We start from the raw sequence: 45,534 nt of genomic DNA on the forward strand, positions 1-45,534 counted from the left end.
AGCTGGAGCCTGGCGCAACAGCGCGCGGACCCTGGCCAGGAATTCCTGGATGCCGAACGGCTTGGTCACGTAATCATTCGCACCGCCGTCCAGCGCCTCGACTTTCTGCCCCTCGCCGGCACGCACCGACAGCACCAGCACCGGCACCGTCGACCACTCGCGAAACTCGCGCAGCACCTGCTGGCCGTCCATGTCCGGCAGGCCGAGGTCGAGCACCAGCAAGTCAGGTTTACTCAACGCGGCCTGCGCCAGCCCCTCGGTACCGGTTCCGGCTTCCAGCACTTTATAACCTTGGGAAACCAGGCTGATGCGCAGGAATTTGCGGATCTGTGGTTCGTCGTCGATGACCAGGATGGTCGCGGTCTGGCTCATGAATTCTGATCGCGGCATAAGGAGATCCAAAGGGTATCAGGCTTCACTTTCAACTTCCGGCTGTTCTTGCAGTGGCAGATGCAGGGTGATGCAGGTGCCCCGGCCCTCTATCCCGTCCGCGACACTGATCCGCCCGCCATGAGCGCCCACCATCCCCTGGCAAATCGCCAGGCCAAGCCCGGTGCCCTGCCCGCCCCGATCACCCCGTGCGGCGGTGTAGAACATATCGAAAATCTTTGCCCGCTCGTCCTCCGGAATCCCTGGCCCTTCGTCGCTGACCGAGAAAAACAACTCGCTGTCATTGGCGCCAGCGCTCAACTGCAGGCGGCCCTGAGGCGGGGAAAACCGCGCGGCGTTTTCCAGTACGTTTACCAGCGCCTGTTCGATCAGCGCCGCGTGCACGTAGAGCAGCGGCAACTCCGGGGGCACCTCGGTGCTGACCTGCAGCGGCGCGAGCACCGCACGCAGGCGATTGAGCGAGCTGCCGACGATGTCTGCCGGCGACACCCAGTCCCGCGCCAGCTTCAACGCACCGTGGCCCAGGCGGGTCATGTCCAGCAGGTTCTGAATATAACGATCGAGGCGTTCGGCTTCGTCGCGAGTGCCTTCGAGCAGTTCGCGGCGGTCTTCCAGCGGGATCGCTTCGCCGAGCGCCAGCAGGCTGTCGATGCTGCCGCGCATCGAGGTCAGCGGCGTGCGCAGGTCATGGGACACCGAGGCCAGCAAGGCACTGCGCAGTTGCTCGGTTTCACCGTGCAGGCGCGCCGCCTCCAGGTCCTGGGCCAGTTGCGCACGGGCCAGTGCCTGGGCGAGTGGCTGGCTCAAGGCAGTCAGCAGGCGGCGGCGCTGGCCGCTCAAGGTATGGCCTTCCCTGGCGCAGACGCCGAGCAGCGCCAGCGGTCCGTCCTCTACCGACAACGGCCACCACCACCAGCGTCCCATCGGCAAAGTCCCGGTTCCCGCACCCGCCGGCTGATCGTGTTGCCAGGCCCAGTCGGCCGCTGCGCGTTCGGCTTCGGTGAGGGTCAACGGGCCACCGGTTTCAACTTTCCAGCCCGCCTGCCCGTCGCGATTGAGCAGGCACAGTTGTACGTCGCTCCAGCCGTTGAGGTGCTGCGCCGCCGCACTGACTACCGCCTGGCGATCAGTGGCCGCGGTGAGTTTGCGCGACAGGTCGAGCAGTTCGCTGGTCTCTTCCTGGGTATCGCGCAGCGCCTGCAATTGTCGACGCTGACGCGCCGCGAGGTTGCCGGTGAGTGCGGCCATCAACAGGAAAAACAACAAGGTCAGCACGTCTTCTTCGCGCTGGATGCTGAAGGAGAAATTCGGTGGAATGAACAGGAAGTCATAGGTCAGGAATGACAGCGCCGCGCAGGCCAGCGCCGGGCCAAGACTGCTGCGCACGGCCACCAGCAGCACGGCCGCGAGGAACACCAGGGAGATGTTGGGCAGCGGCAACACACTGGCTACGGCCCAGGCCAAGGCACTGGCGAGCACGGTCGCCACCAGCGCCAGCGCATAGTCGAACCACACCAGTGGCTGGGTCGAACGCGCGCGTGGCGAATGTTGCGCGTGATCGCTGTCGAGCACGTTGATTTCCAGCCCGCGCGCGTTGCGCAACAGCCGTGACGCCAGGCCGCCACCGAACAGGCGCCGGCGCCAACGCTGCCGGGATTGCCCCACCAGGATCAGGCTGGCGCGACGTTCGCCGGCATGCTGGATCAGGGTTTTCGCGACCTCGCCAGCTCGCAGTAACACCACCTCGCCACCCAGGCGCTCGGCCAGTTGCTGGGCACTTTGCAGGCGCAGGCGTGCCTGTTCGTCGCGCGTGCTGCCGTTGTCCACATGCACCAGGCTCCACGGCAGGTGACGACGCTGGGCGACCCGGCTGGCATGCCGCACCAGGCGCTCGGCCTGCTCATCGCCATCGACCCCGACCAGCAACCGACCGCGCACAGCCGGCGCATCCTGGCCGAGTTGGCGATAGCCCTGGGCCAGGTCATTGTCGACTTGCGCGGCGGCAGTCTGCATCGCCAGTTCACGCAAGGCCGTGAGGTTGGTCTGGGTGAAGAATGCATCGATGGCCGCCCGTGCCTGCTCCGGCACATAGACTTTGCCGTCGCGCAGACGCTCGAGCAATTCCCGCGGCGGCAAGTCGATCAGCAGCAGTTCATAGGCTTCCTGAAGCACCCAGTCCGGCAAGGTCTCGCGGACCTGCACGCCGGTGATGCCACGCACCTGGTCATTGAGGCTTTCCAGGTGCTGGACGTTGACGGTCGTGAACACGTCGATGCCGGCGGCGAGCAGTTCCTGGATGTCCTGCCAGCGCTTGGCGTGACGGCTGCCGGGGGCGTTGCTGTGGGCCAGTTCGTCCACCAGCACCAGCTTGGGTTTGGCCGCGAGCAGGCCGTCGAGGTCCATTTCCTCGAGCATGACGCCACGGTATTCCGAGCGCACCAACGGTTGCTGCGGCAAGCCGCCGAGCAGCGCTTCGGTTTCAGCGCGGCCGTGGGTTTCGACCACCCCGGCGATGACTTTCACGCCCTGGCGCAGCTGGGTATGGGCCGCTTGCAGCATGGCGTAGGTCTTGCCGACACCCGGGGCGGCGCCAAGGAAAACCTTGAGCCGGCCACGCCCGTCGCGGGGCAGGTCTGCTAGCAGTGCGTCGGCGCGGCCGGAGTTGCTCATCTGTTATTGCCTTGTTCGACTTGGAATGGGGGTTACCGCGAAAGATCGCAGGCTCCGTGTAGGAGCTGGCGCAGCCTGCGATCTTTTGATCTACAGCTTTTCCAGCGCAATATTCAACGCCAACACATTCACCACCGGCGGGCCCACCAGCGGTCGCTCGATATGCGCATTCATCAATTGCTCAACCGTCGACACCGGCAACTGCCGCGCCGCCGCAACACGCGCCAGTTGATAGGCAATCGCCGCAGGAGGCAAGTGCGGATCGAGGCCGCTGCCGGAAGTGGTCAGTTGCGCCAAGGGCACCGGCCCCTGGCCGGGCACCAGCAGTTTGTTGGCATCGTCGACCACCCGGGTCGCGAGCGCCGGGTTGCTTGGCGCGAAGTTGCTGGCACCACTGGCAACCGTGGCAAAGGCACCGGCTGAAGGTCGTGGATGGAACCAGGCGTCACCGGTGAAATCCTGGGCGATCAGTGCAGAGCCACGCACCTTGCCACTGGCGTCCTGCACCAGGCTGCCGTTGGCCTGGCTGGGGAAAGCGACCTGGGCCACACCGGTGACAACCAGGGGATAGGCAACGCCGGTGATCAGGGTCATGAGAACGAGAAGGCTCAAGGCCGGGCGGATCATTGTGGACATTTCAGATTCCTCGAATTCCGGTAACAAATTCTGTGGTTCGTGAGCAAACTGCCCCTGTAGGAGCGAGCTTGCTCGCGAAAAACTTGAGCTCAACGCGCTCATGCAGACAGAACGCGTCATCGTTAACTTCCATCGCCAGCAGGCTGGCTCCCACACAAGCGGTCAAACCAGATGCAACGCCGTCAACAGCATGTCGATCGCCTTGATCCCCACAAACGGCACCACAATCCCGCCCAGCCCATAAATCAACAGGTTGCGCCGCAATAACGCCGCCGCACTGGCTGCCTGCACCCGCACACCGCGCAACGCCAGCGGGATCAGCACCACGATGATCAAGGCGTTGAACACGATCGCCGAGAGAATCGCGCTCTGCGGGCTGCTCAGGTGCATGATGTTGAGCACGCCCAGTTGCGGATAGATCGTGGCGAACAGCGCCGGCAGGATCGCGAAGTATTTGGCCACGTCGTTGGCGATGGAAAAGGTCGTCAGCGCACCACGGGTCACCAGCAATTCCTTGCCGATTTGCACCACGTCCAGCAGCTTGGTCGGGTCGCTGTCGAGGTCGACCATGTTCGCCGCCTCGCGTGCCGCCTGGGTCCCGTCGTTCATTGCCATACCGACATCAGCCTGGGCCAGGGCCGGGGCATCGTTGGCACCGTCGCCGCACATCGCCACCAGCCGACCGTCGTTCTGCTCATGCCGAATGCGCGCCAGTTTTTTCTCTGGCGTGGCTTCGGCCAGCACATCGTCGACGCCCGCTTCGGCCGCAATTGTCGCAGCCGTCAGCGGGTTGTCGCCGGTCACCATCACCGTGCGAATGCCCAACTTGCGCAGTTCGGCAAAACGCTCGCGAATGCCGGGCTTGACCACGTCCTTGAGGTGGATCGCGCCGAGCAGTTTGCCGTCGGCACACACCAGCAGCGGCGTGCCACCGCTTTGGGCGATCTTGTCGATTTCCCGGGACAGCGCCGGTGCCAGGTCGGCGCGTTTCAGGCCGACGAACGCCAGCACCGAATCCACCGCACCCTTGCGGTAAACGCGGCCCTGATAGTCAACGCCGGAGAGGCGGGTTTCGGCACTGAACGGCACGCTCGTCAGGGTCTCGGGCGACGGCTCTGGCTGTGGATGCAAGCCACGCAGGTATTCGACGATGGACTTGCCTTCCGCCGTGTCATCGGCCAGGGAGGCGAACAGTGCACCTTCGGCCAATTCCCGGCCGCTCACTCCCGGCGCCGCATACACCGCCGTGCAGCGACGGTTGCCGAACGTGATGGTGCCGGTCTTGTCCAGCAACAGCACGTGTACATCCCCCGCCGCTTCCACGGCGCGACCGGACTTGGCGATGACATTCAAGCGCACCAGGCGGTCCATCCCGGCAATACCGATGGCGGACAACAAGCCGCCAATGGTGGTCGGAATCAGCGTGACCAATAACGCCACGAGGAACACCAGCGGCAGGCTGCCATTGGCGAAATGCGCGAAGGGTTGCAGGGTCACGACCACCAGCAGGAAGATCAGCGTCAGGCCGATCAGCAGGATGTCGAGGGCGACTTCGTTCGGGGTTTTCTGGCGTTTGGCGCCTTCGACCAGGGCAATCATGCGATCGAGCGTCGACTCCCCGGGGTTGGCCGTGATCCGCACCAGCAACCAGTCCGATACCAGCCGGGTATTGCCGGTCACCGCCGAACGATCTCCCCCAGACTCGCGAATGACCGGCGCCGACTCACCGGTAATCGCCGCCTCGTTGACCGCCGCGATGCCTTCGATCACCTCGCCGTCACCGGGGATCATTTCCCCGGCTTCGACGCGCACTACGTCATCTTTGCGCAGGCTGGTGGCCGGCACGATTTGAAAGCTGCCATCGGCGGTTTTGCGGCGGGCACTCAGGCCCTCGCTGCCTGCCTTCAAGCTGTCGGCGCGAGCCTTGCCGCGACCCTCGGCCAAGGCTTCGGCGAAGTTGGCAAACAGCACGGTGAACCATAGCCACAGGGCAATTTGCGCGGCGACAAACGTCGGCACTGCCGGATCCGGAATGAAGCACAGCACGGTGGTCAGGATGGCGGTCAGTTCCACCACCAGCATCACCGGCGCACGCTGCAACTGGCGCGGGTCAAGCTTGACGAAGGCTTGCACCAGCGCCGGGCGCCACAGGGCCGAGATCGCGGTTTTCGGTTGTTCCGGCGCCTTGACGGCAGCCGGTTTGGTTGCGGGCATATTCATCATCAGCTCCTTAGAAACCCAGGCTCAAGTGTTCGGCAATAGGCCCCAGTGCCAAGGTCGGCAGGAAGGTCAAGCCACCCACCAGCAAAATGGTCACCGTCAACAAGGTCACGAACAGCGGGCCATGGGTGGGGAAGCTGTTCGGGCTGACCGGCGCGGCTTTCTTCAGCGCCAGGCTGCCAGCCAGCGCAAGCACGGGCAGGATGTAGCCGAAGCGGCCGATCAACATGCCAAGACCGAGCATCAGGTTGTGAAACGGCGTGTTGGCGCCGAAGCCAGCGAAGGCTGAGCCGTTGTTGGCGCTGGCCGAGGTGTAGGCGTAGAGCAACTGGCTGAAACCGTGCGGCCCCGGGTTAGTGACCGCCGCCACTGGCCCTGGCAGGCTGGCGGCAATCGCGCCCAGCACCAGCACGCCGACCGGCATCACCAGCAAAGTCACCACCAGCAACTGCACTTCCCGAGCCTGCAGTTTTTTGCCGAGGTATTCCGGCGTGCGGCCGATCATCAGCCCCGCCAGGAACACGGCGATCAGCACGTTCAGCAGCATGCCGTAGAGCCCGGCCCCCACACCGCCGAAGATCACCTCGCCGACCATCATGTTGACCAGCGCGACCATGCCGCTGAGAGGGTTGAGGCTGTCGTGCATCGCGTTGACCGAACCGTTGGATGCCGACGTCGTCGTTACCGACCACAGCACAGAACCGGTGGTACCAAAGCGCGCTTCCTTGCCTTCCAGCGGCGCGGTCTGTTCCACCGCCGCGTTGTTGAGGCTCGGGTTCGGCTGGTACTCAGCCCACAACGAGGTGGCACCACCAATGAGGAACAGCGCCAGCATGCAGGCAATGATCGCGCGGCTCTGGCGCAGGTCCTTCACGTAATGGCCGAAGGTGAAGACCAGGGCCACCGGGATCAGAATGATCGACGCCAATTCGAACAGATTGCTCCACGCCGTCGGGTTCTCGAACGGATGCGCCGAGTTGACGCCAAAGAAGCCGCCGCCGTTGGTGCCCAACTGCTTGATCGCAATCTGGCTGGCGGCCGGGCCCAATGGAATCACCTGATCGACACCCTGCATCGTCACGGCATTTACGTAGTGAGCGAAGGTCTGCGGCACGCCCTGCCACACCAGGAACAGCGCCAGCAGCAGGCACAGCGGCAGCAAGCCGTAAAGGGTGGCACGGGTCATGTCGACCCAGAAATTGCCCAGGGTCTTGGTGGACTTGCGCCCAATACCACGACACAGGGCCACCAGCACAGCCAGGCCGGTGGCGGCGCTGACAAAGTTCTGCACGGTGAGGCCGACCATCTGGCTCAGGTAACTGAGCGTCGCTTCGCCGCTGTAGGACTGCCAGTTGGTGTTGGTCATGAAGCTGACGGCGGTGTTGAACGCCTGAGTCCACTCCTGACCCGGCAACTGCTGCGGGTTGAGCGGCAGATAGTCCTGGAACAGCAGAATCGCAAACAACAGCACAAAGCCGGCCAGGTTGAACGCCAGCAGCGCCAACGCATACTTCTGCCAACTCTGTTCGGCCTGCGGATCAACCCCCGCCACCCGATAACAACCGCGCTCCACCGGCCCAAGCACCGGCGTCAGCCAGGTGCGCTGCCCTTCCATCACCTTGTAGTAGAACCGACCCAGAAACGGCGCAGGCACAAGCACCAACGCGAAGAATGCGAGGATCAGCCAATAGTCATAACTGTGCATACCCGCTCCTAGTTCCGGTCCGCGCGCAACAGCGCAACCAACAGATAAATGAACAGCCCCACTGCCAGCAGCAGTGACACTCCGTCCAGAACGCTCATGGAAGTTCTCCGTGTTACGGCGTATTGCCGCGTGTGGAGGTATTGTCGGGAGATAGGCTGTAAAGGAACGAGATCGAGGGGTGTGGCGGGGGATAAAGAAAGCGTAAAGAGTGAGGTTACGCGGGGTTTACAGCATTGCCGCTCGCGTATGAGCGGTGATTTGACCGAGAATGTCGCCCATCGAATGTCAAAGCCAGAGAAAACACTATGAATGTAATCGCCACCGATTTGCCCGGTGTTCTTATTATCGAACCGAAGGTATTTGGTGATGAACGTGGCTTCTTCTACGAAAGCTTCAACGCCAGGGCTTTCGAAGAAGCCACCGGCCTGGACACCCGGTTCGTACAGGACAACCATTCACGCTCGCAAAAAGGCGTGCTGCGGGGCCTGCATTACCAACTGGAGAATACCCAGGGCAAGCTGGTTCGGGTAACGGCCGGGGAAGTGCTGGACGTGGCGGTGGATATCCGCCGCTGTTCACCGCACTTTGGGAAATGGGTTGCGGTGCGGTTGTCTGCCGAGAATCATCGGCAGCTATGGGTTCCGCAGGGTTTTGCCCACGGGTTCCTGGTGTTGAGCGAATCCGCCGAATTTCTTTACAAAACCACCGACTATTACACACCGTCCGCAGAGCGCAGTATTCGTTGGGACGATCCGGATCTGGCCATCGACTGGCAATTGGATGGAGCGCCACAACTGTCCGCCAAGGATCAAGCGGCAATGTTCCTGAAGGATGCAGAGGTGTTCTCGTGAAACCAGGGCAGAACAACATGCGTATCCTCATCACTGGCGGTGCCGGCTTCATCGGTTCGGCACTTATTCGCGAGCTGATTTCGCAGACCGGGCATGAAGTCCTCAATCTGGACAAGCTGACCTACGCTGGCAATCTCGAATCCTTGGCCAGCATTGCCAGTGACACGCGTTATGAGTTCGTCCAGGTCGATATCGTTGACCAGGCAGCCGTGAGTGCAGTGTTTACGCGATTCCAACCGCAAGCAATCATGCACCTGGCCGCAGAGTCTCATGTGGACCGCTCGATCGATGGTCCATCGGATTTCATCCAGACCAACATCGTCGGCACTTACAGTTTGCTGGAAGCGGCGCGGGCCTATTGGCAGACCCTGGCCGAGCCCGAAAAGAGCGCTTTCCGTTTTCATCATATCTCCACCGACGAGGTTTACGGCGACCTGCATGGCGTCGACGATCTGTTTACGGAGACGACTCCTTATGCCCCAAGCTCTCCCTACTCTGCCAGCAAGGCGGCATCTGACCATCTGGTTCGTGCCTGGCAGCGCACTTACGGACTGCCGGTGCTGTTGACCAATTGCTCGAACAACTACGGCCCGTTCCACTTCCCTGAAAAGTTGATTCCACTGGTCATACTCAATGCTTTGGCCGGAAAGCCGCTGCCGGTGTATGGCAATGGCCTGCAAGTCCGCGACTGGTTGTTCGTCGAGGACCATGCCCGGGCGCTACTGAAGGTAGTAACCGAAGGTACAGTCGGCGAGACCTATAACATCGGCGGCCACAACGAACAGAAGAACATCGACGTGGTGCGCGGCATCTGCGCCCTGCTCGAAGAATTGGCGCCGCAAAAACCCGACGGCGTTGCGCAGTACGCGGACTTGATCACGTTCGTTCAGGATCGACCGGGACACGACCAGCGTTACGCAATTGATGCCGGCAAAATCGAGCGCGAGCTTGGCTGGGTGCCTGAAGAGACCTTCCAATCCGGTCTGCGCAAAACGGTCCAGTGGTACCTGGATAACCTCGAATGGTGCCGCCGCGTCCAGGACGGCAGCTATCAGGGCGAACGCCTGGGCGCCATCAATACTCGGGAACTGCTCGCATGATGAAAGGTATCGTTCTGGCAGGCGGATCCGGTACGCGCCTGCATCCCATCACACTCGGTGTGTCTAAACAGCTTTTGCCGGTTTACGACAAACCAATGATCTATTACCCGATTTCAGTTTTGATGCTGGCAGGCATCAAGGACATCCTGCTGATTTCCACCCCGCACGATCTGCCGCAGTATCGCAATCTACTGGGTGATGGGAGTCAATTTGGGGTGAACTTCAGCTATGCCGAACAGCCGTCACCGGATGGTCTGGCTCAAGCCTTTTTGATTGGCGAAGCGTTCATAGGCGACGATCCGGTGTGCCTGATTCTCGGTGACAACATTTTCCATGGCCAGCACTTCGGCGAACAACTGCGGAGCGCGGCAAACCGTGCCTCTGGTGCCACCGTCTTCGGTTACTGGGTCAAAGACCCCGAGCGCTTTGGCGTGATCGATTTCGACAGTGCAGGCCGCGCGCTGTCGATTGAAGAAAAACCTAAATCCCCGAAGTCCAGCTATGCCGTTACCGGCCTGTACTTTTACGACAACGATGTCGTCGAGATTGCCAGGGCAGTGAAGCCTTCAGCGCGGGGCGAGCTGGAAATCACCGACGTGAACAATGCCTACCTTGCGCGCGGCGACCTGCAGGTCGAGCGTTTCGGGCGAGGGTTCGCCTGGCTGGACACCGGTACCCACGACAGCCTGCTCGAAGCGTCACAGTACGTGCAGACTATCGAGCATCGGCAAGGCTTGAAAGTGGCTTGCCTTGAAGAGATAGCGTACGAAAACAAGTGGATCGACCGCGATCAATTACTGGATCGCGCTCGCTATTTCGGCAAGACCGGTTATGGGCAGTACCTGGCGAAGCTGGCCGGCGAAGGGCAATGACTCATGGGTATCCAATGAAAATCCTCATCAGTGGCCAGCATGGTCAGGTGTCCCGGGAGTTGCAACGGTGTCTCGGCGCAGTCGGCGAGTTGATCGTATCAGGGCGCGATCAGATGGACCTGGCGCATCCCGATCAGATCCGCCAACAGGTCCAACGGGTGCGTCCCGACCTGATCATAAATGCCGCCGCCTACACCGCAGTCGATCTGGCAGAAAGCGAGCCCGAAGCCGCTTTGGCCATCAATGGGATTGCCCCGGGCATTTTCGCCGAAGAAGCACTGGCGCTTGGCATCCCATTGATTCATTACTCCACCGACTATGTATTCGACGGTTCCAAGCCTGAGCCGTACACCGAAGAAGATGCGCCTAATCCGCTGGGCGTTTACGGCCAGAGCAAATTGGCGGGGGAGCGAGCGATAACCCAGGTGCAAGGCCAGCACCTGATCCTGCGCACCAGCTGGGTGTACTCGACCCACGGGCGCAACTTCCTGCTGACCATGCAACGTTTACTGCAGGAAAAACCGGAACTGCGCATCGTTGCCGATCAGATCGGCGCACCCACTTGGGCAGGAACAATCGCGGCCAGCACCCTTGCTTTGATTAAGCGCTGGCAGTCCGGCGATGCCGGTGCCTGGGGGATTTATCACTTGACCGCCCAGGGTGAAACATCGTGGTTTGGTTTTGCCCAGGCCATCGGAGACGCGTTGCGCGAACGGGGAGCGCCCTGCGCGAACCTGCTACCTATCCCCTCCAGTGATTACCCGACGCCCGCCGAACGCCCGCTTAACTCGAGATTGGATTGCACCCGTCTGGAGCAGGAGTGGGGCGTGAGTCAGCCTCAGTGGGCAGCCGCGCTGCAGGAGTGCTTGGCTAAACAAACCCTTTAGGACACGCCGCACCGCCTGTGGTGAGGGCGTTTATTCCGTTGGGGCGCAAAGCGGGCCCAAACAGGGTCTACTGCGCAGCCCAGTGGGAGCTAGCGCCCTCGCCACAGGGTTAGTGTCAGGTCTGGCTAAAATCTGCGCGCGAACACGGCATATCAGCCATTAATGCCCTCGACTGGCGCATGCACTCGCCGACATCCGGTGGCGAACATCCCCGATACGACAGCTTTCAGCGCTTTACGACCTGCAAATGCAGACTGGCACGTCCACTGCACACGCCTTCCCCCGAGCTTTCCAAACCGTTCAGGGAGCAAACGCATGAATACACAACTCAAACCAACGCTGGGTACGCTGCACCTGTGGGGCATTGCGGTCGGGCTGGTGATTTCAGGAGAATATTTCGGCTGGAGTTACGGCTGGGGCGTCGCCGGGACGCTGGGGTTTCTGGTGACTTCCTTCATGGTCGCCACCATGTACACCTGCTTCATCTTTAGCTTCACTGAGCTGACCACCGCCATTCCCCACGCCGGAGGGCCTTTTGCCTACAGCCGCCGGGCCTTCGGCGAAAAAGGCGGATTGATCGCCGGGTTGGCGACGCTGATCGAATTCGTCTTCGCCCCACCGGCCATTGCCCTGGCGATTGGCGCTTACCTGAACGTGCAATTCCCGGCGCTCGATCCCAAGCACGCGGCAGTCGGTGCCTACATCGTGTTCATGGGTCTGAACATTCTCGGGGTGAAACTGGCCGCGACTTTTGAGCTGGTCGTCTGCGTGCTGGCCGTTGCCGAGCTGCTGGTGTTCATGGGGGTGGTCGCACCGGCGTTCAGCTTCAGCAACTTCGCACTCAATGGCTGGGCCGGTTCGGATGTATTCGGCGCCCCGGCCATCGCCGGCATGTTTGCCGCCATCCCGTTCGCCATCTGGTTCTTCCTCGCCATCGAGGGTGCAGCCATGGCCGCCGAAGAAGCCAAGGACCCCAAACGCACGATTCCCAAGGCCTACATCAGCGGCATCCTGACCCTGGTGTTGCTGGCAATGGGCGTAATGTTCTTTGCCGGTGGCGTTGGCGACTGGCGCACCTTGTCCAACATCAACGATCCGCTGCCGCAAGCCATGAAAACCGTGGTCGGCGAAAACTCCGGCTGGCTGCACATGCTGGTGTGGATTGGCCTGTTCGGCTTGGTGGCGAGTTTCCACGGCATCATCCTGGGGTATTCGCGCCAGTTCTTCGCCCTGGCGCGCGCCGGTTATTTGCCCAAGTCACTGGCAAAACTGTCACGCTTCCAGACTCCACACCGCGCAATTATTGCCGGTGGTGTGATCGGTATCGCGGCGATCTACAGCGATGGCCTGATCAACCTCGGCGGGATGACGCTCACCGCCGCGATGATCACCATGGCGGTATTCGGGGCAATCGTCATGTACATCATGAGCATGCTCAGCCTGTTTAAACTGCGTAAAACCGAGCCGAACCTGGAGCGCACATTCCGCGCGCCGTGCTACCCGCTGGTGCCGATGATTGCGCTGCTGCTGGCGCTGGTGTGCCTGGTGGCGATGGCCTGGTTCAACACCTTGATCGGGCTGATCTTCCTCGGCTTCATGGCGGTGGGGTTCGTGTACTTCATGCTGACGGCACAACTGCGCGCCGATGCACCGGCCGATGCGATGCTGACCGGCCTATAAGCCATCCACCCGCCGACTGTGCCCGCCATAACAGGCCTACAATGGAACCACTGCGAAGAACAATCGCTCAAAGTGGTATGCACGATCGGCCGGCGAAATCCGCCTGCCGGCCTGCCCCTCAAGGAGAGCCCTATGCCCTGGTATGCCTGGTTGATTCTAGTTGTTGCAATCGGCTCGATCGTTGGTGGTCTTATGATGTTGCGTGACACTGCCAACAAGGTCGAACTCACCGACGAGCAACGTAAACGCGTCGCTGAACGCAATGCGGACATGGACGCCAAGGAAGCAAAAGATCGCTGAACCTTAAGATCAAAAGATCGCAGCCTTCGGCAGCTCCTACCGGGGCTGCGATCTTTTTTTATTTTTCCCAGTCTGCCTTGGCGAGGTGCAGGCCGTGCATTCCGTTGTATGCAGCACGCTCGGGCTGGCTCCAACCTTCCAGCAACTCATCTTCCAACCGATAAATCTCCACTCCAAGCGGACGACATACGCTCAACGGATCCTGCGCGTCCGGCCCCCACATCGGCAAAGACAAATCCCCTCCCGGGCAGGTCGACAGCGCACACAGCAAATCAATCTCGGCAAAGAATTCCAGGTAGTCGCCCTTCTGCGCCGGACAGGCTTTCATGAAGTACATGTCGTCATGATTGAGGCCTGTGCATTGGAAAATATTCAACACGTCATGCACGTCGAACTCGGTCAGACCATGGGGTAACACGGCCCGGGTCAGGTTCGAATGGCAATGATGGTGAAAGTCCTCGCCCGTGAGCATTTTGTTCACATAGGGATCGCAACGCGTGCCCAGCAAGTCATGCAAGCGGCCACCGTGCTCGTCGACGCCATAAGCGGCCAGGCTGTCATCGGTGATGGTCACCAATGGCCGCAAAAAGGGCAGGTTCGACCACAGCCGGTCATGGGTACTGACATGCGCGCCTTGCAGTTGCCGGGTGCGGGCCGCCCACAGGCGTTCGCGGGGATCGTTGGCATTCCAGACGTTAAAATCACCCACTTGCGGGCCGACCGGTGTGGTAACTCGAAACACATGCCCAGCAGGGACATGCCACGCGCGCCCGGTGCGGATCGGGACCTCAAATTGCTCGATCAGTGTGCGAGCGTCCTGCGCCTCACGAATTCGGTTGTAAAACGCAGTGTCCACCTGCAAAGCCGCGCCTTTGCTGACCTGATAGGCCGCTGGGTAATCTTTGAACATGATCGTCTCCTCGCTCAGGCGGACCGCCAAGGCTCAGCGGTCCCGGATTAGTAAAAGTCTGCAGGCGAGCAAACACTATTCATGCCAGGTTGCGCTTTGAAGCATCCGGGTGCTTTTTTAGGAATAGAAGACAGTCACCATCTAAGCTTCCTTGGTTAAGATGATGTATTGCCGTGGAGATTTCAGATGCGTTACTCGCAGGATCACAAAGCCCAAACCCATCAACGCATCATCAAGGAAGCCGCTGCACGCTTCCGACGTGACGGGATTGGCGCGACCGGCCTGCAACCCCTGATGAAAGCATTGGGCCTGACACACGGCGGCTTCTACTCACACTTTTCCTCCAAGGACGAACTGGTGGAGAAAGCCCTGCAGGCGGCGGGCGAAGAACTCGACGCGCAGTGCGCCATGTTGTTCGCCGAAGATCGTCCCTTGGACGCCTTCATCGACAGTTACCTGTCCGAGTGGCACCAAACCTCGCCCCAACAGGGCTGCCCGCTGCCGACCATGTCATCCGAACTGGGCTTGCGCGGGCAGCCAAGCCCGACCACCGATGCCGTTCTCAGCGCAAGGCTTGAACAAGTGCAAGGCACGCTGGAGGGCGAACATGCCGACGACCGCAGCATCGTCATCATGTCGACCCTGGTAGGAGCACTGCTGTTATCACGCAGCGTCGAGAACCCCGGGCTGGCCCAGCGGATCCTCGACGTCACGCGCGAACACTTGAAGCAGTCCCGGGACTAGTCCTGCCAGCGCTTGAACAGCACGCTGGCATTGACCCCGCCGAAACCGAAGCCGTTGGACAGAGCGTATTCAATCGCCATCGGCCTCGCCTCGCCATGGACAATGTCCACGCCCTCTGTGGCCGGGTCCGGGTTGTCGAAATTCAGCGTGGCCGGCGCCACCTGATCACGAATCGCCAACAAGGTAAAAATCGCCTCGATCCCGCCCGCTGCACCCAGTAGATGCCCGGTAGCCGACTTGGTCGCTGTTACCGCGATTTTGTTCTCGGTGCCGAACAACGATTTGATCGCCGCCAGCTCCCCGAGATCGCCGACCGGCGTTGAAGTCGCATGGGCATTCAGGTGTTGCACCTGATCCGGAGTGATACCCGCCTGCGCCAATGCCAAGGCCATTGCCCGGCGCGCCCCGCTGCCATCTTCCGGGCCGGCGGTCAGGTGATAAGCATCCGCGCTGGTCCCGTAACCCACCAGTTCCGCCAAGGGCTGAGCACCACGGGCCAGGGCATGTTCCAGGGATTCGATCACCAGAAGACCGGCGCCCTCGCCCATGACAAACCCGTCACGGCCACTGTCGAACGGCCGGGAAGCGCGCTCGGGGGTCTCGTTATAACCACTGGACAAGGCCCGCGCCGCCGCAAAACCGGCAAGACTGACGCGATCGATCGAGGCTTCCGCCCCGCCACACACCGCAATATCCGCCTCACCACAGCGGATCAGCCGCGCCGCATCACCAATCGCCTGCACCCCGGCCGCACACGCCGTCACCGGAGCACCCAACGGACCTTTGAAGCCGTGCCGAATGGACACATGTCCGGCGGCAAGATTGACCAAGAACGACGGAATGGTGAACGGCGACAAACGCCGCGGCCCACGACTGTCCGTGGTACGCACCGCATCGGCAATCGCCCCGAAACCACCCACGCCTGAGCCGATGATCGTGGCCGTGCGCTCCTGTGCAGTGGCATCCAGCGCCTGCCAGCCGGCCTGTTCCAGCGCCTGACGCGCCGCTTCCATCGCAAACACGATAAAGCGGTCCATCTTCTTCTGCTCCTTGGGCGGCGTCGCCCGATCCGGGTCAAACCCCGCCTCGGCATCATCAGCCAGCAACGGCACCACGCCACCGACCGAAGTCGGCAAATCGGCCACCACAGCGTCCGGCAACGTGCGCAACCCGGACTGACCCGCCAACAGCCGCGCCCAAACCGCGTCGACACCCGTGCCCAAAGGCGACACCAAGCCCATGCCTGTTACAACCACTCGACGATCACTCATACTGCAAACACCTCAAGCCGCCTCACTTGTAACGTGCGGCAGCTTTGCTCTTGGACAAATTCGGCGCCATCACATGACGCGCCGCTACAAAGGCATCCCAATCGGCCGCGTCGGGCAACGAGGGAATGGTGACAAGCTCACCCTGGTCCAAACCCGACAGAGCAGCATCAACCATCTCCCCCGCCTCCATCACCATGTCCGCCGGAATCTGCGATGCATCAATGCCGGAGCGCTCCCAGATCTCAGTGCGGGTTACACCCGGCAAAACGGCCTGGACTTTGACGCCTGTACCATCCAGTTCCGCATTCAAGGACTGGGTCAGACTTAACACATATGCCTTGCTGGCGCTGTAAGTCGCGTTGAAGCGCTCAGGAAACAGCGCGACGACCGAGGCGATATTGATGATCGTGCCACGACCCGCCTTGGCGAAACCGGCTGCCGCTGCTGAAGCCAATCGGGTGACGGCGGTTATGTTGAGTTGAATCAGGCGCTCAAGTTGATCCAGGTCCGAATTGGCCAACAGCCCATCCGCCGCGACACCGGCATTGTTCAACAGGAGGCTGATGCTGGAGTCACTGCGCAGGCGTTGTTCAAGTTTCAGCACTTCGTCTTTTTGCGTCAGGTCTGCCTTCAGCACTTCAACCTGCACACCGTGGCTTGCGCGCAGTTTGGTCGCCGCGGCTTCCAGGCGTTCCTGGTCGCGGGCTACCAGCAGCAAGTCGAAGCCACGGGCTGCGAGGCGCTCGGCGTAGATGGCACCGATGCCGGAAGAGGCGCCGGTGATGAGGGCTGTTCCTTGAGATTGGAGGGAGGTCATCGGTGTACTCCTGTGGGGATTTCAGAGTGGTGGAAGGCCGAGAATGGCGCTCGCTAACTGGCGACCGTTTTATTATATGCATAATCTAAAGATAATATGATAGTCGTAATCTTCAAAGGGTCGACGAAAGGCGCGCACAATCACGATGGCCAGAATGCAAAAAGGCCGGTCAATGACCGGCCTTGCAAGCTCGCTGTTAAGCTTAGTTCACCACCAGCCTTTCGCGGTTTTTATCCAGGATCGCCTTACCAATCCCTTTGACTTCGAGTAGTTCGTCCACCGTAGCGAATGGACCGTTCATATCACGATACGCAACAATCTCTTGGGCCTTGGCTTCGCCTATACCCACCAAGTCACGCTGTAGAGTGGTTGCATCGGCTGTGTTGAGATCGACCTTGACTGCCTGTGGCTTAGGGGCGACTTCCTGAGTTGCGGTTGTCGCGCCAGTCTCGGCTTTAGGCGCGGGGGCCGCATGGGTGGCTAGGGAGAGGCTGGTGAGGAATGCAAAAACCAGGGAGGATAGATAGCCAGTACGCATAGTTGAAGCTCCATATTATCGATTGGGAAAGCAGCTTCTCCGAAGCTGCCTTCCAAATTTAGGCGATGTATGGAGCCTGTCAAAAGTGTGTCTGTTGCTTAATGTGAAACAATTCAGGATCTGACTACGACTCGATTCAAGGAAAAAATTGAACGTAGGAGGCTCATCTGTCAGTCGGCGTAGGCTCAGAATTGCCAGAAAGGTTCGGTCGGAATATCTTGACTAAACAGTATCGAAGGAGAACATTGGACTAGATGCAACTCCCCGAAGCACAGTAAGTGCTTAGCATTCAAAAGCAATGTATAATTCATAATTTAACGAAAAAGAATAAGCAAACTTTTATTTATATTTTAAAAAAGTTTGTTTTCTATGTGAGACCTAGAATGAATAAAGGTGTAATTTTTATCAGTGGAGGAGCTGGATTCATCGGCTCCCACTTGACGGACATTCTACTTAAGAGAGGATACAGGGTCAGAGTATTTGATAACTTATCTACTGGAAAGCGTAGCAACCTCCCACTTGAGAATCCACTCGTACAGTTGATAGAGGGGAATATTGCTGATCCAGTAGCGGTTGCGCAAGCAATGAATGGGTGCACAGCAGTGGTCCACTTAGCGGCCGTAGCATCAGTTCAGGCTTCAGTCGACGATCCAATCAATACTCATCAAAGTAATTTTGTTGGCACACTGAATGTGTGCGAAGCAATGCGACAATTAAAAATCAGTCGAATATTATTCGCCTCCAGTGCTGCTGTATATGGTGGAAACGGAGAAGGGCAAGCCATCGGTGAGGACACTCCGAAATCGCCGCTGACCCCCTATGCATCAGACAAACTGGCAAGCGAATATTACATTGATTTCTATAGGCGCCAACACGCTTTCGAATCAGCCATCTTTCGATTCTTCAATATTTTTGGTCCTCGCCAAGATCCAGCATCACCATACTCAGGAGTTATCAGCATATTCGCTGATAGAGTCCAGAAAAATTTACCCATAACAGTCTTCGGGGACGGCGAGCAGACGAGAGATTTTGTTTATGTCGAAGATCTTGTCCAGATTTTGGTTCAAGCGTTAGAGGCTCCAATGGTCGATAGCTGCCCAATCAATATTGGGATGAATCATTCAACGACGCTAAATCAATTGATAGCAGCATTATGCGAAATAACCAAATTTTCGCCTGCCGTCGTTTATGCTCCCGCTCGTACTGGCGACATTAGGCATTCCTTGGCAAACAACAAAAAATTAGCTACACATTATAAGGTCGAGAATAAGACCTCTCTAAAATCCGGATTAGAAAAATTGCTTGCGCATTCGACTGAGCACTAACAAAAAGCAAATTATGCATTGCTGCTGTTCTACTTCTAGGAGGATACGCAGCAATACATGATGCTATTTCCCGACTATTCTACGAAGATATTTTATGCGCCCTATTATGAGAACGAAACTATAAGAAACTAAAATTATAATGAATGACAACAAGGGGATTACCCAAGCCAACCCCGAAAATCCAACCCCAAAAGAGTTACTATAGCGATCAACCACTACATCCAAAACAGCAACATGAATCAAATAAATACCAAAACTAGCTGAACTCAAAGAAATTACAAAACTTTGTAGCTTACCCGAAAGAAACTTAGAGCATTCAACGACCATATATTTAATGAATATAAACCACGCTGCGGAAGCAACAATCACGCTCGGTGACAAGACAGCCGTGAAATCCGCAACCAGGACACCTTCGTTAGCAAAAGTTAGTTTATAGGTAAGGTATCCAGTAATGGACGTGGATATGAAGATCAAACCAGCGCAGATAGCTGCGTGCCGGAATGAGTATTCACGAGTCCCTAGCAAATACCCAAGAACAAAGTACCCTATATAACCAGTGGCATATGAAATGTCGATTTGATTTTTTATTGCAAAGTACTTTTGCAGTATAGGTAAAATCCCTACTGCGACAAACCATAAACAGCAGTAAGACCAAAGCAGCGTTCGTTCCCCTCCTACCGTCCATTTCCGTAGAATAGGCACGAACAAGTAGCAACCAATGATCGCGTACAAATACCACAAATGATAACTCACAGGAAACAACAACATTTGCGCGACACCACCAAAGTCGACAAATCGCTGTCCCCCGTAGTAAATTTTCCAGATAACATAACTGAAAGTCCAAAAAAGCAATGGAACTAAAATCCGATTCAAGCGCTTATAAAAAAATAAAGAAATCGGTTCATTGAATCTTAGAAGTAAAAAGCCAGATGTCATAAAAAACAATGGGACGCAAGGACGTACCATCGCCTCATAAAAATTTACGACACTCCAAGCCCATCCAGGCATCTCATTAAATCGGTAATGGTACGGCGCAGCAATATGTAAGACAACTACCATAACGATCGCCATCGCTTTGACACCATGAATCCACAAGTGCTCGTCGTGCTTAAAATTTCTATCCAGAGCTAACAAACCCATACCCTCCGATAAATGCCCAGCAGATCAAGAACTTTATAAAAAAAACGATCTTAAAACAACAATATTTAGGATTCAAAACGATCAAATGAGAGCTAGGAAGAATAAAATGGCCGTCCTACTCCAAACAGTGAAAACTTGTTGGTTTTTTTTCAGAAAATTCGCACTCTAGGTTCTACATCGTTTATGATTCCAGCTAGGATTAACCTAAAACTGTTAACGGCAAAAAAAGAGTATCCCGGCAATGCGCACAGAATACAATTTAGAAACCGCACTCATATCAGCCTCTATAGTTTTGATTTTTATTATTTTTTCAACACTATGGAAGAATAAAATAGAAAGCGCTGAAGTCCCTCACGAATATAAATTTATAAACGGTCTGCGAGGCCTAGCTGCGGTATTTGTATTTGTTAATCATGCGCCATTCGTCCTTACGAATCTAGGTATAACAAACAGTAGCTTCTCATCATGGGGACAAATATATCCAAACCTAGGCTCATTCGGTGTTCAAATTTTCTTTTGTATCACAGGATTTTTATTTTTCGACAAAATCATGAAGTCAAACTCGATAGACTGGAATGGCTTTTTCTTGGCTCGCTTGAAACGAGTGGCCCCGCTGTATTATGCCTCTTCAATAATTGTTGTACTTATAGCAATTATATATTCAGGCGAGTCTATTCTAAGCAGAGAAACAGCCACTACTATCGCTGGAATTATTTCATTTAACTTTATTGATAACCCAATGAAAATTGGTGATGTATCGCTGGTGCCACTCAGTCGGTAACATGGACACTTGTACATGAGTGGAGATTTTATGCAGTGCTACCAATAGTTGCGATATTATATCGCTCAAAATATAGAAAGTTAACGCTGCTTGTTACAGTGATTTTAGCTGCAATTGATCTGGGCACATCTGCAGTGGTGTGCTGGACATATTTTCTAACAGGAATAATTGCGGCAGCTGTTCTCAAAGTCAGAATAGAAAGCCTTTTGATTAAGTGCATCGCAAATATTACTGCGGTAGCCAGCTTTATTCTTACATGTGGTCTTCTCGAAACCCCCGGTTACGGTTACGAACGATATTTAATAACTTCACTGTTTTTTCTATGCATTACAATATCAAACCCAAAAGCGCTACACTTTCAGTTTTTAAACAGACTAAGCGACATCAGTTATAGCATTTACCTGTTACACCTACCGATCTTGTTCGTAACATTCAAATCGATTGCACTAATTTCCGACTTATCAATGATCGGAAAATACACGTTCTGGGCTATGAACTTTATGGCAATTCCAATTGTAGTGAGCGCATCGGTTCTGACTTTTATTTATATCGAAAAAAGATTTATGCAGCATTCAAAATACACGAAAGCCCAAATTAGCGTCGTTCAAAAATCTTGATTACCGATACCTAGTCTCATAAAAAAGCCATGCTCAGTTGAGCATGGCTTTTTTACGTAGAGACTATTCAGGTCAGGGTAAAAGTCGTCGCTGCTGATATATATAATCTACTATGTCTCCATCAGGAGCATAACCACTGACGGTTTCTCTAAGAAGCTGCCGAACGCGTGAGTAGTCATCTTCCTTGACTGCTACAAGTAGCTCTTCAAGCTTCGCTTTTAGCGATTCCCACGAAAGATAATCTTCATTAGCACGCATGATCATCGGGTGCTGAGTAGCGACTACATTATCGCCAATAAGCAACTCCTCATATAATTTTTCTCCTGGACGCAGCCCCGTAAATTCTACAGAGATGTCACCATGGATATTCTTTTCAGATCTTACACTTAAGCCAGACAGATGGATCATTCTCTCTGCTAGCTCGATAATTTTGACGGGTTCGCCCATATCTAATACAAATACATCACCGCCCTGGCCCATCGAGCCAGCTTGGATCACCAACTGCGCGGCCTCAGGGATAGTCATAAAGTAACGCGTGATTTTAGGATGCGTAACCGTGAGCGGACCGCCGGATTTAATTTGCTTATGAAACAACGGTATTACAGATCCAGACGAACCTAGAACGTTGCCAAATCTAACCATAGTGAACCTGGTTTTATTTGGCTTCGGCTCGTTCGTAATATCGCGAAACATAACTGGAGCACGTTCGCAACTCAAAGCCTGAAGTGTGAGTTCAGCCAGGCGCTTGGTGCTGCCCATAACATTGGTCGGCCGCACAGCCTTATCAGTAGATATAAGTACAAAATTGTCAACACCAGCTTGCACTGCTGCCTGCGCGGTATATAACGTGCCTATAACGTTGTTCAGCACTCCCTCAGCAATATTATGCTCGACCATTGGAACGTGTTTATAGGCTGCTGTGTGGTAAACCGTAGCAACTTGCCATGTTTTCATTACATCTAAGAGTTTGCTCTGATTTTGAACCGAACCCAAGATCGGCAAAACGCGTACAGGCAAGGACTCACGAGCAACACGTTGCTCTAGTTCCGAAAGTATAGTGTAAAGATTGAATTCACTGTGTTCGAAAAGCAGAAGCGTCGTTGGGTGTAAAGCTATAATTTGACGGCATAGCTCAGATCCGATTGAGCCGCCTGCTCCCGTCACAAGAACCACTTGACCCTTAATGCAATGTTCGAGTAACTCGCTCTGCGCAGGTACAGGATCCCTTCCGAGCAAATCGGCGATATCTACCTCTTGGATATCATCAACTTTAACTCGGCCGCTGGCCAGATCCATAAAGCCTGGGATACTGCGTACATGCAATGGAAATCCTTCAAGAAACCCTAAAATCTCACGTCTTCTTGCGCGGTTAGATGAAGGAATCGCTAATAGTATTTCTTGCGCGCCGGTGGATTCGATCATCTGCTGAACATGTTTAGGTTTGTACACATGCAGACCCGATATGACCCTATCAGCGATAGAACTATCATCGTCTATAAAGGCCACCGGCCTCATGACACGACCCATTCGAAGTGCAGCCACGAGTTGATTTCCTGCAGCCCCGGCTCCATATATTGCAACCCTAGTTAGCCCGTTATCGCGACTGGTAAATGGAACATGTTGTGCAGCAGAAAACCAATCCCCTAAGAAATACTGACGCATTGCCAGGCGTAATCCGCCAACCATGATCAGGCTCAACCACCAGTAATTGAATATTATCGACCGAGGAACCACATTCTCATGATTGCTATACCAGTAGACAACCACACCAAGAATCAAAGAGGAAAGAGACACTGCTTTGATAATTGCTATTAATGCATCATTACCAAAATAGCGCATTACAGCGCGATACATACCAAACCGAATAAATAGTGGAATGGCTACAGCCGGGGCACTGAGAAATAACCATGCGTGCTGAACGAACGGGTTAGTCAGCTCGTCAAGCCCGAGCCTCACCACGAAAGCCATCCACAGGGCAAACCAAACTAATAGGGTATCGGTCAATACCTGAATAAGGCGCTTTTGACGGCGCGGTAAGCCGAGAAGGAACTCTCTCAATCTATCCATAAATCCTCCAATCAACCTACCCATCCTCTCAGAAATTTACTATTAACACATCTGAGCGTAAGAACAGAAGCCACGTCAATTTTTACAAACTAGGAACGTACTTCTACTCCGCCTGCATTATATTTGAAGGCGATCAGAATTAAAGGCGAGTACGCAATGACGAGAGCCAAAACGCCATCTAGATATTCCACAGCTACAAGGTAGGCCAAAGGTAGAAGCCAAATTACATTTATTAATGCAACCCCAAGCGTTACATATAGGTGTTTGCCTATACGCCTAGAGGCGAACTGATATGCATGACTTCTATGAGCCTCATACACTTTATCACCTCTAATCAGCCGCCGGATTAAAGTAAACGTAGCATCAACAATGAACACGCCAAGCAGAATTATCCATACCCAGAAAAATTTTGGGGATAATGCCGCTGCCTGTAAAGAAAGCGTCGCGAGAATTAAACCTAAGAAACCACTTCCGGCATCACCCATAAATATCTTTGCAGGTGGAAAATTCCAATATAGAAATCCGGTTACTGCAAAAGCTAGCAATAGAGGAGCCCAAATTAGCTGCTCAATGCCACCAAAAAAGTAGAGTACAGCAGCGCTCAAGCAGACTGTAATAGCCTCAACGCTCGCCAAACCATCAATTCCATCCATAAAATTGTATAGGTTCAACATCCAGACGAGATATAAAGCCCCAAAAACATACGACAGTACGCCGAGGTTTAACTCAAAACCAAAAAAAACTAGGGAAGGTAAACTCGCGACCCAGTATAGAGCCCAAAACGCCGCTGTGAAGTGCCCCAACAACCTCCAACGAGCAGCGATATGTCCATGGTCATCGAGAAATCCGATCAGCGCTACTGCCCCGCCAGATCCGATTAGGCCAATGGCCTGCGCCCAAGGAAGATAACCTCCATAAGATAGCAGCGGGAGGAGCATCAAAAAACTCACCACAATAGCAACCCCACCTCCGCGCGGCGTAGGGATCGAGTGCGAACTCCGAAGATTTGGGATATCTATCAAACTATGATTGAGTGCGTACAAGCGAAGCATTCTTGTAAGAATCAGAGACACGATAAAAATGATCGGTATTAGAAACCATGCGCTCATTGAGTGGCGATTCCTTGGTAATGTTTAACTGTTTTATTCAGGGCTTCATCCACTGATACGGGTGGTATCCAGCCCAATAAAGTTTTATTTTTCGTGATATCGACTTGAAGCGAACCACATAGTCTATCGGTCAATTTCGCCTTGCCCGCAATACTCGATGCGAATCTTATCACTCTCTCAGGAATCGGCAGTAGGATAGTATGGCTGCCCAACGCGCGCGACAGTTTCCTAAGAAGTTGCGTAGTTGACAGATCATCACCATCACTTACAAGGAATATTTGATTCGCTGCCGCCGGGTGAGTCAAACAAACATTGACGAAATCAACCAGATTATCCAGCGCAACTAAACTTCTTTTATTGTTGATAGACCCAAATGGTAGCGGTATATTTTTCTCCAATATACGCATCATGTTCAGAAAATTCGCCTTAACACCTGGCCCATAAACTAATACGGGTCTAATTATTACCACCTGCATATGGGAATCAGCCGCAATTTTTAGTAAGCCAATCTCGGCCTCATGCTTAGAAATACCATACTCATCTACAGGGGCTGCGAGGGAGTCAGCGGTATAGGGAACTCCCGATGAAGTCGCTTCACCATTGACTTTTATAGAGCTAATAAACACAAATCGTTTAACACCCTTTTCAGCGGCTTGCCTCGCGAGATTCAACGTACCTTCAACATTAGTTTTTCGGAACTCAGCCAGAGGGTTCGCGGCCCGCTCGTTCATCACATGAACACGCGCTGCTGAGTGAACAATAATATCCACCCCATCCAAAGCTTGGGCCCAGCACTGTTGAGCGTCTAATTCACGAAATAATACAGAATTAAAAATAGTAGACGCTACCGCTCTCGGATCACGGGTGGCAACCTTAATATTAAAAATATTTCGATGAGCCATCTCGCGCAAAATAGCGCCCCCGACAAACCCAGAGCCTCCTGTCAACAAAACTGTTTCACGGGAAAATTCCATTAACTCACCAGAACTCGCAATAAGGAGCTGCTCACTGAAAATAGCTCATCAACCGATCATTTACTTGACGAGCATCAAAATTTTCTTGCGCAATTTTGAAGCTATTCAATCCCATTATCTTAATCTGATCTGGATGCCTTATAAAATATAGCATTTTATCGGCAAGCGCTTCCGGGGACCATGGGGGGACTATAAAGCCATTGACCCCCTCCCTCACCGTTTCCCGGCAACCAGGTACATCTGTGGTAATAACCGGACGACCAATAGCCATGGCTTCCTGAGTACTTCGGGGAACCCCCTCTCGATAGGATGGAAGCACAAACACACTGGAGTTCGAAAGCCAGCCAGCTACGTCGTCAACGTGACCACGGTGATCGACCAATCCCTCACTGACTAATTTGCTGACATCGCTTAAGCTCAGACCTCCGGGATTTGTCTCATCCAGACCACCCAACATCACGAATGTAGCGGAGTCTGACTTCGATCTGACTAATCGTGCGGCCTCAATGAATTCGTTTATCCCTTTCTCCGCAAGCAAGCGACCGACGAAGATAAAGCTTACAGGTCTGACTGGAGGTTCAGAATAAGGATAATTCCGCAAATTCAATCCAATACCGCCAAGCACGCTTATTTTTCGGGCTTTAAGTTTGTGCTTTTCAATCAGATCGATTGGATCGTCTTTGTTAAGAAAAATTATTCTTTCAAGAAAAGGAAATGAGATTCTGTACAAAAAAACCTGTACGCATTTCAAAATCCTTCCTTTCAACGATGCTCCCTCAGGCTTCTCAGTGAAGACATAACCAAGGCCTTCAAGCATACCAATGCGTCTCTTAACACCCGCCATTGCAGCGGCCAATGTTCCAAAAATTACAGGCTTTGAGAAGTAGCTGAAGACAAGGTCAGGCGAAATGTTTTTGATCAGCTTTGACAGTTTATAAGTATTTAAAATGTCGCCAAATGGATTCAGGCCCGCCCGACTGAAAATGTAGTCAACAGGCTCAGCTCCAAGATCCCTAACTTTTGCCCGCGTTTCAAGGTCGAAGTCAAGCGCAAAGGCATAAACCTGATCTCCCCTTGCCACCAATGCCTGAATCAAATCGGCCCTGAATCCAAGAACACAAGCCGCTGTGGTCCCTATCAACACTATCTTCATTTAAAGATCCATTCGTCGTAGCAAACGAGCTTGCTCCAATACCTCGCAGATCAAACAGCAGGCGATCAGTCCACTCATCAGAACACCTGCTGAAAATCGTAGTTGGCGCATCAAATGAACACGATACCATGCCTTAGGCGCGTCCTGTTAATACCAGTTCATCGAGGTGTCACTGGCACCGAATAGAGATTTACCCAAGTGGTGACAACATTATCGAGAGAATACCTCTCAATCACCCTATCTCTGGCCTCACCGCCCAAAATTTCAGCATCACGAGGGCCTAAATCGAGCGCTCGTCTCGCTGCTGTAGCTAAGGCATTAGCGTCACCTGGCGAAACTACGAGGCCTTGGTCACCAACCACCTCCTTAACGCCGCCGCTGTCTGTAACAACGACCACCCGTTCTGTGGCCATCGCTTCAGCGACCACCAGTCCGAAACCCTCCCAGGCCGATGACAGAACGTAGACATCAGCGCAACTGTAGAAATCTGATACGTTGTCCCGAACTCCTAAAAATCTAACTCGATTATGTATGGATAATTGAACAGATAAATTGACCAGTTTCTCCTTTAATTCACCATCGCCCACAATCCAAAGTTTAAGCGTATCGTCATCTCTGCATAGGATTTGGAAAGCACGCAGCAGGTTAGGATAGTCCTTAGCTTCAACCAGTCGACCTACAGCAAGAATTACCTTATCTCCAGGCTCGACTCCCTCAACACTTCGAATCAAGGAACGAGCAGATTCATTGAACTTAAATTTTTGGGTATCGATACCATTAGGCACCACCAGCATTCCACCACTTTTTACAGCCCCTTTGGCCTCAAATGCCTGAACGGCGCCACTACTGACATTAGTAGTTACATCCGCGAGAAAATTGGTCGCGCGATATGCCAGCATTCGCAACTTACCACCCTCGTTGTTACTGTGGGCTGTGCATATGAGTCGTGGGATAGAGGTAATGACTCTTACCAACCGAGCCAAAAGATTAGCGTGGACCATATGAGAATGCACTACATCCGGCTTGAAAGATTTGATCACCGCACGTAAAGCGAAGAGGCATGATATAAGACTATGCAGCGACTTTGCACCTCCCAATCCTATAACCTCAAAAGGTTCGTTAGAAGATAGCAAACGACCAGAACCGGTAAGATACACAACTTTAACATGATGATCGCGAGCAACTAGGCGCTGAGCCAAGTCAAGCACCTGACGCTCCGCACCACCGACATCCAGACTAGTGATGAAAAATAATATCTTCATGAGAACCTTTTAAGCATTACATAGATGCAACACTGAATAGAACGTATTGCATACTTAATTTTATAAAAAAAACTTTTCTCCCTGGCAATTTGAGACCAATAAAAAGTTAAAAACCCAATAGGATTTTTTCGCAAGTTAGATGAGAAGTTATTTGAATAACCGTCTTCCAAATAATCACACAGATAAATCACTGTATTCCCATGAATACGAATACGCCCTTCATCCCCTATCTTGTTCCATATATAAAGTTCTGGCACAAATTTCTCCGCGCCAAACACAGGAAACTTGTGCCGCAGGAGTAACTCCGTCTTAAATACATACGCGAGATCCCCCTTAAATAGATGGCCCGCTTCAGTGGGCGACAGATACTTAGGACAATCATCTTGGTCGACTCTCGCGCCAACTAAACGCATGTCAAAAAACGCTTTACGATAGCACCATCCAATAACGTCTCTATCGGCTTGATCTTGAATCTCTGCTATCACTGTTTCAACAGCAGATGAAACCAAAGCATCATCGCTATCAACTATCAAAATCCACGGTGTCAACGCATTCTGGGCGCCGGTATTTAACGCAACATGCTTACCACCATTTTTCTGCTGAATCACTCTGATCGGGAATGGTGATGCTTCGGAAATCTCATTTAATAATTTTGGCGTATCGTCGACACTCCCATCATCAACGACTACCCACTCAAAATCCAGGCAGCTTTGAGCACAAAGACTGCTATATAATCTCGGAATGGTTAATGCTCGATTATAAGTCGCAGTGACGATAGTAATCATTTTTTATGCCCATTTAATGACAGGATAGTCATTTTTGCCACAACGGCTATCAATGCGAGGAATAGACAAATTTCAGCAATAACAAAGCCAAAAACCACTCCATTAACTCCGTACCAAATAGAGAGAGCAGCAGCCATCAAAATTGACAGAATTGAAAAAAACATAATAAGGCCACTTGTTATTCTATCTTTGCCCATCGGTATTAACATACATAACCCGAGAGCCTGATTAGCCAATCTAAAAGGTATAATCCAAACGAATATTTTAAGTATACTACTTGCCACTAAATATTCTTGACCTAGAACACTTCTAATTAGAAAGTCACCTACAAAAAATATCGCACTCGATGCGAATACCCCGGCAATAAACATTCCTAATACAATGAACAATGACAGGCGGATTGTATTTTGTTTTGATGAAAGATATTGCCTATTCAGATAAGGAAAAAAGCCAATCAAAACAGGATTAACGAAACCTACGAAACCACGGATAATTTTCTCTGCCGGGACATACGATGCTACGGCAACATGGCCAGAGGTGGCACCAACCAAAGAAGGCCCAGCGCTTAAGAGTATATTATTCGAACTTTTATATATAAACACATGAAAACCAATTTTTAGTTGCTGCAAGCCACCGTGAAAACTAAAAAATAGTCGTCCTACCTTTTTCAAACACAGTGCGTTCCCCAGGATCGTATTCAACAACCCCAAACTAGACATTATACAGAGCGCTAAAAATGCGTCATCCGCAGAGTTCACGAACAAAAACAATAACAGTAGGCTTGCGAAACGCAACACGACTTCCATGATTACAACAAAGCTTATTTTCTCCAAGCCTTGAAAGAACCAAAATGGACTAAACCCGAACGCCAAGAAATACAAGAACCCTAGAAAAATCAGTTTTGCATCAAAAAAATATGACCCTTTAATAAGGCAGACTACCGTGCCAATCAGTACAACTATTGCTACGATGAGAAGCTTAGCAGAGAAAATTTCCCCATATATTCTCGCTAGAGATTTTTTTTCTCCACTCGCCAGTGCTATCTGTCTAGAACCGCTTAGAGAAAACCCGTACTCCACTACTAATGAAGACAGCAACGCTACAGACTGGATAAGAACTACTTTTCCATATTCCTGGACGCCCAACGCCCTTGCTAGCACGGGAATTTCAAGAATGGGTATCAGATAGGCGCACAACTGTGCAAAAAACAGCAACCCCATGTTTTTAATCAAATGCTTCACAATTTAGTGCTCATTTCTTGGGCAAACTCTGAGCTCTCGCCCATATTCGACAATCTCGACAACCAAGACAACATAATTGCCCAATAGCCCCACTCAGACATCTCTGAACTCAACGGATGAAAGAGCAACAAAAAACAGAAACATGAAGCCCCTAAGTATGCTGCCAATTTGTAATATGCAACAGGAGCAGCAGCAGGCCCGTTAAACCATTCTCGCAGCGCAAAAAACAGTAGCGGGCTTAGTACAATAATAAGCAGCCCGATCTCGCCCAGCGCACCAAGGTCGCCTAAGATTGCTAAATACACATTATGGATAACCATAGGCTGTCCCCCCACTATAGAGGTCGAGCTTTGGAATCCACATCCTAAGGGTAGGCAAGCCTCAGCATTTAATATTCCATCGCTGAGCATTTTCGACCTAATTGGATCGCCTTCGAACAATCTGTTTACTACGAGGAGCGACTTCCCATCCAGGAATCCATAAATAGCGTCTAGATTAAAAACTGCAAATAGACCGAACAGTAAAACTAATATCGATACAATCGATAACATTCTTGCTGTATTTAACAAAAATACTATTGACGCGAACGCTATTAAAATCACCGCAAACCATAGAAAACCTGTTCGACTTGAATCGGCTAACAGCAGATAAACCGACGATACCAACACAAAAGTTGTAATCATGATTTTAGACATAGGACTGCTAAGCATCTTAGCAATCATAAACGCACAGAAAAAGGCGCTTGTTTTCCACAGCACTCCAGGATACGCAAACAGGCTGCCTTGCCGGCCATCTCCTAAAACTATGTAGTAATCGCTTAACCAGTATTTGGATAAGATGAACACCACTAACCCAATACCCGTCGCAGTAGCTGAAATCCGATAGAAGTCGTCGATATCTAAGAACTGCGAGTTGGCATAAACAACCACGAAGACGGCATAAATCATAATAAATTTTGCCGCTTGGTAAGCAGTATATGCATCTGCATTAGCGAGCCCGGCTATTAACAAAGCAAGTACCAAAATAGCAAAACCAAAACTTGCGCACAAAAAAACAATATCTTTATGAATGCGCTTAGCTTTGACAACTAGTGTCCCGGATGCTAGAACCAAGCCCCATAACGCCCAATATCCGAAAGGTGTTATAATGTTTCGCAAATCACCAAGAACCACGAGTGCGCATGCTGAAAGGACAATATAAAACGGCATCCTTTGCTTTGTAGTAATATTGCTCACGCCCCGGTCACTCTAGATTTATTAATCATGATTAAAATTAATTTCCGCTTGTGATCGGCATACGCTCATATGTGAGACGGTCGAATGATAACCTAAGGAGCTCACTGCAGCTTTATGCACCTTGGCATCGTGATCCCGCTTGCAGCAGATGCCCTTTTACGACTGGGCATCTACATCGGTTATACACATCGCACAATTGGCACCTGCTGACAGTATCAGCACGTATGCCTAATCAAAAGGCGCGGAATAGCTACCGTTGGCATCTTCATATAGCCCGCTTGGTCCTAGCGTCATTTGTGAGATACAAGATGAGAGCAATAAATACCCCAGCCATCAACCCCAAAATCATACCCAAAGTAATAATCAATGATTTTTTAGGTTTGATCGGCGCGTCAGGTCGGTTCACATCGCCATCCTGTCGGTACACCCATACATCTGACGGACTGACATCTAAATTTTTGAAAAAATCATGCTTTGACTGCAGTTCACGAAGATTCATCACAAATGGATCGTCCGACTGCCGCTGTTCCAAGTTCTGAATTTCAGCCTTCAGCGCCTTGGATCCACGCATATAAATAATCTGTCCATCCATGCTTCCAGCTAATTCGACAGAAGGATTACCCGTAATGATTGGCGGCTTCTCCAAGCCAATTGCTTCTGCGACTTTTAGCGCCTCTTGCAACTTGGTAATGGAATCTTGACGAATTTGCGTGCCTGTTTCTCGAAGAGACTTTATCTGTTGGAGGAGGTTACGAGCCCTAACGCGACTTTCAGTGGCGACGTTCTTAATTATCTCCTCTTTCGCCAACAGCCCGGCTCGATCAGCATATTTCTGAACCCAGTTCGACGCCAGTTCAGGATTAGTCGTCTGGACCGTGACTGCAGATTGATCGCCAGCGTCTCTAACCGGCAAAGTTACAATTAATGTCTTTGAGAATCGCGAATACAAAGCATCTCTGGAACCCTTTCTCTCTTCCTCTGTGAGACTGGGTAAATAAACGGTATTAAAAAATTCGCGATGAAGAGATTCGGAGTCCAGAATTCGCAGAAAAACTGTATAGATATCCTTTATCGTTAAAGGCACTAAATCGTAATCGCGCGTGCGTCCGTAATTAAAGTTAGCAATATCATTCTGCGTTGGAGGGATAAGAAAAAGCTTTGCTTCATATACTGGTTTAGCTGTAAATGCGTACGCAGCAGCCAATAGTGTCGACACTAACGCCACGCCGAAAACAATCCATTTCCGCTTCCATAGCGAACGGACCAGTGCCTGGATGTCAATTTCAGCACTGCTGTGTGATTGTGATGTACTGCTTTGCATGCCCCACTCGCCTTTTCTATTACGGCACAACACAGCAGTGAGGTGCACGTTCGTTCAACCACGATGTAATCTATAAAATTATTACGTTAGGTATGATTTTCGTTCTACAGCGCCATTGTACCAGCCGTGGCGCTCTCTCGGTGAGCATCGGAATTTGCTGTCGATGGTATTTTATCGAGATTGAGGCTTCCTACCTGAAAAACTTCGAGCTAAGAGCATAGCAACTGGTCCGATGACCATGCCTAGCAGGAGGGAGGAAGCAACGTAGATCGACAGCGGAAGGGAAGGCGTTGACCACCCCAAGAAAATCAAACTAGATGGCTGTTGATTTTCCAAGACAAATACAATTGCCACTAAAGCTAATAGTATTCCAAATGTAGCTGTTCCTACACGTCGAAATAGACGCATCTCATACCTCCGCTTAGCACTTAATTTTCTTCCTCATCCTCATTAACCCGATCCCGCAGCTCCTTCCCCGGCTTGAAATGCGGAACGAACTTGCCATCCAGGCTAACCGACTGCCCGGTTTTGGGATTGCGCCCTACCCGCGGTGCGCGGTAGTGCAATGAGAAGCTGCCAAAACCCCGGATCTCGATTCGATCCCCGGTGGCCAGGCATTGGGACATTTGTTCAAGCATGGTCTTGATGGCCAGCTCCACATCCTTGGATGAGAGCAGCCCTTGATGGGTGACAATTCGTTCGATCAACTCCGACTTCGTCATATTTTTCCCTTCTTTTTCAAGCAGCTAGATCAGCGCTTCAAAGGTTTTAGCACGCTCGGAGCCATTTGAACAGTCCAAGATTTGACATATCGTTACCGGCTTTGAGTCGTCCTATTTGCGGGCGTCTCAAGCTGGCGGGCCGCTTGTTCAGTCACCTGCAAATCACCAGCATGGTGCGTGTCAGGTAGCCTGCGGGATTAAAACCGAATGGGTATTCATCCTCGTCCTTGGCGTCATCCGACCTTGCAATAACCTTGTAGCCTGCCGCTTTGCACTCCTTGTCGGCGCGCTTGCGGCATTTCTCCCAACCCGAGCCCAGGCCGGAGCAATCGATCTCTATCCCGCTGACACCACGCACCGCATGGGTCTTGGCGCTGGTGGTGCAGCCTGCCAGTGCCAGTACTGCTATGGCGACCATGAGCTTGTTCATGCACTTCCTTATTAGTCAGGCACCCTACCGGAGGGTGCTTGCGCCCTATGCTTTAGAGTAGCTGCAAATAAGCGATTGATCCTGTTAAAGAAAGGGACAGTTTGGTGGGGGTGTTGGTTCAGCGTGGAATGCGAGTGGCGGCCATAAAGAGCGAAAGATCAAAAGATCGCAGCCTTCGGCAGCTCCTACGGGGGATTGGGGATATTTTGGGATTGGGGGGATCGGGGAATGGGGGCTGCTGAATCGCAGGCGTAAAAAAGGGCGACCGAAGTCGCCCTTTTTCTATGGTCTGACAGAACTTAGTTCTGTTTTTCCATTTGTGCACGCAACAGGTCGCCCAGAGTGGTAGGACCAGGAGCAGCGGTATCCGAAGCTGGCTTGTCGCGCAGGCTTTGGATTGCTTCTTTCTCTTCTTCAACGTCTTTCGACTTGATGGAGAGCTGGATTACACGGCTCTTGCGGTCAACGCTGATGATCTTGGCTTCTACTTCTTCGCCTTCTTTCAGAACGTTGCGCGCGTCTTCAACGCGGTCACGGCTGATTTCGGAGGCTTTCAGAGTCGCTTCGATATCGTCGGCCAGAGTGATGATGGCGCCTTTAGCGTCAACTTCTTTCACGATGCCTTTAACGATTGCGCCTTTGTCGTTCTCTTGAACGTACTCGGAGAACGGATCGCTTTCCAGTTGCTTGATGCCCAGGGAGATGCGCTCGCGCTCTGGGTCAACCGACAGGATAACGGTGTCCAGCTCGTCGCCCTTCTTGAAGCGGCGAACGGCTTCTTCGCCCACTTCGTTCCAGGAGATGTCGGACAGGTGAACCAGACCGTCGATGCCGCCGTCCAGACCAATGAAGATACCGAAATCGGTGATCGACTTGATGGTGCCGGAGATTTTATCGCCCTTGTTGAACTGGCCAGAGAAATCTTCCCATGGGTTAGATTTGCACTGCTTGATGCCGAGGGAGATGCGACGACGCTCTTCGTCGATGTCCAGAACCATAACTTCCACTTCGTCGCCGACTTGTACGACTTTCGAAGGGTGGATGTTCTTGTTGGTCCAGTCCATTTCGGAAACGTGTACCAGGCCTTCAACGCCTTCTTCCAGCTCAGCGAAGCAGCCGTAGTCGGTCAGGTTGGTTACACGAGCGGTAACGCGAGTGCTTTCTGGGTAACGGGCTTTGATAGCAACCCATGGATCTTCGCCCAGCTGCTTCAGGCCCAGGGAAACACGATTGCGTTCGCGATCGTACTTCAGAACCTTGACATCGATCTCGTCGCCAACGTTGACGATTTCCGATGGATGCTTGATGCGTTTCCAAGCCATGTCGGTAATGTGCAGCAGGCCATCGACGCCACCCAGATCGACGAATGCGCCGTAATCGGTGAGGTTCTTGACGATACCTTTGACTTGTTGGCCTTCCTGCAGGGATTCCAGCAGAGCTTCACGCTCAGCGGAGTTCTCGGCTTCGAGGACGCTACGACGGGAAACGACAACGTTGTTGCGTTTCTGGTCAAGCTTGATGACCTTGAATTCCAGCTCTTTGCCTTCCAGGTGCGTGGTATCGCGCACAGGACGGACGTCAACCAGGGAACCTGGCAGGAACGCACGGATGCCGTTAACGTCGACAGTGAAGCCGCCTTTAACCTTACCGTTGATAACGCCCTTGACCACTTCCTCAGCTGCGAAGGCTGCTTCCAGAACGATCCAGCACTCAGCGCGCTTGGCTTTTTCACGGGACAGCTTGGTTTCACCGAAACCGTCTTCTACCGAGTCCAGAGCAACGTGAACTTCGTCACCGACATTGATAGTCAGATCGCCAGCGTCGTTGTAGAACTGCTCAAGCGGGATGAGTGCTTCAGACTTCAGGCCAGCGTGAACGGTTACCCAGCGAGCTTGGTAATCGATATCAACGATAACACCGGTGATGATGGAGCCTGCCTGAAGGTTCAGGGTTTTTAGGCTTTCTTCAAAGAGTTCCGCAAAGCTTTCGCTCATTTTAATTCCTGAGTATAAGGGCGAAGAATACGCCCATCTCCACATCCCAGACGACGTGGGTTACGTTCATTTAAAGAAGCACTGCAGGACTATGACTGGTCCCCTGTTGCGCTTCTTGGTCACCCGGCGATATCGCGAATGGCGATCTCGCTCATGATGCGTTGCAGCACCTGATCGATGGATAATTCCGTGGAATCCAGCTGTATGGCGTCAGCCGCCGGCTTGAGCGGGGCTACCGCTCGCTGGGTGTCACGCTCGTCGCGGACACGTATCTCATCTAGCAGACTCGACAGACTAACACCATCGACTTTGCCCTTCAACTGCAAGTATCGACGGCGCGCACGTTCCTCGGCACTGGCGGTGAGGAAAATCTTCAATGGCGCGTCCGGAAAAACCACCGTACCCATGTCGCGGCCATCGGCTACCAGCCCCGGAGCTTCCTGAAAAGCCCGCTGGCGCTGCAGCAGAGCGTCGCGCACGGCCGGCAAGGCGGCCACTTGGGAAGCCCAGGCGCCGACCTGTTCGTTGCGCAAGTCATCGGTCACATCGTCGCCTTCGAGGATGATGCGCTGCGGATGACCTTCGGTTGCGCCGACGAACTGCACGTCCAGATGAGCGGCCAGGAGCTTCAGCGACTCTTCATTCGTCAGGTCGACACCGTGGTTGCGTGCGGCAAAAGCCAGCAGGCGGTACAGCGCACCGGAATCCAGCAGGCACCAGCCCAGGCGCTTGGCCAGTATGCCGGCGATGGTGCCCTTGCCCGACCCGCTTGGGCCGTCGATGGTAATGACCGGTGGCTTGATGTTCACGACTGAGCCTCTTGAGCAACGCGGATGCCGACCTGCGCGCACAGCGCGAGGAAGTTGGGGAACGAGGTCGCGACGTTCGCGCAATCATGGATGCGAATCGGCGCGGTGGCGCGCAGGGACGCAACGCTGAAGGCCATGGCAATCCGGTGGTCGCCGTGACCGTGCACTTCGCCGCCGCCAATCAGGCCGCCGTCGATGATGATGCCGTCCGGGGTCGGTTCGCATTTCACACCCAGCGCCAACAGGCCGTCGGCCATGACCTGGATGCGGTCCGACTCCTTGACCCGCAGTTCTTCGGCGCCACGCAGGATGGTCCGACCTTCGGCGCAAGCAGCTGCGACGAACAATACCGGGAACTCGTCGATCGCCAGTGGAACCAGCGCTTCGGGAATCTCGATGCCCTTGAGCTTAGCTGCACGAACGCGCAGGTCCGCCACCGGCTCGCCGCCCACTTCACGCTGGTTTTCGAGGGTGATGTCGGCGCCCATCAGGCGCAGGATGTCGATCACGCCGGTACGGGTCGGGTTGATGCCGACGTGCTCGAGCACCAGCTCAGAGCCCTCAGCGATCGACGCCGCCACCAGGAAGAACGCCGAAGACGAGATATCGCCCGGCACTTCAATGTGGGTAGCGGTCAGTTTGTGCCCGGACTCGACCGACGCGGTAGCGCCCTCGACGCTGACCGGGTAGCCGAAGCCACGCAGCATGCGCTCGGTATGGTCGCGAGTCGGTGCCGGCTCGGTGACGGTAGTCTTGCCTTCGGCGTACAGGCCAGCGAGCAGCAGGCAGGATTTAACCTGGGCACTGGCCATTGGCATGGTGTAGGTCAGGCCTTTGAGCTTGTTGCCACCGCGAATGACCATCGGCGGACGACCTTCGGCCGCCGTCTCGATCACTGCGCCCATTTCGCGCAGCGGGTTGGCGACGCGGTTCATCGGGCGCTTGGACAGCGAGGCATCGCCGGTCAGGGTGCTGTCGAAGTCCTGCGCAGCCAGCAGGCCGGACAACAGGCGCATCGAAGTACCGGAGTTACCCAGGTAGATCGGGCCCGGTGCAGGCTTGAGGCCATGCAGGCCGACGCCATGGATGGTCACGCGCCCGTGGTGCGGACCTTCGATCACGACGCCCATGTCGCGGAAGGCTTGCAAGGTCGCCAGGGCATCTTCGCCCTCGAGGAAACCTTCCACTTCGGTGACGCCTTCGGCGAGGGAGCCGAGCATGATCGAACGGTGGGAAATCGATTTGTCGCCTGGTACTCGAATCCGCCCAGTCAGGCGGCCACCAGGTTGTGCCAGGAAAATCAGGTCGTTGGAGTTCATAGCGTCCACATAAGCCCGGCGGGCCAGGATTTTACTGAAATGTTCGCGGGCAACCCGGGCGCGAGTGAATACGCCCAACAATTGGTGCCCATCCCCTGCATCGACCGCGTCGCGCAAGGCGTCGAGGTCGCTGCGAAATGTATCGAGTGTGCGCAGGACAGCTTCGCGGTTGGCGAGGAAGATGTCGTGCCACATGACCGGGTCGCTGCCCGCGATTCTCGTGAAATCGCGGAAACCGCCGGCAGCGTAACGGAAGATCTCAAGATTTTCATTGCGCTTGGCCAATGAATCGACCAAACCGAATGCGAGCAGGTGCGGCAAATGGCTGGTAGCCGCCAGTACTTCGTCGTGACGCTCGACCTGCATATGCTCGACATCGGCACCCAGTTCGCGCCACAGACGATCGACCACCGCCAAAGCGGCCGGATCCGTTTGCGCAAGCGGCGTCAGGATGACTTTATGGCGACGGAACAGCTCGGCATTGGAGGCTTCCACCCCACTCTGCTCGGAACCGGCGATCGGATGCCCCGGCACGAAGCGCGACGGCATGCCGCCGAACGCCTCGGTGGCCGCACGCACCACGTTGCCCTTGGCGCTGCCGACATCGGTCAGGATCGCCTGGCCCAGGTCCATGCCGGCCAACCGGGCGAGCATTTTCTCCATGGCCAGGATCGGCACGGCGAGCTGGATCACGTCGGCACCCTGACAGGCCAGCGCCAGGTCTTCTTCGCAGCGATCCACCACACCCAGCTCAACCGCCAGTTTGCGCGACTGCGGATCAAGATCGACCCCCACCACTTCGCGGCACAGGCCACTTTCGCGCAACCCCTTGGCAAAGGAACCACCGATCAAGCCCAGGCCGACCACCACCAGGCGCCCGATCATAGGCGCCGCAGGTTGCAGTGCAGTGACATCAACCACGGGCCAGAACCTTGGTCAGCGCCTCGAGGAAGCGGCTGTTTTCGGCAGGCAAGCCGATGGTGATGCGCAGGTGGTTCGGCATGCCGTAGTTGGCCACCGGCCGCACGATCACGCCTTCACGCAGCAACCCCTGGAAGACCGGCGCCGCGACGCGACCCAGGTCCACGCAGATGAAGTTGCCTTTGGACGGGATCCAACCCAACCCCAGCTCACGGAAACCCGCTTGCAGCTGCTGCATGCCGGCTTCGTTCAGGCGTCGGCTTTCAGCCAGGTAGTCGCTGTCCTGCAACGCCGCACAGGCCGCGGCGAGGGCGAGGCTATTGACGTTGAATGGCTGGCGCACCCGATTGAGCACATCGGCCACTACGGCGGTAGACAACCCGTAGCCAACGCGCAGCGCCGCCAGGCCATAGGCCTTGGAGAAGGTACGCGACACCAGCAGGTTCGGGTAAGCCGCCAGGTAGTCGAGGCCGTCCGGCAGGTCGCTGCCTTCGGCGTATTCGATGTAGGCCTCGTCCAGCACGACCAGCACATGCTCCGGAACGTCCTGGAGGAATTCATCCAGGGCTTCGGCGCCGAACCAGGTGCCGGTCGGGTTGTTCGGGTTGGCGATGAAAATCACGCGGGTATTGGCATCGATCGCCGCCAGCATGGCCGTCAGGTCGTGCCCCCAGTCTTTCGCCGGGATCACTCGCGCCTCGGCGCCAACGGCCTGGGTCACGATCGGATAGACGGCAAACGCGTGCTCGCTGAATATCGCGTTCAGGCCCGGCGCCAGGTAAGCCCGCGCGACCAGTTCGAGGATGTCGTTGGAACCATTGCCCAGGGTCACCTGATCAAGTTCGACGCGGCACTGTTGGGCCAGCAGGGTCTTGAGGGCAAAACCGTTGCCGTCCGGATAGCGGGTCAGCTCGGCCAGCGCTTCGCGGATGGCGGCAAGGACCTTGGGACTGGCGCCCAGCGGGTTTTCGTTGCTCGCCAGTTTGACGATGCTGGCCGGATCGATGTCCAGCTCGCGTGCCAGTTCGTCCACGGGCTTGCCCGGAACGTAAGGCGAAAGTTGTTGCACGCCCGGCTGTGCCAGAGCGAGGAAGTTACCACTCATGTGCTATCGCCCTTAGAGAACTGCTTTGGGGTAGGAGCCCAGCACTTTAAGCGCCACGGCCTCCTGACTGATCTTTTCCAGTACACCCTTGATCAACGGATCACGGTGATGGCCGACGAAGTCGATAAAGAACACATAGGTCCATTTACCACTGCGCGAAGGACGCGTCTCGATTCGAGTCAGGTCGATGCCATTGTCGTGGAAAGGCACCAGCAGCTCGTGGAGCGCGCCCGGCTTGTTGCTCATGGAAACGATGATCGAGGTCTTGTCATCACCGGTCGGCGGCACTTCCTGGCTGCCGATCATCAGGAATCGCGTGGAGTTATCCGGGCGATCCTCGATTTTCTCAGCCAGGCGCGTCAGCCCGTAAAGGCCTGCGGCCATGTCACCGGCAATCGCCGCCGAGTTCCACTCGCCCTTGACCCGCTTGGCCGCTTCGGCGTTGCTGGAAACCGCCACGCGCTCGACGTTCGGGTAGTGCGCGTCCAGCCACTTGCGGCACTGGGCCAGGGACTGGGCATGGGAATAGATGCGGCTGATACTGTCGGTCTTGGTGTTTTCACCGACCAGCAGATGGTGGTGGATGCGCAGCTCGACTTCGCCACAGATCACCATGTCGTGTTCCAGGAAGCTATCGAGGGTGTGGTTGACCGCGCCTTCGGTGGAGTTTTCCACCGGCACCACGCCAAAATTCACCGCCCCCGCCGCCACTTCACGGAACACTTCGTCGATCGCCGCCATAGGCTTGCTGATCACTGCATGGCCGAAGTGTTTCATGGCAGCTGCCTGGGTGAACGTGCCCTCAGGGCCGAGGTAGGCCACTTTCAGCGGTTGCTCGAGGGCCAGGCACGAGGACATGATTTCGCGAAACAACCGCGCCATCTCTTCGTTGCCCAGCGGCCCCTGGTTACGCTCCATCACGCGCTTGAGCACCTGGGCTTCACGCTCAGGACGATAGAACACCGGCACTTCGCCTTCGGCCAGGGAGGCCATCTTTACTCGCGCAACTTCCTGGGCACACCGTGCACGCTCGCTGATCAGCTCCATGACCTTGGTGTCCAGGGCGTCAATGCGAACGCGCAGTGCCTTGAGTTCTTGCTCAGACATTAGCCGTGTTCCTTCTCGAACTCTGCCATGTACGAAATCAGTGCGTTGACCGCAACGATATCGACGGCGTTATAGATGGAGGCGCGCATGCCGCCCACGGAACGATGGCCCTTGAGGTTCAGCAGGCCACGTTCTTCGGCACCGGCCAGGAACGGCTTGTCGAGACGGTCGTCCGCCAGGCGGAACGGCACGTTCATCCACGAGCGGTCGGACTTGTTGATCGGGTTGCTGTACAGGCCGCTGGCATCGATAAAGTCATACAGCGTGCGCTGTTTCACTTCGTTGAGCTTGCCGATGGCCTCGACGCCGCCCTGCTCCTTGAGCCATTCGAACACCAGGCCGGACAGGTACCAGGCCAGGGTCGGCGGAGTGTTGTACATCGAGCCGTTGTCGGCCGCGACCTTGTAGTTAAGCATGGTCGGGCACAGGGAACGGGCGCGCCCGAGCAGGTCTTCGCGAACGATGTTGACCACGATACCGCTCGGGCCGATGTTCTTCTGGGCGCCGGCGTAGATCATGCCGAAGCGCGACACATCGATTGGACGCGAGAGGATGTCCGAGGACATGTCGGCAACCAGCGGGACGTCACCGGTTTCCGGGACCCACTGGAATTCCAGGCCGCCGATGGTTTCGTTCGGGGCGTAGTGGACGTAGGCGGCGTCTTTGGACAGCTGCCACTCGTTCTGGCCAGGAATGGCGAAGTAGTCGTAGGGCTTGGCAGTGCCGGCAACGTTGACGTGACCGTAGCGCGAAGCTTCTTCGATGGCTTTTTGCGACCAGATACCGGTGTCGATGTAGTCGGCAGAGCCGCTTTCCGGCAGCAGGTTCAGCGGAATCTGGGCGAATTGCTGGCTGGCGCCCCCCTGCAGGAACAGCACTTTGTAGTTGGAGGGGATATTGAGCAGATCACGCAGATCCTGCTCGGCCTTGGTGGCGATGGACACGAACTCATCGCTGCGATGGCTCATTTCCATGACCGACAGGCCCTTGCCATGCCAATCAAGGAGTTCACCCTGAGCGCGCTTCAGGACAGCTTCAGGAAGCGCCGCAGGACCGGCACAGAAGTTATAGGCTCTCTTGCTCACATCCAATCTCGCTCTGATTTGGTGGTAGTCACGCAATAAATCTGAAAACTGAAGACTCTGGAAACTCTGGATATCTGGACATGTTGATATCTGTAGGAGCTGCCGAGTGAAACGAGGCTGCGATCTTTTGATAGTACGGACAAGGCAAGATCAAAAGATCGCAGCCTCGTTTCACTCGGCAGCTCCTACGGGTTCTACATTCCATATTCAAACAGGCGAAACAACAAGGGGGCGAATTTTCATCCGCCCCCCTGTGTGTCCGCTTATTCCTGCGGTTCTTCGTCGGCTGCGGCGTCGAGTTGCTGGTCTTCACCAGCGTCGTCGATCACGACTTCACCGTCGAACACTGCACCTTCTTCACCTTCTTCCAGTTCTTCGCCCTCGACTTCCGAAGGCTCCTGGACCCGCTCCAGGCCTACCAGCGTTTCGTCGCTGGCCAGCTTGATCAGGGTCACGCCCTGGGTGTTACGACCCAGGCTGGAGACTTCGTCGACTCGGGTACGAACCAGGGTGCCCTGGTCGGAAATCAGCATGATCTCCTCGCCATCGAGCACCTGAACCGCGCCAACCAGGCGGCCGTTACGATCGTTGCTGACCATGGCGATGACGCCCTGACCACCACGCTTGTACTCAGGGAACTCGGAGATCGCCGTGCGCTTGCCGTAACCACGCGCCGAAGCGGTGAGGATCTGGCTGCCTTCTTCAGGGATCAGCATCGAAATCAGCTTCTGCCCTTCTGGCAGGCGCATGCCGCGCACGCCGCGGGCGGTACGGCCCATGGCACGTACGTCGGATTCCTTGAAGCGAGTGACCTTGCCGCCGTCGGAGAACAGCATGACTTCACGCTCGCCGTCGGTGATCGCGGCGCTGATCAATACGTCGCCTTCGTCCAGCTCCAGCGCGATCAGGCCAACGCTGCGTTGGCGGCTGAAGGATTCCAGCGGGGTCTTCTTCACGGTGCCTTTGGCAGTCGCCATGAAGATGAAGTGACCTTCGGTGTATTCCTCGACCGGCAGCATGGTGGTGATGTATTCATCACTGTCCAGCGGCAGCAGGTTGACCAGCGGACGACCACGGGCAGCGCGGGACGCTTCCGGGATTTCGTAGGTTTTGAGCCAGTACACCTTGCCTTTGCTGGAGAACAGCAGCAGCGTGGTGTGGCTGTTGGCTACCAGCAGGTGAGCGATGTAGTCCTCATCCTTGACGCCGGTGGCCGACTTGCCTTTACCGCCACGACGCTGGGCCTGGTACGCAGCCAATGGCTGGGTCTTGGCATAGCCACCGTGGGAGATGGTCACGACGCGCTCTTCTTCCGGGATCATGTCACCCAGGGTCAGGTCGAGACGGGCATCGAGGATTTCGGTGCGACGCACGTCGCCGTATTCGGCGCGGATCACTTCCAGCTCTTCGCGGATCACTTCCATCAGGCGCGTGGCGCTGTTGAGGATGCGGATCAGCTCGCCGATCTGGTTGAGAATCTCCTGGTATTCAGCCAGCAGCTTCTCGTGCTCCAGACCGGTCAGGCGGTGCAGGCGCAGTTCCAGGATGGCTTGCGCCTGCTCTGGCGACAGGAAGTACTTGCCTTCGCGCAGACCGTATTGCGGGTCCAGGGTCTCTGGACGGCAAGAATCAGCACCGGCGCGTTCGACCATCGCAACCACGGCGGAAGATTCCCACGCAGTCTTGATCAGGGCTTCCTTGGCTTCCGATGGTGTTGGCGAAGCCTTGATCAGGGCGATGACCGGGTCGATGTTCGACAGGGCAACCGCTTGACCTTCCAGGATGTGACCGCGTTCGCGGGCTTTACGCAGCTCGAACACGGTACGACGGGTAACGACTTCGCGACGGTGACGAACGAAGGCTTCCAGCAGGTCCTTGAGGTTCAGGATCCGCGGACGGCCGTCGATCAGCGCGACGATGTTGATACCGAACACTGCTTGCAGCTGGGTCTGGGCGTAGAGGTTGTTGAGGATCACCTCAGGCACTTCGCCGCGACGCAACTCGATCACGACGCGCATACCGTCCTTGTCGGACTCGTCGCGCAGTTCGGTGATGCCTTCGAGCTTCTTCTCTTTGACCAGCTCGGCGATCTTCTCGATCAGGCGGGCCTTGTTCAGCTGGTAGGGCAGTTCGGTGATGACGATCTGCTGGCGACCACCGACCTTGTCGATGTCTTCGATCGTCGAGCGGGCACGCATGTAGATGCGCCCGCGACCGGTACGGTAGGCTTCGATGATGCCGGCGCGACCGTTGATGATCGCGGCGGTCGGGAAGTCCGGACCCGGGATGTATTGCATCAGCTCATCGATGGTCAACTCAGGGTTGTCGATGAGGGCCAGGCAACCGTCGATGACTTCACCGAGGTTGTGCGGCGGGATGTTGGTCGCCATGCCCACGGCGATACCGCTGGAGCCGTTGACCAGCAGGTTGGGAATACGGGTCGGCATGACCGCCGGGATCATTTCGGTGCCGTCGTAGTTCGGCACCCAGTCCACGGTTTCTTTGTGCAGGTCAGCCAGCAGCTCGTGCGCCAGCTTGGTCATGCGCACTTCGGTGTATCGCATGGCTGCGGCGTTATCGCCGTCCACCGAACCGAAGTTGCCCTGGCCGTCTACCAGCAGGTAGCGCAGCGAGAATGGCTGCGCCATCCGAACGATGGTGTCGTACACCGCGGTATCACCGTGCGGGTGATACTTACCGATCACGTCACCGACAACACGGGCAGATTTCTTGTACGGCTTGTTGAAGTCGTTGCCCAGCTCGCTCATCGCGAACAGCACACGCCGGTGCACGGGCTTCAAGCCATCGCGCGCATCCGGCAGTGCCCGCCCGACAATTACGCTCATTGCGTAGTCGAGGTAGGACTGCTTCAGCTCGTCTTCGATATTGACCGGGAGGATTTCTTTGGCCAGTTCGCCCATGAGAAGCCTGATTCCTTTTTCTGGTGAAACCTCGTCACATCCATATGGGACGAACGAAGCTCGCCGCTGCAGGCTGAGTGCCATGCACCGACTTACGACAAATCACGAGTTATGCATGGATCTGCGCAGTAAAGACAGCCGCATCGGGCTACCTTGGAAACCGCCGAATGTTATCACAAGAGCCGCCACGCACCTATCCCCTTGATGCGCATGGAGTGTAGTTAGTTGACTGGTGGCGGGCTTGAAGAGGACGAGAGAGGCTCAGAGCTACTGAAAATGCAGAATCAGGCGCCAAATTACGACGGTTTACTGACTTTCAGACCCTAATCGCCAGCAGGCTGGCTCCCACATTGATCTGAAACGATCACAAACCCTGCAAGAGCCAGCCTTACTGACTTTCAGACCCTAGTCGCCAGCAGGCTGGCTCCCACATTGATCCGAATCGATCACAAACCCTGCAAGAGCCAGCCTTACTGACTTTCAGACCCTAGTCGCCAGCAGGCTGGCTCCCACATTGATC

At 54.7% G+C, this 45,534-nt stretch carries 39 protein-coding genes (1 of these 39 cut by a window edge); 10 read left to right on the plus strand and 29 right to left on the minus strand.

Going from position 1 to position 45,534, the window contains the following annotated elements; all coding sequences use genetic code 11:
- The 6 genes from AAEZ05_RS24330 to kdpF all read right to left on the minus strand — a co-directional run.
- Window positions 1-372, minus strand: partial view of a response regulator gene (locus AAEZ05_RS24330; RefSeq protein WP_350649287.1) — the 5' portion only. Its footprint begins 327 nt before the window's first position; the window shows 372 of its 699 coding nt (coding positions 1-372); its start codon is at window positions 370-372; the stop codon falls past the left edge of the window.
- Window positions 373-408: 36 nt separating this feature from the next.
- Window positions 409-3,060, minus strand: a complete 2,652-nt coding sequence (locus tag AAEZ05_RS24335; protein ID WP_350649236.1) for a DUF4118 domain-containing protein — start codon at window positions 3,058-3,060, stop codon at window positions 409-411.
- A gap of 90 nt (window positions 3,061-3,150) precedes the next feature.
- Entirely contained in the window at window positions 3,151-3,696 is a 546-nt protein-coding gene (kdpC, locus tag AAEZ05_RS24340) for a potassium-transporting ATPase subunit KdpC (RefSeq protein WP_045058920.1), read from the minus strand.
- A gap of 162 nt (window positions 3,697-3,858) precedes the next feature.
- Window positions 3,859-5,916, minus strand: coding sequence for a potassium-transporting ATPase subunit KdpB (gene kdpB / locus AAEZ05_RS24345; protein WP_350649238.1), 2,058 nt, complete (start codon window positions 5,914-5,916; stop codon window positions 3,859-3,861).
- A gap of 10 nt (window positions 5,917-5,926) precedes the next feature.
- On the minus strand, window positions 5,927-7,621 hold the full coding sequence (gene kdpA / locus AAEZ05_RS24350; RefSeq protein WP_350649240.1) for a potassium-transporting ATPase subunit KdpA: 1,695 nt from the start codon (window positions 7,619-7,621) through the stop codon (window positions 5,927-5,929).
- 8 nt (window positions 7,622-7,629) lie between these two features.
- Window positions 7,630-7,719 carry a K(+)-transporting ATPase subunit F gene (gene kdpF / locus AAEZ05_RS24355; RefSeq protein ID WP_007899818.1) on the minus strand — a complete coding sequence of 30 codons (90 nt, stop codon included), beginning with the start codon at window positions 7,717-7,719 and terminating at the stop codon, window positions 7,630-7,632.
- Between the two features lie 207 nt (window positions 7,720-7,926).
- Here kdpF and rfbC point away from each other — a divergent pair, with 207 nt between their 5' ends.
- The 6 genes from rfbC to AAEZ05_RS24385 all read left to right on the plus strand — a co-directional run bounded on the left by rfbC (window position 7,927) and on the right by AAEZ05_RS24385 (window position 13,311).
- Complete coding sequence (gene rfbC / locus AAEZ05_RS24360; RefSeq protein ID WP_350649242.1) at window positions 7,927-8,472, plus strand: dTDP-4-dehydrorhamnose 3,5-epimerase; 546 nt, start codon at window positions 7,927-7,929, stop codon at window positions 8,470-8,472.
- 17 nt (window positions 8,473-8,489) lie between these two features.
- On the plus strand, window positions 8,490-9,572 hold the full coding sequence (rfbB, locus tag AAEZ05_RS24365; protein WP_350649244.1) for a dTDP-glucose 4,6-dehydratase: 1,083 nt from the start codon (window positions 8,490-8,492) through the stop codon (window positions 9,570-9,572).
- Window positions 9,569-10,444: a glucose-1-phosphate thymidylyltransferase RfbA gene (gene rfbA, locus AAEZ05_RS24370; protein ID WP_350649289.1), complete on the plus strand. Its 876-nt coding sequence runs from the start codon at window positions 9,569-9,571 to the stop codon at window positions 10,442-10,444. The genes rfbB and rfbA overlap by 4 nt, the downstream gene beginning before the upstream one ends.
- A 14-nt stretch (window positions 10,445-10,458) precedes the next feature.
- Window positions 10,459-11,331 (plus strand): dTDP-4-dehydrorhamnose reductase, encoded by an 873-nt coding sequence (gene rfbD, locus AAEZ05_RS24375; protein WP_350649246.1) that lies wholly within the window; start codon window positions 10,459-10,461, stop codon window positions 11,329-11,331.
- Window positions 11,332-11,646: 315 nt separating this feature from the next.
- Entirely contained in the window at window positions 11,647-13,011 is a 1,365-nt protein-coding gene (gene eat, locus AAEZ05_RS24380) for an ethanolamine permease (RefSeq protein ID WP_045058923.1), read from the plus strand.
- 132 nt (window positions 13,012-13,143) lie between these two features.
- Window positions 13,144-13,311: a DUF2897 family protein gene (locus tag AAEZ05_RS24385; RefSeq protein WP_082069155.1), complete on the plus strand. Its 168-nt coding sequence runs from the start codon at window positions 13,144-13,146 to the stop codon at window positions 13,309-13,311.
- 58 nt (window positions 13,312-13,369) lie between these two features.
- On the opposite strand, the gene AAEZ05_RS24390 is transcribed toward AAEZ05_RS24385, so the two are convergent.
- On the minus strand, window positions 13,370-14,221 hold the full coding sequence (locus AAEZ05_RS24390; RefSeq protein WP_350649248.1) for an urea carboxylase-associated family protein: 852 nt from the start codon (window positions 14,219-14,221) through the stop codon (window positions 13,370-13,372).
- Between the two features lie 186 nt (window positions 14,222-14,407).
- On the opposite strand from AAEZ05_RS24390, the gene AAEZ05_RS24395 reads away from it, so the two are divergent.
- On the plus strand, window positions 14,408-14,965 hold the full coding sequence (locus tag AAEZ05_RS24395) for a TetR/AcrR family transcriptional regulator (RefSeq protein ID WP_350649250.1): 558 nt from the start codon (window positions 14,408-14,410) through the stop codon (window positions 14,963-14,965).
- Here AAEZ05_RS24395 and fabF read toward each other — a convergent pair.
- The 3 genes from fabF to AAEZ05_RS24410 all read right to left on the minus strand — a co-directional run bounded on the left by fabF (window position 14,962) and on the right by AAEZ05_RS24410 (window position 17,591).
- Window positions 14,962-16,236: a beta-ketoacyl-ACP synthase II gene (gene fabF, locus AAEZ05_RS24400; RefSeq protein WP_350649252.1), complete on the minus strand. Its 1,275-nt coding sequence runs from the start codon at window positions 16,234-16,236 to the stop codon at window positions 14,962-14,964. The two genes, AAEZ05_RS24395 and fabF, sit on opposite strands and share 4 nt — an antisense overlap.
- A 22-nt stretch (window positions 16,237-16,258) precedes the next feature.
- Window positions 16,259-17,053: an SDR family NAD(P)-dependent oxidoreductase gene (locus tag AAEZ05_RS24405; RefSeq protein WP_350649254.1), complete on the minus strand. Its 795-nt coding sequence runs from the start codon at window positions 17,051-17,053 to the stop codon at window positions 16,259-16,261.
- 202 nt (window positions 17,054-17,255) lie between these two features.
- Entirely contained in the window at window positions 17,256-17,591 is a 336-nt protein-coding gene (locus AAEZ05_RS24410; RefSeq protein ID WP_350649256.1) for a ComEA family DNA-binding protein, read from the minus strand.
- 383 nt (window positions 17,592-17,974) lie between these two features.
- Here AAEZ05_RS24410 and AAEZ05_RS24415 point away from each other — a divergent pair, with 383 nt between their 5' ends.
- A complete protein-coding gene (locus tag AAEZ05_RS24415; RefSeq protein ID WP_350649291.1) occupies window positions 17,975-18,916 on the plus strand; it encodes an NAD-dependent epimerase/dehydratase family protein in 942 nt (313 codons plus the stop codon).
- 63 nt (window positions 18,917-18,979) lie between these two features.
- Here AAEZ05_RS24415 and AAEZ05_RS24420 read toward each other — a convergent pair whose 3' ends face one another.
- Window positions 18,980-20,056: an acyltransferase gene (locus AAEZ05_RS24420; RefSeq protein ID WP_350649258.1), complete on the minus strand. Its 1,077-nt coding sequence runs from the start codon at window positions 20,054-20,056 to the stop codon at window positions 18,980-18,982.
- A gap of 241 nt (window positions 20,057-20,297) precedes the next feature.
- Between AAEZ05_RS24420 and AAEZ05_RS24425 the strand changes: the two genes are divergently transcribed.
- Together AAEZ05_RS24425 and AAEZ05_RS24430 are read left to right on the plus strand one after the other, a co-directional pair.
- The gene (locus tag AAEZ05_RS24425; RefSeq protein WP_350649260.1) at window positions 20,298-20,837 is read left to right on the plus strand and encodes an acyltransferase family protein; all 540 of its coding nucleotides are present in this window, start codon (window positions 20,298-20,300) and stop codon (window positions 20,835-20,837) included.
- Window positions 20,838-20,872: 35 nt separating this feature from the next.
- Window positions 20,873-21,454: an acyltransferase family protein gene (locus AAEZ05_RS24430; RefSeq protein WP_350649262.1), complete on the plus strand. Its 582-nt coding sequence runs from the start codon at window positions 20,873-20,875 to the stop codon at window positions 21,452-21,454.
- Window positions 21,455-21,526: 72 nt separating this feature from the next.
- Here AAEZ05_RS24430 and AAEZ05_RS24435 read toward each other — a convergent pair whose 3' ends face one another.
- From AAEZ05_RS24435 to gyrA, 18 genes are all read right to left on the minus strand, one after another.
- Window positions 21,527-23,521 carry a polysaccharide biosynthesis protein gene (locus AAEZ05_RS24435; protein WP_350649264.1) on the minus strand — a complete coding sequence of 665 codons (1,995 nt, stop codon included), beginning with the start codon at window positions 23,519-23,521 and terminating at the stop codon, window positions 21,527-21,529.
- An 89-nt stretch (window positions 23,522-23,610) separates the two neighbouring features.
- The gene (locus AAEZ05_RS24440; RefSeq protein WP_350649266.1) at window positions 23,611-24,630 is read right to left on the minus strand and encodes an MraY family glycosyltransferase; all 1,020 of its coding nucleotides are present in this window, start codon (window positions 24,628-24,630) and stop codon (window positions 23,611-23,613) included.
- Complete coding sequence (locus AAEZ05_RS24445; RefSeq protein WP_350649268.1) at window positions 24,627-25,604, minus strand: UDP-glucose 4-epimerase family protein; 978 nt, start codon at window positions 25,602-25,604, stop codon at window positions 24,627-24,629. Before AAEZ05_RS24445 ends, AAEZ05_RS24440 begins: the two co-directional genes overlap by 4 nt.
- Before the next feature lie 31 nt (window positions 25,605-25,635).
- Window positions 25,636-26,757 carry a glycosyltransferase family 4 protein gene (locus AAEZ05_RS24450; RefSeq protein WP_350649270.1) on the minus strand — a complete coding sequence of 374 codons (1,122 nt, stop codon included), beginning with the start codon at window positions 26,755-26,757 and terminating at the stop codon, window positions 25,636-25,638.
- A 158-nt stretch (window positions 26,758-26,915) separates the two neighbouring features.
- Entirely contained in the window at window positions 26,916-28,019 is a 1,104-nt protein-coding gene (locus AAEZ05_RS24455) for a glycosyltransferase (protein WP_350649272.1), read from the minus strand.
- The gene (locus tag AAEZ05_RS24460) at window positions 28,016-28,804 is read right to left on the minus strand and encodes a glycosyltransferase family 2 protein (RefSeq protein WP_350649273.1); all 789 of its coding nucleotides are present in this window, start codon (window positions 28,802-28,804) and stop codon (window positions 28,016-28,018) included. The genes AAEZ05_RS24455 and AAEZ05_RS24460 overlap by 4 nt, the downstream gene beginning before the upstream one ends.
- On the minus strand, window positions 28,801-30,045 hold the full coding sequence (locus AAEZ05_RS24465) for an oligosaccharide flippase family protein (RefSeq protein ID WP_350649275.1): 1,245 nt from the start codon (window positions 30,043-30,045) through the stop codon (window positions 28,801-28,803). Before AAEZ05_RS24465 ends, AAEZ05_RS24460 begins: the two co-directional genes overlap by 4 nt.
- The gene (locus AAEZ05_RS24470) at window positions 30,042-31,280 is read right to left on the minus strand and encodes a hypothetical protein (protein ID WP_350649277.1); all 1,239 of its coding nucleotides are present in this window, start codon (window positions 31,278-31,280) and stop codon (window positions 30,042-30,044) included. Before AAEZ05_RS24470 ends, AAEZ05_RS24465 begins: the two co-directional genes overlap by 4 nt.
- A gap of 265 nt (window positions 31,281-31,545) precedes the next feature.
- A complete protein-coding gene (locus AAEZ05_RS24475; protein WP_350649279.1) occupies window positions 31,546-32,601 on the minus strand; it encodes an LPS O-antigen chain length determinant protein WzzB in 1,056 nt (351 codons plus the stop codon).
- A gap of 428 nt (window positions 32,602-33,029) precedes the next feature.
- On the minus strand, window positions 33,030-33,323 hold the full coding sequence (gene ihfB, locus AAEZ05_RS24485; protein WP_134422175.1) for an integration host factor subunit beta: 294 nt from the start codon (window positions 33,321-33,323) through the stop codon (window positions 33,030-33,032).
- 151 nt (window positions 33,324-33,474) lie between these two features.
- Window positions 33,475-33,753, minus strand: a complete 279-nt coding sequence (locus AAEZ05_RS24490) for a hypothetical protein (RefSeq protein ID WP_045060271.1) — start codon at window positions 33,751-33,753, stop codon at window positions 33,475-33,477.
- Window positions 33,754-34,052: 299 nt separating this feature from the next.
- Window positions 34,053-35,747, minus strand: a complete 1,695-nt coding sequence (gene rpsA / locus AAEZ05_RS24495; RefSeq protein WP_045060593.1) for a 30S ribosomal protein S1 — start codon at window positions 35,745-35,747, stop codon at window positions 34,053-34,055.
- 119 nt (window positions 35,748-35,866) lie between these two features.
- Window positions 35,867-36,556 carry a (d)CMP kinase gene (cmk, locus tag AAEZ05_RS24500; protein ID WP_045060592.1) on the minus strand — a complete coding sequence of 230 codons (690 nt, stop codon included), beginning with the start codon at window positions 36,554-36,556 and terminating at the stop codon, window positions 35,867-35,869.
- On the minus strand, window positions 36,553-38,760 hold the full coding sequence (locus AAEZ05_RS24505; RefSeq protein ID WP_045060595.1) for a bifunctional prephenate dehydrogenase/3-phosphoshikimate 1-carboxyvinyltransferase: 2,208 nt from the start codon (window positions 38,758-38,760) through the stop codon (window positions 36,553-36,555). The genes cmk and AAEZ05_RS24505 overlap by 4 nt, the downstream gene beginning before the upstream one ends.
- A 28-nt stretch (window positions 38,761-38,788) precedes the next feature.
- Window positions 38,789-39,901, minus strand: coding sequence for a histidinol-phosphate transaminase (hisC, locus tag AAEZ05_RS24510; protein WP_350649282.1), 1,113 nt, complete (start codon window positions 39,899-39,901; stop codon window positions 38,789-38,791).
- Between the two features lie 12 nt (window positions 39,902-39,913).
- Complete coding sequence (gene pheA / locus AAEZ05_RS24515; protein ID WP_045060590.1) at window positions 39,914-41,008, minus strand: prephenate dehydratase; 1,095 nt, start codon at window positions 41,006-41,008, stop codon at window positions 39,914-39,916.
- On the minus strand, window positions 41,008-42,093 hold the full coding sequence (gene serC, locus AAEZ05_RS24520; RefSeq protein WP_045060589.1) for a 3-phosphoserine/phosphohydroxythreonine transaminase: 1,086 nt from the start codon (window positions 42,091-42,093) through the stop codon (window positions 41,008-41,010). Before serC ends, pheA begins: the two co-directional genes overlap by 1 nt.
- Before the next feature lie 263 nt (window positions 42,094-42,356).
- The gene (gyrA, locus tag AAEZ05_RS24525) at window positions 42,357-45,014 is read right to left on the minus strand and encodes a DNA gyrase subunit A (RefSeq protein ID WP_045060588.1); all 2,658 of its coding nucleotides are present in this window, start codon (window positions 45,012-45,014) and stop codon (window positions 42,357-42,359) included.
- Window positions 45,015-45,534: the final 520 nt, after the last annotated feature.

Source organism: Pseudomonas sp. HY13-MNA-CIBAN-0226 (genome assembly GCF_040310305.1).
GTDB lineage: Bacteria > Pseudomonadota > Gammaproteobacteria > Pseudomonadales > Pseudomonadaceae > Aquipseudomonas > Aquipseudomonas gregormendelii.

Bases quoted from the DNA above. Each gene is read 5' to 3' on its own strand.
- AAEZ05_RS24335 (WP_350649236.1), bottom strand. From the start codon at position 3,060: ATGAGCAACTCCGGCCGCGCCGACGCACTGCTAGCAGACCTGCCCCGC.
- kdpC (WP_045058920.1), bottom strand. From the start codon at position 3,696: ATGTCCACAATGATCCGCCCGGCCTTGAGCCTTCTCGTTCTCATGACC.
- kdpB (WP_350649238.1), bottom strand. From the start codon at position 5,916: ATGAATATGCCCGCAACCAAACCGGCTGCCGTCAAGGCGCCGGAACAA.
- kdpA (WP_350649240.1), bottom strand. From the start codon at position 7,621: ATGCACAGTTATGACTATTGGCTGATCCTCGCATTCTTCGCGTTGGTG.
- kdpF (WP_007899818.1), bottom strand. From the start codon at position 7,719: ATGAGCGTTCTGGACGGAGTGTCACTGCTGCTGGCAGTGGGGCTGTTC.
- rfbC (WP_350649242.1), top strand. From the start codon at position 7,927: ATGAATGTAATCGCCACCGATTTGCCCGGTGTTCTTATTATCGAACCG.
- rfbB (WP_350649244.1), top strand. From the start codon at position 8,490: ATGCGTATCCTCATCACTGGCGGTGCCGGCTTCATCGGTTCGGCACTT.
- rfbA (WP_350649289.1), top strand. From the start codon at position 9,569: ATGATGAAAGGTATCGTTCTGGCAGGCGGATCCGGTACGCGCCTGCAT.
- rfbD (WP_350649246.1), top strand. From the start codon at position 10,459: ATGAAAATCCTCATCAGTGGCCAGCATGGTCAGGTGTCCCGGGAGTTG.
- eat (WP_045058923.1), top strand. From the start codon at position 11,647: ATGAATACACAACTCAAACCAACGCTGGGTACGCTGCACCTGTGGGGC.
- AAEZ05_RS24385 (WP_082069155.1), top strand. From the start codon at position 13,144: ATGCCCTGGTATGCCTGGTTGATTCTAGTTGTTGCAATCGGCTCGATC.
- AAEZ05_RS24390 (WP_350649248.1), bottom strand. From the start codon at position 14,221: ATGTTCAAAGATTACCCAGCGGCCTATCAGGTCAGCAAAGGCGCGGCT.
- AAEZ05_RS24395 (WP_350649250.1), top strand. From the start codon at position 14,408: ATGCGTTACTCGCAGGATCACAAAGCCCAAACCCATCAACGCATCATC.
- fabF (WP_350649252.1), bottom strand. From the start codon at position 16,236: ATGAGTGATCGTCGAGTGGTTGTAACAGGCATGGGCTTGGTGTCGCCT.
- AAEZ05_RS24405 (WP_350649254.1), bottom strand. From the start codon at position 17,053: ATGACCTCCCTCCAATCTCAAGGAACAGCCCTCATCACCGGCGCCTCT.
- AAEZ05_RS24410 (WP_350649256.1), bottom strand. From the start codon at position 17,591: ATGCGTACTGGCTATCTATCCTCCCTGGTTTTTGCATTCCTCACCAGC.
- AAEZ05_RS24415 (WP_350649291.1), top strand. From the start codon at position 17,975: ATGAATAAAGGTGTAATTTTTATCAGTGGAGGAGCTGGATTCATCGGC.
- AAEZ05_RS24420 (WP_350649258.1), bottom strand. From the start codon at position 20,056: ATGGGTTTGTTAGCTCTGGATAGAAATTTTAAGCACGACGAGCACTTG.
- AAEZ05_RS24425 (WP_350649260.1), top strand. From the start codon at position 20,298: ATGCGCACAGAATACAATTTAGAAACCGCACTCATATCAGCCTCTATA.
- AAEZ05_RS24435 (WP_350649264.1), bottom strand. From the start codon at position 23,521: ATGGATAGATTGAGAGAGTTCCTTCTCGGCTTACCGCGCCGTCAAAAG.
- AAEZ05_RS24440 (WP_350649266.1), bottom strand. From the start codon at position 24,630: ATGAGCGCATGGTTTCTAATACCGATCATTTTTATCGTGTCTCTGATT.
- AAEZ05_RS24445 (WP_350649268.1), bottom strand. From the start codon at position 25,604: ATGGAATTTTCCCGTGAAACAGTTTTGTTGACAGGAGGCTCTGGGTTT.
- AAEZ05_RS24450 (WP_350649270.1), bottom strand. From the start codon at position 26,757: ATGAAGATAGTGTTGATAGGGACCACAGCGGCTTGTGTTCTTGGATTC.
- AAEZ05_RS24455 (WP_350649272.1), bottom strand. From the start codon at position 28,019: ATGAAGATATTATTTTTCATCACTAGTCTGGATGTCGGTGGTGCGGAG.
- AAEZ05_RS24460 (WP_350649273.1), bottom strand. From the start codon at position 28,804: ATGATTACTATCGTCACTGCGACTTATAATCGAGCATTAACCATTCCG.
- AAEZ05_RS24475 (WP_350649279.1), bottom strand. From the start codon at position 32,601: ATGCAAAGCAGTACATCACAATCACACAGCAGTGCTGAAATTGACATC.
- ihfB (WP_134422175.1), bottom strand. From the start codon at position 33,323: ATGACGAAGTCGGAGTTGATCGAACGAATTGTCACCCATCAAGGGCTG.
- AAEZ05_RS24490 (WP_045060271.1), bottom strand. From the start codon at position 33,753: ATGAACAAGCTCATGGTCGCCATAGCAGTACTGGCACTGGCAGGCTGC.
- rpsA (WP_045060593.1), bottom strand. From the start codon at position 35,747: ATGAGCGAAAGCTTTGCGGAACTCTTTGAAGAAAGCCTAAAAACCCTG.
- AAEZ05_RS24505 (WP_045060595.1), bottom strand. From the start codon at position 38,760: ATGATCGGGCGCCTGGTGGTGGTCGGCCTGGGCTTGATCGGTGGTTCC.
- hisC (WP_350649282.1), bottom strand. From the start codon at position 39,901: ATGAGTGGTAACTTCCTCGCTCTGGCACAGCCGGGCGTGCAACAACTT.
- pheA (WP_045060590.1), bottom strand. From the start codon at position 41,008: ATGTCTGAGCAAGAACTCAAGGCACTGCGCGTTCGCATTGACGCCCTG.
- gyrA (WP_045060588.1), bottom strand. From the start codon at position 45,014: ATGGGCGAACTGGCCAAAGAAATCCTCCCGGTCAATATCGAAGACGAG.